50 protein-coding genes (2 of these 50 only partly in view) are annotated in these 55544 nt (G+C 68.0%); 21 read left to right on the forward strand and 29 right to left on the reverse strand.

The features are described 5' to 3' along the window. Both PcP3B5_RS21530 and PcP3B5_RS21535 read right to left on the reverse strand, forming a co-directional pair. A protein-coding gene (locus PcP3B5_RS21530) for an extracellular solute-binding protein (RefSeq protein WP_043312808.1) crosses the window boundary here: on the reverse strand, positions 1 to 229 show its beginning. Its footprint begins 872 nt before the window's first position; only the first 229 of its 1101 coding nucleotides appear in the window; it begins with the start codon at positions 227 to 229; its stop codon lies off the left edge, out of view. 26 nt (positions 230 to 255) lie between these two features. Then, positions 256 to 1296 carry a histone deacetylase family protein gene (locus PcP3B5_RS21535; RefSeq protein WP_061562360.1) on the reverse strand — a complete coding sequence of 347 codons (1041 nt, stop codon included), beginning with the start codon at positions 1294 to 1296 and terminating at the stop codon, positions 256 to 258. A 223-nt stretch (positions 1297 to 1519) separates the two neighbouring features. Between PcP3B5_RS21535 and PcP3B5_RS21540 the strand changes: the two genes are divergently transcribed. Further along, positions 1520 to 3952, forward strand: a complete 2433-nt coding sequence (locus PcP3B5_RS21540; protein ID WP_061562361.1) for a DUF3772 domain-containing protein — start codon at positions 1520 to 1522, stop codon at positions 3950 to 3952. A 716-nt stretch (positions 3953 to 4668) separates the two neighbouring features. On the opposite strand, the gene PcP3B5_RS21545 is transcribed toward PcP3B5_RS21540, so the two are convergent. Together PcP3B5_RS21545 and fabF are read right to left on the reverse strand one after the other, a co-directional pair. Then, positions 4669 to 6591, reverse strand: a complete 1923-nt coding sequence (locus tag PcP3B5_RS21545; RefSeq protein ID WP_061562362.1) for a DEAD/DEAH box helicase — start codon at positions 6589 to 6591, stop codon at positions 4669 to 4671. Positions 6592 to 6676: 85 nt separating this feature from the next. Beyond that, positions 6677 to 7954: a beta-ketoacyl-ACP synthase II gene (gene fabF, locus PcP3B5_RS21550; RefSeq protein WP_061562363.1), complete on the reverse strand. Its 1278-nt coding sequence runs from the start codon at positions 7952 to 7954 to the stop codon at positions 6677 to 6679. A 153-nt stretch (positions 7955 to 8107) separates the two neighbouring features. Here fabF and PcP3B5_RS21555 point away from each other — a divergent pair, with 153 nt between their 5' ends. Beyond that, positions 8108 to 8593 carry a GFA family protein gene (locus PcP3B5_RS21555; RefSeq protein WP_009623540.1) on the forward strand — a complete coding sequence of 162 codons (486 nt, stop codon included), beginning with the start codon at positions 8108 to 8110 and terminating at the stop codon, positions 8591 to 8593. On the opposite strand, the gene egtB is transcribed toward PcP3B5_RS21555, so the two are convergent. Continuing rightward, positions 8590 to 10707 (reverse strand): ergothioneine biosynthesis protein EgtB, encoded by a 2118-nt coding sequence (gene egtB, locus PcP3B5_RS21560; RefSeq protein WP_061562364.1) that lies wholly within the window; start codon positions 10705 to 10707, stop codon positions 8590 to 8592. The two genes, PcP3B5_RS21555 and egtB, sit on opposite strands and share 4 nt — an antisense overlap. A 267-nt stretch (positions 10708 to 10974) precedes the next feature. Here egtB and bla point away from each other — a divergent pair, with 267 nt between their 5' ends. From bla to PcP3B5_RS21575, 3 genes are all read left to right on the forward strand, one after another. Further along, positions 10975 to 11850 (forward strand): class A beta-lactamase, encoded by an 876-nt coding sequence (gene bla, locus PcP3B5_RS21565; RefSeq protein ID WP_061562365.1) that lies wholly within the window; start codon positions 10975 to 10977, stop codon positions 11848 to 11850. A gap of 143 nt (positions 11851 to 11993) precedes the next feature. Next, positions 11994 to 12266 (forward strand): type II toxin-antitoxin system Phd/YefM family antitoxin, encoded by a 273-nt coding sequence (locus tag PcP3B5_RS21570; protein WP_061562366.1) that lies wholly within the window; start codon positions 11994 to 11996, stop codon positions 12264 to 12266. Further along, complete coding sequence (locus tag PcP3B5_RS21575; protein WP_051878951.1) at positions 12244 to 12549, forward strand: Txe/YoeB family addiction module toxin; 306 nt, start codon at positions 12244 to 12246, stop codon at positions 12547 to 12549. The genes PcP3B5_RS21570 and PcP3B5_RS21575 overlap by 23 nt, the downstream gene beginning before the upstream one ends. Positions 12550 to 12567: 18 nt before the next feature. On the opposite strand, the gene PcP3B5_RS21580 is transcribed toward PcP3B5_RS21575, so the two are convergent. Both PcP3B5_RS21580 and parS read right to left on the reverse strand, forming a co-directional pair. Continuing rightward, entirely contained in the window at positions 12568 to 13035 is a 468-nt protein-coding gene (locus PcP3B5_RS21580) for an RES family NAD+ phosphorylase (protein WP_061562367.1), read from the reverse strand. After that, positions 13035 to 13493, reverse strand: a complete 459-nt coding sequence (gene parS, locus PcP3B5_RS21585; protein WP_061562368.1) for a type II RES/Xre toxin-antitoxin system antitoxin — start codon at positions 13491 to 13493, stop codon at positions 13035 to 13037. The genes PcP3B5_RS21580 and parS overlap by 1 nt, the downstream gene beginning before the upstream one ends. Before the next feature lie 470 nt (positions 13494 to 13963). Between parS and PcP3B5_RS21590 the strand changes: the two genes are divergently transcribed. Further along, positions 13964 to 14323 carry a multidrug/spermidine efflux SMR transporter subunit MdtJ gene (locus PcP3B5_RS21590; protein WP_009623553.1) on the forward strand — a complete coding sequence of 120 codons (360 nt, stop codon included), beginning with the start codon at positions 13964 to 13966 and terminating at the stop codon, positions 14321 to 14323. Then, positions 14317 to 14646, forward strand: coding sequence for a multidrug/spermidine efflux SMR transporter subunit MdtI (gene mdtI, locus PcP3B5_RS21595; RefSeq protein ID WP_061562369.1), 330 nt, complete (start codon positions 14317 to 14319; stop codon positions 14644 to 14646). Before PcP3B5_RS21590 ends, mdtI begins: the two co-directional genes overlap by 7 nt. 370 nt (positions 14647 to 15016) lie before the next feature. Here mdtI and gabP read toward each other — a convergent pair whose 3' ends face one another. From gabP to glaH, 5 genes are all read right to left on the reverse strand, one after another. Next, a complete protein-coding gene (gene gabP, locus PcP3B5_RS21600) occupies positions 15017 to 16417 on the reverse strand; it encodes a GABA permease (RefSeq protein WP_043312797.1) in 1401 nt (466 codons plus the stop codon). A gap of 143 nt (positions 16418 to 16560) precedes the next feature. Beyond that, complete coding sequence (gene gabT / locus PcP3B5_RS21605) at positions 16561 to 17835, reverse strand: 4-aminobutyrate--2-oxoglutarate transaminase (protein WP_009623558.1); 1275 nt, start codon at positions 17833 to 17835, stop codon at positions 16561 to 16563. A 37-nt stretch (positions 17836 to 17872) separates the two neighbouring features. Next, positions 17873 to 19321, reverse strand: a complete 1449-nt coding sequence (gene gabD / locus PcP3B5_RS21610) for an NADP-dependent succinate-semialdehyde dehydrogenase (RefSeq protein ID WP_061562370.1) — start codon at positions 19319 to 19321, stop codon at positions 17873 to 17875. Between the two features lie 31 nt (positions 19322 to 19352). Continuing rightward, complete coding sequence (gene lhgO, locus PcP3B5_RS21615) at positions 19353 to 20606, reverse strand: L-2-hydroxyglutarate oxidase (RefSeq protein WP_061562371.1); 1254 nt, start codon at positions 20604 to 20606, stop codon at positions 19353 to 19355. A gap of 121 nt (positions 20607 to 20727) precedes the next feature. Next, a complete protein-coding gene (gene glaH / locus PcP3B5_RS21620) occupies positions 20728 to 21705 on the reverse strand; it encodes a glutarate dioxygenase GlaH (protein WP_061562372.1) in 978 nt (325 codons plus the stop codon). A 193-nt stretch (positions 21706 to 21898) separates the two neighbouring features. Here glaH and csiR point away from each other — a divergent pair, with 193 nt between their 5' ends. Then, a complete protein-coding gene (csiR, locus tag PcP3B5_RS21625; protein WP_177331036.1) occupies positions 21899 to 22600 on the forward strand; it encodes a DNA-binding transcriptional regulator CsiR in 702 nt (233 codons plus the stop codon). A gap of 241 nt (positions 22601 to 22841) precedes the next feature. Beyond that, positions 22842 to 23885 carry a class I SAM-dependent methyltransferase gene (locus PcP3B5_RS21630; RefSeq protein WP_061562373.1) on the forward strand — a complete coding sequence of 348 codons (1044 nt, stop codon included), beginning with the start codon at positions 22842 to 22844 and terminating at the stop codon, positions 23883 to 23885. 381 nt (positions 23886 to 24266) lie between these two features. Here the strand turns inward: PcP3B5_RS21630 and PcP3B5_RS21635 are convergent, their stop codons facing one another. The 3 genes from PcP3B5_RS21635 to PcP3B5_RS21645 all read right to left on the reverse strand — a co-directional run bounded on the left by PcP3B5_RS21635 (position 24267) and on the right by PcP3B5_RS21645 (position 27643). Next, a complete protein-coding gene (locus tag PcP3B5_RS21635; RefSeq protein WP_061562374.1) occupies positions 24267 to 25286 on the reverse strand; it encodes an AraC family transcriptional regulator in 1020 nt (339 codons plus the stop codon). Between the two features lie 159 nt (positions 25287 to 25445). After that, entirely contained in the window at positions 25446 to 26627 is a 1182-nt protein-coding gene (locus tag PcP3B5_RS21640; RefSeq protein ID WP_009623572.1) for a vWA domain-containing protein, read from the reverse strand. A 170-nt stretch (positions 26628 to 26797) separates the two neighbouring features. Next, on the reverse strand, positions 26798 to 27643 hold the full coding sequence (locus tag PcP3B5_RS21645; RefSeq protein WP_058072841.1) for an AAA family ATPase: 846 nt from the start codon (positions 27641 to 27643) through the stop codon (positions 26798 to 26800). Between the two features lie 284 nt (positions 27644 to 27927). Here PcP3B5_RS21645 and cysK point away from each other — a divergent pair, with 284 nt between their 5' ends. The 3 genes from cysK (at position 27928) to aceK (ending at position 32033) form a co-directional block, all read left to right on the forward strand. Then, a complete protein-coding gene (gene cysK / locus PcP3B5_RS21650; protein ID WP_009623576.1) occupies positions 27928 to 28902 on the forward strand; it encodes a cysteine synthase A in 975 nt (324 codons plus the stop codon). Positions 28903 to 29076: 174 nt separating this feature from the next. Then, positions 29077 to 30174: a polyamine ABC transporter substrate-binding protein gene (locus tag PcP3B5_RS21655; RefSeq protein WP_061562375.1), complete on the forward strand. Its 1098-nt coding sequence runs from the start codon at positions 29077 to 29079 to the stop codon at positions 30172 to 30174. A 125-nt stretch (positions 30175 to 30299) separates the two neighbouring features. Beyond that, on the forward strand, positions 30300 to 32033 hold the full coding sequence (gene aceK, locus PcP3B5_RS21660; RefSeq protein ID WP_420820174.1) for a bifunctional isocitrate dehydrogenase kinase/phosphatase: 1734 nt from the start codon (positions 30300 to 30302) through the stop codon (positions 32031 to 32033). 205 nt (positions 32034 to 32238) lie between these two features. Here aceK and PcP3B5_RS21665 read toward each other — a convergent pair whose 3' ends face one another. Then, entirely contained in the window at positions 32239 to 33192 is a 954-nt protein-coding gene (locus tag PcP3B5_RS21665; RefSeq protein ID WP_061562377.1) for a GlxA family transcriptional regulator, read from the reverse strand. 121 nt (positions 33193 to 33313) lie between these two features. Here PcP3B5_RS21665 and PcP3B5_RS21670 point away from each other — a divergent pair, with 121 nt between their 5' ends. Beyond that, entirely contained in the window at positions 33314 to 33943 is a 630-nt protein-coding gene (locus PcP3B5_RS21670; protein ID WP_009623584.1) for a cysteine hydrolase family protein, read from the forward strand. Between the two features lie 133 nt (positions 33944 to 34076). On the opposite strand, the gene PcP3B5_RS21675 is transcribed toward PcP3B5_RS21670, so the two are convergent. From PcP3B5_RS21675 to PcP3B5_RS21685, 3 genes are all read right to left on the reverse strand, one after another. Further along, positions 34077 to 34601 carry a DUF2937 family protein gene (locus PcP3B5_RS21675; RefSeq protein WP_009623586.1) on the reverse strand — a complete coding sequence of 175 codons (525 nt, stop codon included), beginning with the start codon at positions 34599 to 34601 and terminating at the stop codon, positions 34077 to 34079. Positions 34602 to 34614: 13 nt separating this feature from the next. Then, positions 34615 to 35388: a class II glutamine amidotransferase gene (locus PcP3B5_RS21680; RefSeq protein WP_009623588.1), complete on the reverse strand. Its 774-nt coding sequence runs from the start codon at positions 35386 to 35388 to the stop codon at positions 34615 to 34617. Between the two features lie 171 nt (positions 35389 to 35559). Next, positions 35560 to 36036 carry a hypothetical protein gene (locus PcP3B5_RS21685; protein WP_009623590.1) on the reverse strand — a complete coding sequence of 159 codons (477 nt, stop codon included), beginning with the start codon at positions 36034 to 36036 and terminating at the stop codon, positions 35560 to 35562. A gap of 98 nt (positions 36037 to 36134) precedes the next feature. Here PcP3B5_RS21685 and PcP3B5_RS21690 point away from each other — a divergent pair, with 98 nt between their 5' ends. Further along, positions 36135 to 38195: a S9 family peptidase gene (locus PcP3B5_RS21690; protein WP_061562378.1), complete on the forward strand. Its 2061-nt coding sequence runs from the start codon at positions 36135 to 36137 to the stop codon at positions 38193 to 38195. 454 nt (positions 38196 to 38649) lie between these two features. Here PcP3B5_RS21690 and PcP3B5_RS21695 read toward each other — a convergent pair whose 3' ends face one another. Next, positions 38650 to 39099, reverse strand: a complete 450-nt coding sequence (locus tag PcP3B5_RS21695) for a YcgN family cysteine cluster protein (RefSeq protein ID WP_009623592.1) — start codon at positions 39097 to 39099, stop codon at positions 38650 to 38652. 211 nt (positions 39100 to 39310) lie between these two features. On the opposite strand from PcP3B5_RS21695, the gene PcP3B5_RS21700 reads away from it, so the two are divergent. Next, positions 39311 to 39904 carry a nitroreductase family protein gene (locus PcP3B5_RS21700; RefSeq protein WP_058072850.1) on the forward strand — a complete coding sequence of 198 codons (594 nt, stop codon included), beginning with the start codon at positions 39311 to 39313 and terminating at the stop codon, positions 39902 to 39904. A gap of 32 nt (positions 39905 to 39936) precedes the next feature. Here the strand turns inward: PcP3B5_RS21700 and PcP3B5_RS21705 are convergent, their stop codons facing one another. From PcP3B5_RS21705 to rnd, 3 genes are all read right to left on the reverse strand, one after another. After that, entirely contained in the window at positions 39937 to 40869 is a 933-nt protein-coding gene (locus PcP3B5_RS21705) for a D-2-hydroxyacid dehydrogenase (protein WP_009623594.1), read from the reverse strand. A 228-nt stretch (positions 40870 to 41097) separates the two neighbouring features. Then, positions 41098 to 41391, reverse strand: coding sequence for a YcgL domain-containing protein (locus PcP3B5_RS21710; RefSeq protein WP_043312776.1), 294 nt, complete (start codon positions 41389 to 41391; stop codon positions 41098 to 41100). Beyond that, the gene (rnd, locus tag PcP3B5_RS21715) at positions 41388 to 42527 is read right to left on the reverse strand and encodes a ribonuclease D (protein WP_061562379.1); all 1140 of its coding nucleotides are present in this window, start codon (positions 42525 to 42527) and stop codon (positions 41388 to 41390) included. Before rnd ends, PcP3B5_RS21710 begins: the two co-directional genes overlap by 4 nt. A gap of 134 nt (positions 42528 to 42661) precedes the next feature. Between rnd and PcP3B5_RS21720 the strand changes: the two genes are divergently transcribed. Continuing rightward, on the forward strand, positions 42662 to 43720 hold the full coding sequence (locus PcP3B5_RS21720; RefSeq protein WP_061563322.1) for an SMP-30/gluconolactonase/LRE family protein: 1059 nt from the start codon (positions 42662 to 42664) through the stop codon (positions 43718 to 43720). 6 nt (positions 43721 to 43726) lie between these two features. Here the strand turns inward: PcP3B5_RS21720 and PcP3B5_RS21725 are convergent, their stop codons facing one another. After that, complete coding sequence (locus PcP3B5_RS21725) at positions 43727 to 44524, reverse strand: lysophospholipid acyltransferase family protein (RefSeq protein WP_061562380.1); 798 nt, start codon at positions 44522 to 44524, stop codon at positions 43727 to 43729. Between the two features lie 106 nt (positions 44525 to 44630). Between PcP3B5_RS21725 and PcP3B5_RS21730 the strand changes: the two genes are divergently transcribed. From PcP3B5_RS21730 to PcP3B5_RS21740, 3 genes are all read left to right on the forward strand, one after another. Further along, positions 44631 to 45485, forward strand: coding sequence for a sulfurtransferase (locus PcP3B5_RS21730; RefSeq protein ID WP_061562381.1), 855 nt, complete (start codon positions 44631 to 44633; stop codon positions 45483 to 45485). 250 nt (positions 45486 to 45735) lie between these two features. After that, positions 45736 to 46215, forward strand: coding sequence for a hypothetical protein (locus tag PcP3B5_RS21735; RefSeq protein ID WP_009623606.1), 480 nt, complete (start codon positions 45736 to 45738; stop codon positions 46213 to 46215). Positions 46216 to 46390: 175 nt separating this feature from the next. After that, the gene (locus PcP3B5_RS21740) at positions 46391 to 47668 is read left to right on the forward strand and encodes an outer membrane protein transport protein (RefSeq protein WP_061562382.1); all 1278 of its coding nucleotides are present in this window, start codon (positions 46391 to 46393) and stop codon (positions 47666 to 47668) included. A gap of 518 nt (positions 47669 to 48186) precedes the next feature. Here the strand turns inward: PcP3B5_RS21740 and PcP3B5_RS21745 are convergent. From PcP3B5_RS21745 to PcP3B5_RS21755, 4 genes are all read right to left on the reverse strand, one after another. Continuing rightward, positions 48187 to 48741, reverse strand: a complete 555-nt coding sequence (locus PcP3B5_RS21745; protein WP_009623611.1) for a glutathione peroxidase — start codon at positions 48739 to 48741, stop codon at positions 48187 to 48189. Between the two features lie 58 nt (positions 48742 to 48799). Beyond that, complete coding sequence (locus PcP3B5_RS32350; RefSeq protein ID WP_024128567.1) at positions 48800 to 48922, reverse strand: hypothetical protein; 123 nt, start codon at positions 48920 to 48922, stop codon at positions 48800 to 48802. Further along, a complete protein-coding gene (locus PcP3B5_RS21750; protein ID WP_099049125.1) occupies positions 48919 to 50115 on the reverse strand; it encodes an MFS transporter in 1197 nt (398 codons plus the stop codon). Before PcP3B5_RS21750 ends, PcP3B5_RS32350 begins: the two co-directional genes overlap by 4 nt. Before the next feature lie 75 nt (positions 50116 to 50190). Further along, positions 50191 to 50607, reverse strand: coding sequence for a MarR family winged helix-turn-helix transcriptional regulator (locus PcP3B5_RS21755; RefSeq protein WP_043312766.1), 417 nt, complete (start codon positions 50605 to 50607; stop codon positions 50191 to 50193). A 144-nt stretch (positions 50608 to 50751) separates the two neighbouring features. On the opposite strand from PcP3B5_RS21755, the gene PcP3B5_RS21760 reads away from it, so the two are divergent. After that, positions 50752 to 52572, forward strand: a complete 1821-nt coding sequence (locus PcP3B5_RS21760) for an acyl-CoA dehydrogenase C-terminal domain-containing protein (RefSeq protein ID WP_043270955.1) — start codon at positions 50752 to 50754, stop codon at positions 52570 to 52572. A gap of 196 nt (positions 52573 to 52768) precedes the next feature. Here the strand turns inward: PcP3B5_RS21760 and PcP3B5_RS21765 are convergent, their stop codons facing one another. Further along, on the reverse strand, positions 52769 to 54133 hold the full coding sequence (locus PcP3B5_RS21765; protein WP_141766135.1) for a DEAD/DEAH box helicase: 1365 nt from the start codon (positions 54131 to 54133) through the stop codon (positions 52769 to 52771). A 134-nt stretch (positions 54134 to 54267) separates the two neighbouring features. On the opposite strand from PcP3B5_RS21765, the gene PcP3B5_RS21770 reads away from it, so the two are divergent. Next, on the forward strand, positions 54268 to 55544 hold the 5' portion of the coding sequence (locus PcP3B5_RS21770) for an MFS transporter (RefSeq protein WP_043270959.1). 88 nt of this gene lie beyond the right edge of the window; 1277 of the gene's 1365 nt are visible here — the first part of the coding sequence; it begins with the start codon at positions 54268 to 54270; its stop codon lies beyond the right edge, outside the window.

The raw sequence follows: 55544 nt of genomic DNA on the forward strand, positions 1-55544 counted from the left end.
CGTAGCCCGAATGCCCGGAGAGCAGCTTGGCCTCCAGCACCTCGTTGCTGTCGTAGACGTCGTACTTGGGCGCAATGCCGCTGTCCTTCTGGAAGCCCTTGAGGGTGTCCGGGCCGATGTAGTCGAACCAGTTGTAGATGCGCACCACCGGCTCGGCGCTGGCGATGCCGGCGGCGGCCAGCAGCGCGGCGCCGAGCAGGCCGCGGATAATCTTGTTGTTCTTGCGCATGAGTCGCTCCTCGAAACGGCGCGCCCTTAGAGAGCGGCGCCCTCGTAACCCTGCAGGACGTTGACCGCATTGACGCCGATGGCCTCGACCGCGTAGCCGCCTTCCATGATGAACAGCGTCGGCAGGCCGAGGGCGGCGATGCGCTCGCCCATGCGCAGGTAGTCCGGGGAGTCCAGCTTGAACTGGGAGATGGGGTCGTCCTTGTAGGTGTCCACGCCCAGGGACACCACCACCGCGTCCGGCGCGTAGGCGGCGATCTTCCGGCAGGCGTCCTCCAGGGCGGCGGACCAGCCGTCCCAGCCGGTGCCGTGGGCCAGCGGGTAGTTGTGGTTGAAGCCTTCGCCCGCCCCTTCGCCGCGCTCGTCGGCGTGGCCGAGGAAGTACGGGTACTCCACCAGCGGGTCGCCGTGGATCGAGGCGAACAGCACGTCGCCGCGGTTGTAGAACAGCTCCTGAGTGCCGTTGCCGTGGTGGTAGTCGACGTCGAGGATGGCCACGCGCTTGGCGCCCTGGTCGAGGAAGGCCTGGGCGACCACGGAGGCGTTGTTGATGAAGCAGTAACCGCCCATGAAGTCGCTGCCGGCGTGGTGGCCCGGCGGGCGGCAGAGGCCGAAGGCGGTGCGCGCGCCCTGGCGCATGTGGTCCTGGGCGGTCAGCGCGACCTGCGCCGAGCTGTACACGGCCTGCCAGGTGCCGGCGGTGATCGGCGCCTCGGTGTCGAAGCTGTAGTGGCCCAGCTCGCCCATCAGGGCGGTGGGGATGGGGCCGTCGCGGCGCAGGCGGCGGCCCGGGAAGGTGGTGGAGACCAGGTCGCCGCTGTGGCCCTCGGCGGCCCAGCGGGCCCAGGCGCCCTTGAGGAAGGCGACGTACTTCGGGTCGTGCACGCGGTGGATGGCATCCAGGCCGAAATCCTTCGGCGCGATGATCTCGCCGAGCTGCTGCGACTTCACCCGGGCCAGCACGGTGTCGGCGCGGCTGGGCATTTCGAAGCAGGGCTGGAGCTTGCCATCGACCAGTTCGGACTGGCCGAAATGCAGGCGGTGATCGTCGCTGTAGACGGTCAGCATGAGTAAAACCTCTCGGCTTTGTTGTTCTTGGTGGGGGGATTCTGCCCATTCGGGCGGCCTCGGCTGAACGGTGGCAGCGGCCAAAAGGGGATAGATATGGCCAACATTTATGGCCCTTTACTACAGTGAACCTGCGTATCCCCGCCGGCTCGCTATGCTCTGGGGAATGGCTGCCGGCCCCATCGGTCGAACGGCATGCACCTGGCGAGGGAAGGAAGAAGAGATGTCGGGGGACCGCAAGATTCTGCTCCGTTGCCTGTTGATCCTGAACCTGTTCTGCGCCGGCTGGGCCCTGGCCGCGCCGGCCCCGGGCCTGCCCGCCGACGAGTTACCGACGCTGGCCGACGACGCCGGCCTGCCGACCCTGGCCGAGCGCCTGGAAAGCATCCGCCAGGGTGTCTCCGAGCAGGTCGGCGACGACGAGCTGGCGCGCCTGCGCCTGGCCACCCTGGAGGTGCAGAGGATGGCGGGTGAGCGCGGCGACGAGCTGCAGGCCCGCCTCGACCGCCTGTCCGACCAGCTCAACGTGCTCGGCCCGCCGGTCGCGGGCGAGGCCGCCGCCCTGGCACTGCAGCGCACCGAGCTGAACCAGCAGAAGGCCGAACTGCAGGCCCAGGCCACCCAGGCCGCGCAGATCCTGCGCTCGGCCCAGGACCTGGCCGCGCAGATCGTCAACCTGCGCCGCAGCCTGTTCAACTCGCAGATCGCCACCCGCTCCGCGCCGCCCTTCAGCCCCGTCTTCTGGTCCACCCTGACGCGCCCCACCGACGACGACCTGGCGCGCCTGCGCAACCTGGGCGACAAGCTCACCGCCAGTCTGGAGGACACCTGGCATGGTGCGCGCCTGCCGCTGCTGGCCTGCCTGGTCGCCGCCGCGCTGCTGTGGATACCGGGCCGGCGCCTGCTGGAAAGGTTCGCCGGCTACCTGGCCAGCCACTTCATCCCCGAGGGCCGCCTGCGCCGCAGCAGCCTGGCCCTGGCCATCGCCCTGGCCAGCGTGGTCACCTTCGGCGGCGCCGCCGCGCTGGTCCACCAGGGCCTGGACTGGAACGAGGGCCTCGACAACGGCCTGGCCAACCTAGCCGGGCAGATGGTCACCCTGGCGGTGTTCAGCGCCTTCATCACCGGCCTGGGCCGCGCCCTGCTGATGGTCAGCCGGCCCTCCTGGCGCCTGCTGCCGATCCCGGACACTGCCGCCAGGGCGGTGGCCCACTTCCCCGGGCTGCTGGCGCTAGTGGCCATGCTGCTCGGCGCCCAGGACCGCATCAACAGCGCCATCGGCGCCAGCCTGGCGCTGACCGTGGCGGTCAACGGCCTCACCGCGCTGCTGATCGCCGTGCTCTTCGGCATCGCCCTGCTGCGCCTGCGCCGCAGCGACGAGGAGGACGAGGAACACCCGCGCCCGGCGCTGGCCGGGGTAATCCACCTCCTCGCCCTGCTGGTGGTGCTGCTGATCGTCCTGGCGCTGCTCAGCGGCTACCTGTCGCTGGCCTTCTACCTGGCCACCAAGCTGCTGTGGATCAGCGCCGTGGCGGCGACCGGCTACCTGATCACGGCCTTCTTCGGCGACCTCTGCGACACCCTGCTGTCACCGCGCCAGGCCAGCGGCAAGACCCTTGCCCGCGCCCTCGGCCTGTCGTCGCAGCACCAGGCCCAGGCCGCCACCCTGCTGTCCGGGGTGGGCCGCACCCTGCTGGTGCTGATGACGCTGATGGTGATGCTCTCGCCCACCGCCAGCACCCCCGACGAACTGCTCGCCGGCGTCGAGCGCCTGGCCCAGGGCGGCCAGGCCCTGGGCAACCTCAACATCGTCCCGCAGGACATCCTGCTGGCCCTGCTCACCCTGCTCGGCGGGCTGTTCGCCCTGCGCCTGCTCAAGCGCTGGCTGGCCGAGCGGCTGCTGCCGGAAACCAGCATGGACGCCGGCATGCGCGCCTCGCTGGTGACCCTGGTCGGCTACCTCGGCTTCGTCCTGCTCGGCCTGCTGACGCTCTCGGCCCTGCGCATCAACCTGACCAGCCTGACCTGGGTGGTCAGCGCCCTGTCGGTGGGCATCGGCTTCGGCCTGCAGGCCATCGTGCAGAACTTCATCAGCGGCCTGATCCTGCTCACCGAGCGCCCGGTGAAGGTCGGCGACTGGGTCAGCCTCGGCGGGGTGGAGGGCGACATCCGCCGGATCAACGTGCGCGCCACGGAAATCCAGCAGTCGGACAACTCCACGGTGATAGTGCCCAACTCGCAACTGATCACCCAGAACGTACGCAACGTGACCATGGGCGGCGCGCTGGGCAGCGTAGGCATCAGCCTCACGCTGCCGCTGGACACCGACGTGCACAAGGTCCGCGAACTGCTGCTGGCGGCCTACGCCGAACACCCGGCCATCCTGGAAACCCCCAGGCCCTCGGTGAGCTTCACCCAGCTCACCGACCAGGGCCTGACGCTGGCGGCCAGCGGCAGCGTCAGCAGCCCACGGGGGGTCTCCGGCGCCCGGAGCGATCTGCTGTTCACCATCTTCGGCAGGTTGCGCGAGGAAGGCATCAGCCTGGTGGCGCCAAGGAGTTTGCGGTTGGTGGGGGGTGATGGGCGGTTGGTGGAGGATTCTGCGCCTGGTGAAAAGCCAAAGCCTGAGAGCCCCTCTCCCCAGCCCTCTCCCTGAAGGGAGAGGGAGCCGTTCGGTGTGAAGAGAAGCGATGGCGCTCGCCGGCAACACCTGGCTATCAGGATGACGCGGGACATATAGCCGCTCAGAACCAGTCCCCTCTCCCTTCAGGGAGAGGGTTAGGGAGAGGGAACGGACTCAAACGACGTAGCGGAATCTCCGACGAACATCCGTTCGCGAGCAAGCTCGCTCCTACGAAAAGCCAGAGAACCCTCTCCCCAGCCCTCGGCTGCGCGCCCCGCCCTGAAGGGAGAGGGGGTCGTTCGGTGTGAAGTGAAGCGATGGCGCTCGCCGGCAACACCTGGCTATCAGGATGACGCGGGACATATAGCCGCTCAGAACCAGTCCCCTCTCCCTTCAGGGAGAGGGTTAGGGAGAGGGAACGGACTCAAACGACGTAGCGGAATCTCCGGCGAACATCCGTTCGCGAGCAAGCTCGCTCCTACGAAAAGCCAGAGCACCCTCTCCCCAGCCCTCGGCTGCGCGCCCCGCCCTGAAGGGAGAGGGGCTTGTCCGTGCCGGCGGCTAGGACAGAGTCATCCTGCAACTCCGCTGTCTCAGGCGTGCATCGAGGTGCTGCTTCACTCCAAACGGTCCCCTCTCCCTTCAGGGAGAGGGTTAGGGAGAGGGAACGGACTCAAACGACGCAGCGGAATCTCCGGCGAACATCCATTCGCGAGCAAGCTCGCTCCTACGAAAAGCCAGAGCGCCCTCTAACCCTTCCTCGCCAACACCGCCGCCGCCCCCTGCGCCTTGCGCGAGTACCAGAACACCCGGCTCACCCCGCGCGTCACGGCCACATAGGCCAATCGCAAGCTCTCATCCTGCATCGCCTGGTCATAGCTGTTGCGGAAGAACCCACTGTGCGCATACAGCACGTTGCGCAACGGATGGCGCTCCGGCGGCGCGCAGTCGTCGATGATGATCGCCACCTCCGCCTGCAGGCCCTTGGCGCGGTGGATGCTCATGGCCTTCACCGGCAACTTGGCGTCGAGCTGCGCCTGGATCTGCTGCAGCGGCTCGTTGCGTCGGCTCAGCAGCATCACCGCGGTGCTCTCACGGCTGCCGCGCTGGGCCACGTGTTCGCACTGGGCGCGGATGTCGGCCAGCAGCCTGGGCAGGTCGCGGGCCAGGTCGAAGCGGGTTTCCACGCGCACGCCATGGTCGCCCGGCTGCATCGGCTTGAAGGCGCGGCAGGTCTTGGCCTGCTTGAAATTCACCTCGGCCAGCACCGACTCGGCATCGCGGATCACCGGCTCGATGCTGCGGTAGTTGGTCTCCAGCAGCAGCACCGTGCTCTGGCGGCTGCGGCCCTTGCTGGGGAAGTGCTTGTCGAAGTCCATGAACAGCTCCGGCGAGCTGCCGCGCCAGCCGTAGATCGACTGCCAGTCGTCGCCGATGGCCATCAGGCTCGGCGCCTTGCCGCTGCGCGCCAGGAAGCGGTGCAGGGCCTGCAGCCAGAGGACGATCTGCGGCGAGATGTCCTGGAACTCGTCGATCAGCAGGTGCGTCATCGGCTCGGCCGCTTCGAGCTTGGCATCGCCTTCGGCGAAGCGCTTGGTGAGCTGCTGGAAGGCGGCGTTGAAGGTGGTCAGGCGCTGGCGCTTGAGCAGGGCCAGGAAGAAGCTCCAGTAGATGGCCAGGGCCTCGAGGAAGATCTTCTCGCGGATCGAGCAGTCCAGCTCGGCCACCTTCAGGTCCTGCGGGCGCAGGCCGAGGCTTTCCATGAAGCCGGCCTGGGTGTGGAAGACTTCCACCAGCGGCGCCTCGACGAACTCGCCGGGCAGGCGGAACGGCTGGACCGGCGCCGGGCCCGGCACTTCCTCCGGCTTCTCCAGGCCCAGCAGGCGGTGCACCTTGGCGCGGAAGGCGCCGTTGACCGCGTAGCATTCCTCGTAGGCCTCCAGCAGCAGGCGCTGCTGCGCCGGGCGCAGGCGGCCGCCGGTGAGGGGGTTGTCCGGCTCGTCGGGGTTGCGCTCCTCCAGTTGCTCGAACCAGCGCTGCTTGCCCAGCAGCTCGCGGGCCTGCACGCCCATGGCCGAGTGGAAGGTGCGCACGCATTCGCGGGCGCGGGCCATGTCGAAGGGGTACTGCCAGAAGGCGAGCACGCGCACCAGTTGTTCGCGCAGCTGCGCGCAGGAGGCGTTGGTGAAGGAAATCACCGTGACCTTGTCCGCCTCGATCCCCAGGTGGCAGAGCATGAACACCAGGCGCAGCACCAGGGTGGTGGATTTGCCGGAGCCTGCGCCGGCGAAGATGCGCGCCAGCGGCTGGCGGCAGAGGATCATCGCCCACTGCTCGTCCGACGGCGGGCTGACCACGCCGGCGCTGACCGCCTGGCGCACCCGCTCGCGCATCGCCTCGACCTGCTCCGGGCGCACCGCCAGGGCGCGCGCCGGGTAGATGCCGGCGGGGCCTTCCGCCGCAGGCTTCTCGCCCGCCTCGGCCTTGGGTTTGCGCGGCGCGCGGGGCTTGGCCGCGGCGCCGTCCTTCTTCCGCGCTGTGGCGCGCGGTTTCTTCGCCGTTGGCGCCTGGGCGGCCTCGTTCTGCTCGCGCAGGTAGGCGGTGGTGCGCGGGAAATACCGCGCCAGGGATTCGGACAACAGCAGTTTGTAGCGCCTTACGGCAGACAGCATCGGAAGGCTCCGGCCCTGGAGGATGTCGCTGAATGATAAGGGGTTTCAGTGACGATCCGACAGCGCCGGGCGCCTTGCGTTCGCCTCAGGCGCCGGTCCAGCGGCGCAACAGCACGCTGGCGTTGACTCCGCCGAAGCCGAAGCCGTTGGACAGCGCGTATTCCGTCTGCAGCGCCCGCGCCCCGCCCCGCACCAGGTCGATCCCGGCGGCGGCTTCGTCCGGCTCGTCGAGGTTGAGGGTCGCCGGGGCCAACTGGTCGCGCAGGGCCAGCAGGGTGAAGATCGCCTCCAGCCCGCCGGCCGCGCCCAGCAGGTGGCCGGTGGCGGACTTGGTGGCGCTCACCGCCACCGAGCCGGTGTCGCCGAACACCGCGCGGATGGCCGCCAGCTCGCCCTTGTCGCCCACCGGCGTGGAAGTGGCGTGGGCGTTCAGGTGGCCGATCGACGCCGGGTCGATGCCGGCCTGGGCGATGGCCAGTTGCATGGCCCGGCGCGCGCCGCTGCCGTCTTCCGGGCCGGCGGTCAGGTGGTAGGCGTCGGCGCTGGTGCCGTAGCCGACCACCTCGGCCAGCGGCTGCGCGCCGCGGGCCTGGGCGTGCTCCAGCGACTCGATCACCAGCAGCCCGGCGCCCTCGCCCATGACGAAGCCGTCGCGCTGGCGGTCGAAGGGCCGCGAGGCCTGCTGCGGGCGGTCGTTGAAGCCGCTGGACAGCGCCCGCGCCGCGGCGAAACCGCCTAGGGCAACGCGGTCGATGGAAGCCTCGGCGCCGCCGCACAGGGCGATGTCCGCCTCGCCGGCGCGGATCATCCGCGCGGCATCGCCGATGGCCTGGACGCTGGCGGCGCAGGCGGTCACCGGCGCGCCGATCGGCCCCTTGAAGCCATGGCGGATGGACACGTGGCCGGCCGCCAGGTTGACCAGGAACGACGGGATGGTGAACGGCGACAGGCGCCGCGGCCCGCGCCCGTCGGTGGTGCGTACGGCGTCGGCGATGGCGCTGAAGCCGCCGATGCCCGAGCCGATCACCGTGGCCGTGCGCGTCTGCCCGCGCTCATCCCGGGGCGCCCAGCCGGCCTGGGCCAGCGCCTCCTCGGCGGCGGCCAGGGCGAAGAGGATGAAGCGGTGCATCTTCTTCTGCTCCTTGGCCGGCGCGGCGCGCTCGGCATCGAAGCCGGCCTCGGCGTCCACGGCGATGTCCGGCACCGGGCCGCCCACCTCGCAGGGCAGGTCGCGGACGAATTCGTCGGCCAGCCGGACGATGCCGGAGCGCCCCTGCAGCAGGCGCTGCCAGGCCTTCTCGGTGCCACATCCGAGGGGGCTGACCACCCCGGTCCCGGTTACCACGATGCGTTGTACGGCCATGACTTCACCTGCCTGACGACGGTTTCGCCCTCATTGAATCACGCCCAACCTATAACATCCCGGGCAGCCGACCATCCGTCGTCGCGCCCGGCGCGGCGGGGCGCGATCAACCACCCTTGCCCGGGTCCCGTATCCCTACAGAGGAGATCAGCCATGCGACTGGAAGGTTCCTGCCATTGCGGCGCCGTGACCTTCAGCCTGGAGAGCGCTCACCCATACCCCTACCAGCGCTGCTACTGCTCGATCTGCCGCAAGACCCAGGGCGGCGGGGGCTACGCCATCAACCTCGGCGGCGACGCCGCCAGCCTCAAGGTGCGCGGGCGCAAGCACCTGCGCGTCTATCACGCCAAGCTGCGCGAGCCCGGCCAGCGCACCCGCACCAGCACCGCCGAACGCAACTTCTGCGGCGAATGCGGCAGCGCGCTGTGGCTGTTCAGCCCGGAATGGCCGGAGCTGATCCACCCCTTCGCCTCGGCCATCGACACCCCGCTGCCGGTGCCGCCGGAACACACCCACCTGCTGCTGGACTCCAAGGCCCCCTGGGTGGAGGTGGAAAAGCACCCGCGCGACCTGTACTTCGACGGCTACCCGGAGGAGTCCATCGCCGACTGGCACCGGCGCCTGGGGCTGGAGCGCTAGGCCTGCAGGCGGAACACCGCGAAGGCCGGCTCGGCGCTGGTCCAGTGCTCGCGCACCAGCCAGCCGCCGCGCTCGGCCAGCGTGCGGAAGTCGTCGATGGCGTACTTGTAGGAGTTCTCCGTGTGCAGGCGCTCGCCGGCGCGGAACAGGTACTCCATGCCGGCTATGCGCACGCGCTGCTCGACGCGGCTGACCAGGTGCATCTCGATGCGGCTGTGCTCGGGATTCCAGAAGGCCAGGTGGTCGAAGCGGTCGAGCTGGAAATCGGCGTCCAGCTCACGGTTGATGCGCTGCAGCAGGTTGAGATTGAAGCGCGCGGTCACGCCCTCGGCATCGTTGTAGGCGGCCTCCAGCACTTTCACGTCCTTGCGCAAGTCCACCCCGACGATGAAGCTCGCCCCCGGCCCCAGCAGTTCGTGGACGCCCTGGAGGAAGGCCAGGGCCTGCTCCGGGGCGAAGTTGCCGATGGTGGAGCCGGGGAAGAAGCCCAGCCGCGGGCCGTCGGCCAGCGCCGGGGGCAGCGCCTCCAGGCGGGTGAAGTCGGCGCACAGGGGCTCGACGCGCAGCACCGGGTAGTCGCGCTGCAGGCGCGCGGCGGCCTTGTCCAGGGCCGCCGGGCTGATGTCGATGGGCACGTAGCGGCGGATCTGCGGCGCCGCGTCCAGCAGCAGGCAGGTCTTCTCGCTGGCGCCGCTGCCGAACTCCACCAGGGTGCAGTCGGCCGGGATGCGCTCGGCCAGGGCCGGGGCGATGCGCTTGAGCAACGCGGTCTCGCTGCGCGTGGGGTAGTACTCGCGGGTGCGGCAGATGGCCTCGAACAGCTCGGAGCCGGCGGCATCGTAGAAATACTTGGGCGAAAGCTGCCGCGGCTGCAGCGAGAAGCCCGCCTCCAGGTCCTCGGCCAGCTCGCGGGCGCGCGGGTCCAGCGCGGCCTGTTCGGGCAGGTCGCGGGCCAGGCGCAGGCCGGCGAACATCCAGCGCTTCTCGGGGTGGAAGAAGTTGCGGTAGCTGGGCCGCGAATGCCCGGCCGGGGTGATGCAGGCGCCGCCGCGCAGGACCATCTGGCTGACCATGAACTTGCCGTTGTACTCGCCCACCGCCCCGGCGCCGGGGCGGAAGCCGGGATACGCCGCATAGGCGCTCTGCGTCCACTGCCAGGCGGCGTCGTAGAGCTGGCGCAGACGGCCGTCGCGGGCGGCCACTTCCCATTCCATCTCGGTGGGCAGGCGCGCGCCGGCCCAGTTGGCGTAGGCGCTGGCCTCGTAGTAGCTGACGTGCAGCACCGGCGCGTCCAGGTCCAGCGGGCGCAGGCCGGCCAGGCCGAACTCGTGCCAGCCGTCGCCCTGCCGTCGCCAGTACAGCGGCGCTTCCCAGCCCTCCTCCTGCACTTTGGCCCAGCCGTCGGACAACCAGAATTCCGCGCGCCGGTAACCGCCATCCTCGATGAACGCCAGCCACTGCCCGTTGCTCACCAGCGACTCGGCGATCTCGAAGGGCGCCAGGAAACAGCGGTGCGCCGGCGCCTCGTTGTCGAAGGCGAAACCCTGGCCGTCATGGCCGATGCCCAGCAGCCCGCCCTGGATCGCCAGGAAGCGCTGCGGCCCGCAGGCCGGGGGCGCATATCCCTCGCCATAGGCCGGCGCCAGCGGCGACAGGCTGAACAGGTGGAGGATGTCCATCAGCAGCAGTTCCTGGTGCTGCTCCTCGTGGGCCAGGCCCAGGCGCACCAGGGCTTCCAGCTCGGCGTCGGGCTCGGTGTCCAGCAGCGCCTGCATGTGCTCGTCGACGTGCAGCCGGTAGTCGAGCACCCGGTGCAGCGGCGGCCGCGTCAGCATTCCTCGCTGCGGCCGCGGCTGGCGCGCGCCCAGAGCCTCGTAGTAGGAATTGAACAGGTAGCCGAAGCTGGCGTCGAACTCGGCGTAGCCGGCCAGCCGCGGCTTGAGCAGGAAGGTCTCGAAGAACCAGGTAGTGTGGGCGATGTGCCACTTGGCCGGGCTGGCGTCGGGCATCGACTGGGCGACCGCGTCCTCGGCGCCGAGGGGGGCGATCAGTTCCTCGCTGTGCCGCCGCACCTGGCGGTAGGCATCGAGCAGGGATGGGGCCTTGCTGGACATGGGGTGGTCCCCTTTTCCGTGGGCGGGTTCGGAACGCAGGCGGCCATTCGTTCTCGAGGCTGACCTTCTCCGGGTGGAAGGCACCGCTGCGTCGCACTCATCGGGTTCGAGCCGCGGCCCCGGTCAAAGGTTGCAACGAATTGTCGCCGGGGCCGCACCTTTTCAGGGTAGAAGCGCTCGCCGCGCCGGCCGGGAAAAACCGATGGGCGTGCCCGCTTGCCCCACCCGCCCGGCTGGCCGATAGTCGCGCTTCGACAAGGAGGCAGCATGTTCAGCAGAAGACAGATCAACCGCGCCCTGCTCCTGGCGCCCCTGGCCGGCCTGCTCGCCGGCACCGCGCGGGCGGAATCCACGCTGGAGCGCCTGAAGCGACTGGAACGCGACAGCGGCGGGCGCCTGGGCGTGGCCGTGCTCGACACCGGCGACGGCCGCCGCTTCGGCCTGCGCGAGGACGAGCGCTTCCCGCTGTGCAGCACCTTCAAGCTGCTGCTCGCCGCCTGCATCCTGGCCCGCGTGGACCGCGGCGAGGAGCAGTTGGCGCGGCGCATCGTCTACGGCCAGGCGGACCTGGTGGAATATTCGCCGGCCAGCGAGCGCCACGTCGGCCAGCCGGGCATGAGCGTCGCCGAACTCTGCGAGGCAGCGATCACCCTGAGCGACAACGGCGCCGCCAACCTGCTGCTGGCCAGCCTGGGCGGCCCCACCGGCTTGACCGACTGGCTGCGCAGCACCGGCGACGACGTCAGCCGCCTGGACCGCAACGAACCCACCCTCAACCAGGCCCTCCCGGGCGATCCGCGCGACACCAGCACCCCGCGGGCGATGGTCGCCACCCTGCAGCGCCTGCTGCTGGGCGACATCCTGCAACCCGCCTCGCGCGACCAATTGAACGCCTGGCTGGCGGCCAACAAGACCGGCGACAAGCGTATCCGCGCAGGCCTGCCAACGGGCTGGAAAGTCGGCGACAAGACCGGCACCGGCGAACGCGGCACCAGCAACGACGTGGCCATACTCCGGCCGCCGGGCCGCGCGCCGATCCTGGTGGCGGCCTACCTCACCGGCAGCCCGGCCCCGGCGGAAAAGCGCGATGCGCTGCTGGCGGAGGTTGGACGGCTGGCGGCGGGGTTGGTGGAGCAGCCATAGAACGCAGCAACACTAGCAATGGCTGCGCTTGATCAAAGTACAACGTTCTGTACAATCCTCTCGTCCAGCACAGGATCAGCCATCCGCAATCCATTCCCGTCGGAAGATTCAATCAGCCCTGGCTTCGCCAGGAGGTACCCGCCATGCAAATTCTGACATTCAGCCAAGCGCGAGCCAGCCTGAAACAGGCCATGGATGACGTATGCCGCGACCATGAGCCGACTGTCATCACCCGGCAAAGAGGCGAACCTGTGGTTCTGCTTTCGCTGGAGGACTACAACGGCATGCGCGAGACCATGTACCTGCTGCAATCCTCGGCCAATGCACAACGGCTGCATGAATCCATCGAGCAGTTACGAGTCGGCAAGAGCGTGCCAAGGGAACTGAGCATCAGTGACGACGCAGAAGAAACGTAACAAGGCCGGCGCCCGCAAGACGGTTTCAGTGGCTTTCACCGATCACGGCTGGGATGACTACCAATACTGGAAGGGCCAGGATCCGAAGATATCCGCAACCCTGGACCGACTCATCGGCGAATGCCTGCGTACCCCCTTCAGCGGCACCGGCAAGCCCGAAGCGCTGAAGGGTAATCTCAGCGGGCTCTGGTCCCGCCGCATAACCCGCGAACACCGGCTGGTCTACCTGTTCGAAGACGGCCAACTCTTCATCGTGCAATGCCGCTACCACTACGACGGCTGACTCGCCTTCTCCATCGGCTCAAGCCCGTGCCTGGAACATCCGCTCGTCATACATGAAGTCGTAGCTGTCCTCGACCCGCACCAGGCTCATCGCCGGGTGCCGCGGGTTGAGCAGAAGGTTCCACTCCAGCGGCAGCACCGCCGAGGGCACTATCAGGCCGAGCTGTTCGCCGGCCTGCAGCCAGCGGGTGCCGTAGTCCATGCCCGGGCGGTCCGCCGGCAGGCTGTTCCAGCCTTCGGGCAGGTCCCGGGGATCGGGCTTGAGGTAGAGGTCGTCGCCTTCCGGGAGCCGGAAGGCGGTGATCTTCATCGGGAAGGTCGGCCGGCCGCTGGCGTGCACGAAGGTTTCCAGGCAGCAGATGGCCGGCGTCAGGCCCAGGTAGACGACCGGCACGTCGCGGTGGTTCCAGCGCCCGCCGAGGATGGCCGCGCCCTGACCGCTCAGGTCGGTGGCCCGGGCCGCCTTGGCGACGCGCCAGGCCCGCATCAGGCGGCCCCGCCCCACTCCAGCGCGTGCAACACGCGGCGTACCTGGTTGGCGCCTATCTCGGTGTCGCAGAGGCTCAGCGGCGTCTGGCCGCCGAGGGCCTGGTTGGGGCGCTCCAGCCACTGGGCCGCGGCGTCCTTGTCCTCGAACACCTGCTCGGCCAGCACGGCCACCGAGGCCAGGCGGTCGAGGCGCTCCGAAGTGACCAGGTCCAGCGCCTGGTCGGCCTTCTTCTTGCGCTCGTAGGTGGACAGGGAGATGTTGAACAGCTCGACGAAGCCGGGGCCGCTGATGCGGAAGGTATCGCGCACCGATTCGACCCAGCGCCAGCTCAAGCCGTGGCGGATGTGCTGCAGCCGTTGGGCCTCGGTGAGGCTGGCATGGTCGTGCACCAGATGCCAGAACACCGGGGACGGCGAGTCGCTGCGACGACGATCTTCCGTCTTGATGGCCAACATGCGACCTCCTCAAATGATGAAAACAAACCGTCAAATGAAGGCTACTCCTTTCCGGCGGATTTGCCCAGCCAGGATGTCGGGAGCAGGTGGGCGCACAGAAAAATGAACAAAATATTGCACAGCCATCTTGAACAGAAGACTTCCTGCCTGGGCCCCCTCACAAGAAAATAATGAATTCCTGCGCCATTTACTCATTGCTTGAGTCTATCGATTTGCCAATCTTCCTAACTTCAGGCAATATAGTGTTCATTATGTTGAACATCACGATTCAAACCCTCTTCACTTCCCGCCTGGTCTCCCGCGAGCGCCACTGGACCGGCGATCTCTAGCGCCCTCCCTCGAAGTCACGTCTTTGGTGACGATGTACCCGAGCCTATCGCTCGCCCTGCGTCACCTCCCCCGCTCCGACTTTCCGCCTGGCCGCACGTGCAAACGTGGGGGTAGCGGCTTGCCCAAGGGAGGGCTCGCTCATGCGTTCCTGGATCTATCTGTTCGCCGCCATCGGTTTCGAAGTGGTCGGCACCACTTCGATGAAACTCACCACCACCCTGGCCCCGTTCTATGGCCACCTGCTGATGTACGCCATGGTCGGCCTGTCGTACTACTTCCTGTCGCTGGCCATCAAGCGCGTGCCGGTGGGCGTGGCCTACGCCCTCTGGGAGGGCATCGGCATCGTCCTCATCACCCTGGTCAGCGTCGCCTGGCTGGGCGAGAACCTGGCCCCGGAGAAGGTCCTGGGCCTGGCCGTGATGATCGCCGGCATCCTGCTGGTGAAGTCCGGCACCCGCAGCAAGCGCGAGCCGTCCGCAGAGGAGGCCGTCGCATGCTGAGCCTCGATTGGGTTCCGTTCGCCTGGCTGGGCCTGGCGATCATGCTGGAAGTGATCGCCAACCTGCTGCTGAAGTACTCCGACGGCTTCCGCAGGCGCGCCCTGGGCGTCACCTCTATCCTCTGCGTGCTGGGCGCCTTCTCGGCCCTGGCGCAGGCGGTGAAGGACATCGAGCTGTCGGTGGCCTATGCGGTGTGGGGCGGCTTCGGCATCCTCGCCACCGTGGCCATGGGCTGGGCCCTGTTCGGCCAGCGCCTGGTGTGGCGTGGCTGGCTAGGGTTGGGCTTGCTGGTGGCGGGGATGGCGCTGCTGAAGCTGGCCTGAGGAAACGAAAACGGGGCGCCGCATTGGCGCCCCGTTTTCGTTTGGGAGTGACGGATACCTGTGGGAGCGGGCCCTGCCCGCGATTTCGCGCGCAGGGCGCGCTCCTACAAGGGCACGGCGTATGGGCGACCTGTAGCGGATCTCATCCGCGAATCGCGCCGGGATGGCCGGCTATCGCGGACAAGGTCCGCTTACGGTTGAACTACGTGCCTCACGGAAACCTGTAGGAGCAGGCCCTGCCTGCGATTCGCGCGCAGGGCGCGCTCCTACAGGGGTACGGCGTATGGGCAACCTGTAGGAGCGAGCTTGCTCGCGAACCAACCCCGCAGCGGAGTCGTTCGCGAGCAAGCTCGCTCCTACGAAAAGCCCATCAGCGCTCGGCCACCCTCAGGCGTGTGGCGCCCTGCTCGCCACGCGCGCGGCGGCGGGTGACCAGCAGGCCGGAGCAGACGATCAGCACGCTCAGCAACGCGGTGGCGGTCACTTCCACGCGGTGGTCCGGGCGCAGCAGCATCAGCACCAGGACGCCGACGATGAACAGGATCACGCCCCAGGTCAGCCAGGGGAACAGCCACATGCGGTACTGCGGCACCTGGCCTTCGGCGTTCATGCGCTTGCGCATGCGCAGCTGGGAGATGGCGATCACCAGGTACACCAGCAGGGCGATGGCGCCAGAGCTGGCCATGAGGAAGCCGAACACCTGGGCCGGCACCAGGTAGTTGGCGATCACCGTGGCGAAGGCCGCGGCGGTGGACAGCAGCACCGCCACCACCGGGGTGCCGGCGCGGCTGGTGATGCGCGCGGCGGCCGGGGCGTCGCCGCGGCTGCTCAGCGAGTAGAGCATGCGCGAGGCGGTGTACAGCGACGAGTTCAGGCAACTGGTCACCGAGGTCAGCACCACCACGTCGATCAGCGCCTTGGCGTGGGGCACGCCGAGCACTTCCAGCACGGTCACGTAGGAGCCGTCGGCAGCCAGGCGCGAATCGGTCCAGGGCACCAGGGCGACGACGATGAAGATCGACAGGATGTAGAACAGGGTGATCCGCCAGATCACCGAGTTGGTGGCCTTGGAAATCTGCTTTTCGGCAGCGTCCGATTCGGCGGCGGCGATGGTCACCACTTCCGCGCCGAGGAACGAGAACATGGTGATCAGCATGGCGCTGAGCACCGCGCCGAAGCCGTTGGGCATGAAGCCGCCGTTGTCCCACAGGCGCGACACGCCGCTGACGCCGGTATCCGGCAGCAGGCCGAGGATGGCGCAGGCGCCGAGGACGATGAAGCCGACGATAGCGATCACTTTCACCAGCGCCAGCCAGAACTCGAATTCGCCGTAGTTCTTCACGCTGAACAGGTTGGTGGCGGTGAGCAGCAGGGTGATGGCCAGGGACAGCACCCAGATGTCCAGCTGCGGCACCCAGCTGTTGATGATGGTGGCGGCGATGTTCGCCTCGATGGGGATCACCAGGACCCAGAACCACCAGTACAGCCAGCCGATGGTGTAGCCGGCCCACTTGCCGATGGCGCGGTCGGCGTAGGTGGAGAAGGAGCCGGTGTCGGGCGACGCCACAGCCATCTCGGCCAGCATGCGCATGACGATCACCACCAGGGCGCCGGCCAGCATGTACGCGAGGATGGCCGCGGGACCGGCCTCGGCGATGGCGCGGCCGGAGCCGACGAACAGGCCGGCGCCGATCACGCCGGCGATGGACAGCATGGTCACATGCCGCGATTTCAACCCATGGCTCAGGTTGTTCTTGTTGAGCTGTTGCATGGTCTCACCTTGTAAAGCTGCGTCCCTGCGGCGGAAATGGCCCGGCCCACCCGTGCGTGGGCACGGGCGGGTACGGGGTCCGTCTTTGTTCTCTTCGGCGCGGCCCCTTCAGGGAAAGGGGCCGCGGGGCACGCGGATGAACCTCAGGCCAGCTCGTCGAAGCACTCGCCGATGATGCCCAGGCCACGCTGCAGGTCGGCGTCGCTGACGGTCAGCGGCACGAGGATGCGCAGGACGTTGTAGTAGGTGCCGCAGGACAGCAGCACCAGGCCCTTGTCGCGGGCCTTGGCGACGATCCTGGCGGTCAGTTCGGCGGCCGGGGTCTGGCCGTCGGCTTCGAACAGTTCCACCGCGACCATGGCGCCGAGGATGCGCACGTCGCCGACGCTGGCGTGACGCTCGCCGATCCGGCGCAGGCCGGCGCCGAGGATCTCGCCCACGGCCTGGGCGCGCTGCAGCAGGTTTTCTTCCTCGAAGGCCTCGATCACCGCCAGGGCGGCGGCGCAGGAGATCGGGTTGCCGGCGTAGGTACCGCCCAGGCCGCCCGGGGCCACCGCGTCCATCAGTTCGGCCTTGCCGGCCACGCCGGCCAGCGGGAAGCCGCCGGCGATGGACTTGGCGAAGGTGGTCAGGTCGGCGGCGACGCCCATCTGCTCCATGGCGAAGAAGGTGCCGGTGCGGCCGGCGCCGGTCTGCACTTCGTCGGCGATCAGCACGATGCCGTGCTCGTCGCACAGGGCGCGCAGGCGCTGCATGAAGTCCTTCGGCGCCGGGTTGAAGCCGCCCTCGCCCTGCACCGGCTCGAGGATGATCGCGGCGATGTCGCGCGGCTGCGCGTCGTTCTTGAAGATGCGCTCGATGCTGGCGATGGCGTCGTCCACCGATACGCCGTGCAGCGCGTTCGGGTACTGCGCGCGGAACACGCCGCCGGGCATCAGGCCCAGGCCGGCGGAGTACGGCACGACCTTGCCGGTCAGCGCCAGGGTGTAGTGGGTGCGGCCGTGGTAGGCGCCGGTGAAGGCGATCACACCGCTACGGCCGGTGGCGGCGCGGGCGATCTTGATGGCGTTCTCCACAGCTTCGGCGCCGGTGGTCACCAGCAGGGTCTTCTTCTCGAAGTCGCCGGGGAGCATGCCGTTGATCTTCTCGGCCAGGGCCACGTAGCCCTCGTAGCCGAACACGTGGAAGCAGGTGTGGGTCAGCTTGGCCATCTGCGCCTGCACGGCGGCCATCACCTTCGGGTGCAGGTGGCCGGTGTTGAGCACGGCGATGCCGCCGGCGAAGTCCAGGTATTCGCGGCCTTCCACGTCCCAGATGGTGGCGTTCTCGGCGCGCTCGGCGTAGATCTGGTGGATCTGGCCGACGCCGCGCGGGATGGCGGCCATGCGCCGTTGTTGCAGGCTCTGGTTGCTGTTCATGCTGTCTCCAGGTCAGGAATGGGTGGGCGGACGCGCGTTACACGCCGATGCACAGGTATTTGATTTCCAGGTAGTCTTCGATGCCGTACTTGGAGCCTTCGCGGCCCAGGCCCGAGGCCTTGATGCCGCCGAAGGGAGCGACTTCGTTGGAAATGATCCCGGTGTTGATGCCGACGATGCCGTACTCCAGCGCCTCGCCGACGCGGAACACGCGGCCCAGGTCGCGGGCGTAGAAGTAGGCGGCCAGGCCGAATTCGGTGTCGTTGGACATGGCGATCACCTCGGCCTCGTCCTTGAAGCGGAACAGCGGCGCCAGCGGGCCGAAGGTCTCTTCCTTGGCCACGGCGGCGTCGTTCGGCACGTCGACCAGGATGGTCGGCTCGAAGAAGGTGCCGCCCAGGGCGTGGGGCTTGCCGCCGGCGACGACCTTGGCGCCCTTGCCCACGGCGTCGGCGATGTGCTCCTCGACCTTGGCCACGGCCTTGGCGTCGATCAGCGGGCCGGTGGTCACGCCGTTCTCCAGGCCGTTGCCGATGTTCAGCTTGGCCACGGCGGCCTTGAGCTTCTCGACGAAGGCGTCGTACACGCCGTCCTGGATGTACAGGCGGTTGGCGCAGACGCAGGTCTGGCCGTTGTTGCGGTACTTGGAGACCAGCGCGCCGTCCACGGCGGCGTCCAGGTCGGCGTCGTCGAAGACGATGAAGGGTGCGTTGCCGCCCAGTTCCAGGGACACCTTCTTGATGTCCTTGGCGCATTCGGCCATCAGCTGGCGGCCGATTTCGGTGGAACCGGTGAAGGTCAGCTTGCGCACGATCGGGTTGCCGGTCAGCTCGCCGCCGACTTCGCCAGCGCTGCCGGTGACCACGCTGAACACGCCTTTCGGGATGCCGGCGCGCTCGGCCAGCTCGGCCAGGGCCAGGGCGGAATACGGCGTCTGCGAAGCGGGCTTGAGGACCATGGTGCAGCCAGCGGCCAGGGCCGGGCCGGCCTTGCGGGTGATCATCGCCGAGGGGAAATTCCACGGGGTGATGGCCGCGGTGACGCCGATGGGCTGCTTGATCACCATCAGGCGCTTGTCCGGCTGGTGGCCGGGGATCATGTCGCCGTAGACGCGCTTGGCTTCCTCGCCGAACCACTCGAGGAAGGAAGCGGCGTAGGCGATCTCGCCCCTGGCTTCGGTTAGCGGCTTGCCCTGTTCGAGGGTCATCAGGCGGGCCAGGTCGTCCTGGTTCTCGATCATCAGCTCGAACCAGCGACGCAGCTTGTTGGCGCGCGCCTTGGCGGTCAGCGCGCGCCAGGCCGGCAGGGCGCGGTCGGCAGCCTCGATGGCGCGGCGGGTCTCGGCGGCGCCCATCTTCGGCACGCTGCCGATGATTTCGTTGCTGGCCGGGTTGTTGACCTTGAGCGTCTGGCCGTTGTCGGCATCCACCCAGGCACCGTCGATGTAGGCCTGCTGGCGGAACAGGCTGGAGTCTTTGAGTTGCACGCGTTCTTCCTCGTTATCGGCGGCGGGCGGCTCAGCCGGCAGCCCGCAGGTTGTTGTCGGGGGTGGCGGCCTTGGCGAAGTTGCCGCCTTGGGCGGCGACCTGTTCGCGGACCTTCTCGACGATGTAGGCGCCGATCGGGATGGCCGAAGTGGCGGCCGGCGACGGCGCGTTGCAGACGTTGACGCTGCGCCTGGTATTCACGAAGAGGAAGTCGTCGATCAGCTTGCCGTCGCGCGACACCGCCTGGGCGCGCACGCCGGCCGGGTACTCGGTGAGGTCGCTCTTGACGATGCTCGGGCAGTACTTCTGCACTTCCTTGAGGTAGCCGCCCTTGAACAGCGAGTTCTTCATCTCGATCAGGCCCGGGCGCAGGTTCTTCGCCAGCACCTTGAGGATGCCCGGCGAGGTCAGGGTCTCGAACAGGTCGGAGAGGCTGACGTCGGTCTTGCGGTAGCCTTCGCGTTTCATCGCCAGCACCGCGTTGGGGCCGACGGTGACGGTGCCGTCGATCATCCGCGTCAGGTGCACGCCGAGGAACGGCATGGACGGGTCGGGGATCGGGTAGATCAGATGGTTGACGATCTGGTTGTGCTGCTTGGGCAGCAGGTAATACTCGCCGCGGAACGGGCAGATGATGAACTGCGGCTCCAGGCCCAGCATGCGCACGATGCGGTCGGCCATCAGGCCCGAGCAGGTGACCAGGTAGCGGCCGCGGAACTCGTTGTCGGTGGTGCGCACCACCACTTCCTCGGCGCGTTCGTCCAGCGCCGTCACCTCGGCGTTGTAGCGGATCTCGCCACCGGCGGCCTGGAACTCGCGGCCCATGGCGGCGGTGACTTCGGCGTAGCTGACGATGCCGCTGGAGGGCACGAAGATGCCGCCCATGCCGACGATGTTCGGCTCGCGCTCGCGCAGCTCGCCGGCGCTCAGCCAATGGCGCTCCAGGCCGTTGGCCGCGGTGCGCTCCCAGAGCGCCCGCATGCGCTCCATTTCCAGCTCGTTGGTGGCCACCAGCAGCTTGCCGCACTCGTCATAGCGGATGCCGTGCTTGTCGCAGAAGGCCTTGGTGGCCTTGTTGCCGGCCAGGCAGAACTTCGCCTTGAGGCTGCCGGGGGTGTAGTAGACGCCGGCGTGGATCACGCCGCTGTTGTGCCCGGTCTGGTGGCGCGCCGGGCCGGATTCCTTCTCTAGCAGGAGGATCTTCGCGTCCGGGTAGACCTGGGTGAGTTGCATCGCGGTGGACATGCCGACGATGCCGCCGCCGATGATGATGAAATCGTACACAGCCATTACCTCGCGCACTGGCTCAGCTGAAAAAGACCCACAGGAGCGGGCCACCGGCGAAGACCGTGCGCGGACCTTCGCGGGCGAGCCCGCTCCTGTGGCAAGGGTGACGCTGTCGGAATTACTGGCCGCGCTGGTACAGCGGTTTCTGGTAGGCGATGTAGCCACGCTGGCGCATCAGCTCGCGGCGCAGGCCCTCGTGCGGGGTGAAGCGGTCGCGGCCGTGCAGCCAGAACAGGTTGTTGATCAGCAGGAAGCAGCCCTGGGGCACCGGCACCGAGAGCTTGGCCGGGCTGGTCTCCAGAGACTCGGACAGGGCGTTCAGCCAGATGCCTTCCTCGAAGTCCTTCGGCTGCACGAACTGGTCGATGTAGCGCATGGTCGGGCGGCCTTCGGCGTCGCAGTCGAACACCGCGTGGAACACGTCCTCGCTGACCTTCTTGCTCGGCGGCGCGGTCCAGCGCATTTCGCGGCGGGCCAGCGGGTGGCGGTAGAACTCGTCCAGCTCGTTCCAGTCGTCCAGGTGCAGCAGCAGCGAGTTGCCGCCCTCCATGTTCTTCTCTTCGATCTTCATCATCAGCACGTAGTCGGTGATCTGATTGACGAAGGTGCCGTCGTTGTGCAGCTCCATCACGCGGTGCGGCTGGCGCAGGTAGCTGTCGGAGTTGTCGCTGTTGACCACCACGAAGCGGGCGTAGAACTGGCCGCTCATGGCGTCGTAGTTGGAACGGCCGATCAGGTGCGCGATGGCGGTGGAGAACTTCACCATGTCCTCGGCCTGGGCCACGTCGTCCAGGCCCTCGGGCTTGACCAGCATGCCGCCGGTGGCGCGGTCGAGGATGGTGTTCAGCAGCACCGGGCGCAGGGTGCCTTCGCACAGCTCGTCGAGGATCTGGGCGACGCGGAAGCGCAGGAACGACTTGTACTCCAGGGCCTGCACCGGCCACTGCGCCACCGCCTTGACGAAGGCCTGCACGGTTTCACGGGCGAAGGTCAGTTCCAGCAGGCGCGGCGACTGCGCCGAGGGCGCTACCGAGTAGCCGCGGGTCTCCAGCGGCAGGGGCATGGCGAGGTCCTGGATGGAGGTGAAGGCGTTCATGGCGGTGTCCTGGCAATGATGGGGTGGCGCCGTCCGGCAATGACCTGGATCAGGCGGGCAGGAGAAAAATATCGCCACAACATAAAAATGTCTACATTTTTATTTTTCGACGACAAATAGCCGTCCTGTCTATTGTTTTTCGTCCATACGACATTTGGGTATGATCCAGCGCAAATCCCCACAGGAGCTGGATTTGGAAGCGATCGCCCCCCGTCAGAACTCGGCCGTCAGCGGTTACGAGTGGCTCAAGAAGGACATCATCCGCGGCGTCTTCAAACCCGGCGAAAAGCTGCTGATGAGCACCCTGAAGGAGCGCTACGACCTGGGCGTGGGCCCGCTACGCGAGGCCCTGTCGCAACTGGTGGCGGAGCACCTGGTGGTGGCCATCAGCCAGAAGGGCTACCGCGTGGCGCCCATGTCACTGGAAGAGATGCAGGACATCTACGACGCCCGCGCCAACCTGGAAGCGATGATCGTCGGCCTGGCCATCCAGCGTGGCGACGATGCCTGGGAAGCGCAGGTGCTGGCGCACTCGCACACCCTGGCCAAGGTGGTGGAGGTGAAGACCCGCGAGCAGCGCCTGGACGTCTGGGACGAGCGGCACAAGGCCTTCCACACCGCCATCGCCCAGGGTTGCGGCTCCAAGCACCTGCTGCAGGCGCGTACCTACCTGTTCGACCAGGCCGAGCGCTACCGCCACCTGTGGCTGACGCACACGGTGTTCTCCGAGCAGGCCCTGGAGCTCAAGCGCCAGGAGCACGCCGCGCTGGTGGAGGCGATCCTCGCCCGCGACGCCGCGCGCGCCAGCGAGATGATGCGCAACCACTTGATGACGCCGGTGCCGATCATCGCGCAGATCATGCGCAACGGCGGCCTGGGCGAAGCCGCCCGCTAACGCCGGGCGTCGGCCGGCGCCACCCGCCGCGGCCGCAGCGCTAGACTGGAACGACGCCCCGCCGAGGGGCCGCCCGCCCCGGGCCGGCAATGACGCGCGAACCGCGGCTGCCGGCACGCGCCCGTCCCGGGCCGGCGCCTGCCCTGCCCCGCTGTTCGCCGCGCGTATGGAGAACCGGCACCTCCCGCCATCCACCCGGAGCTCCCGCCGCCGCGCGGGGCCCGACAGCGGAGGAGCTGCCATGGACGAAGCCAAACTCAACGACTTCATGGGCCGCCTGGTCGCCGACATGGGCGGCGCGGCCATGCTGGCGAACGTCATCCTCGGCGACGAACTGGGCCTGTACCGGGCCATGGCCGACAACCAGCCGGTGAGCCCGCAGACCCTGGCCGAACGCACCGGCTGCAACCCCCGGCTGCTGCGCGAATGGCTCAGCGCCCAGGCCGCCGCCGGCTACCTGGAGCACGAAGGCGGCAACTTCCGCCTGCCCGAGGAACAGGCCATGGCCCTGGCCATCGAGGACTCGCCGGTGTACGTGGCCGGCGGCGCTGGCGTGCTGGCCTCGCTGTACCAGGACAAGGACAAGCTGCTGGCCGCCATGCGCGGCGACGGCGCCCTGCCCTGGGGCGACCACCACCCCTGCCTGTTCCGCGGCACCGAGCGTTTCTTCCGCCCCGGCTACCGCGCGCACTTGGTGGACGAGTGGCTGCCGGCGCTGGACGACGTGGTGGCCAAGCTGCAGAACGGCGCAAGGGTGGCCGACATCGGCTGCGGCCACGGCGCATCCACGGTGATCATGGCCCAGGCCTTCCCGGCCTCGCGCTTCGCCGGTTTCGACTACCACGCGCCCTCGGTGGAAACCGCCAGCCAGCGCGCCCGCGAGGCCGGCGTCGAGGACCGCGTGGCCTTCTCCCAGGCCAGCGCCAAGGACTACCTGGGCGAATACGACCTGATCTGCTACTTCGACTGCCTGCACGACATGGGCGACCCGGTGGGCGCCGCCCGCCACGCCCTGCGCCACCTGGCGCCGGACGGCACGGTGCTGCTGGTGGAGCCCTACGCCGGCGACCGCCTGGAAGACAACCTGACGCCCATCGGCAAGCTGTTCTACGCCGCCTCGACCTTCATCTGCACGCCCAACTCGCTGTCCCAGGAAGTGGGCCTGGGCCTGGGCGCCCAGGCGGGCGAGGCGCGGCTGCGCGCGGTGTTCGAAGAAGCCGGGTTCACCCGCTTCCGCCGGGCGGCGGAGACGCCGTTCAACCTGATCCTGGAGGCGCGGCCCTGAGCGGTAGGTGCGGATAATCGCGGACGGAGTTCCTACAGTTTCAGGTAGCACGGTCGTAGGAGCGGACCTTGTCCGCGATAGCCGGACGTACCGGCGCGATTCGCGGATAAGATCTCCTACGCCATTCCCGGCACCGTGCCTCCTGTAAGCGGGCCCTGCCCGCGATTCGCGCGCAGGGCGCGCTCCTACATGGGAACGGCGCGGGTGGGGTTGCGTAGGGCGTATAACCGTTCGCGGTTATACGCCGCCTCACCTTTCTCATCGACCCTGCCTCGGTCGATCCGGGGGAATGCGTGACCCACGCCAAACTCGACACCGAGCGGACCGGTAACCAAGGTCAAACGGCGGATAACGCCGTAGGCGTTATGCGCCCTACGGGTTTCAGGCGCGGAAATGGCTCGGCGGCTGGCCGCTCCAGCGCTGGAAGGCGTGGCGCAGGCTGGCGGTTTCGCTGAAGCCGAGTTCCTCGGCGATGCGGTAGATGGGCATGTCGCCGCCCTGCAGCAGTTCCTTGGCGCGGGCGAAGCGCAGTTCGTCGAGCAGTTGCTGGTAGCTGGTCTGCTGTTGCTGCAGGTGCCGGCGCAGGCTGCGCGAGGAGCAGTTCAGGCGCCGCGCCAGTTCCTCCAGGCCCGGCGGCGCCTGCAGGCGCTCGCCGAGGATGCCGCGGACCTTGTCCAGCCAGGCGCGGCGGGCGGCCAGGTCGACGTTCTGCCGGCGGCACTGTTCGAGCATCTCGCGGTGCGTCACCGGGTCGGCCAGCGGCAGGCGGCGTTCCAGCCAGGCGGCGGGGAAGCCGAAGGCGCTACGCGAAGCGCCGAACCGCAGGCCGCAGGCGAAGCCTTCGGCGTAGGCGGCCTCGCGTTCGGGCGGGGCGGCATAGTCGAACTCCGCGCACAGCAGCTCCAGCGGCTGGCCCAGCAGGTCGCCGCAGGTGACCTTCATCGAGCCCAGGCACAGTTCGGTGTTGAACGGCCGCAGGGCCTCGTCCTCGCTGTAGCCGGTGGCCACCAGCCAGGCCACCTCGCCTTCGACCTGCAGCGCCAGGTGGAAGTAGGTGCCCAGCAGCACCGGGTAGCTCAGGCCGATGCGCAGCGCCTCGCCGAGGGTCGGCGCGGAAAGCAGCGCATAGCCCAGCAGGCCGTAGGCGGAAATCCGCGTGCGCAGGCCCAGGCGCAAGCCCAGGGCGGGCTCGGCGGCCAGGCGCTCGGCGTTGGCGAACACCTGCTGCTCCTGCCAGGGGCTGACCAGCCGGCGCAGGTCCACCAGGTCGGCGGCGGTGATGCCGCTGCCTTCGAGGATGCTGTCGCGCTCATGGCCTTCGGCTTCCAGCAGGGAAACCGTCAGGGTGGTCATGTGCAGGGAGTTGAGCCAGGTGTTGCGGGAGAAGCTGGTTCCGGTCATGTCTTGCCCATAGGAGCGCTGCGCCGTGCCCGCGATGTTACCGTCGCGGGCATGGGATTTGGCAAGGCAAAGGCGGCAATTGTAGGAGCGGGCCCTGCCCGCGATTCGCGCGCAGGGCGCGCTCCTACAGGGGAGCGCGATGGTTGGCGCAGAGCGGACTCAACCGCGCGAAAGGAAGCGCATCCCCTCTTCCAGCCCGCGCAGGGTCAGCGGGTACATCTGGTCCTTCACCAGTTCGCGCACCAGGTTGGTGGAGGCGGTGTAGTTCCAGGTGTCCTTCGGGTACGGGTTGATCCAGATGAGCTTCTTGTACTTCTCCATGAAGCGCTGCATCCACACGTAGCCGGCTTCCTCGTTCCAGTGCTCGACGCTGCCGCCGGCCTGGGTGATCTCGTAGGGCGCCATGGCCGCGTCGCCGACGAACACTACCTTGTAGTCCGGCCCGTACTTGTGCAGCAGGTCGAAGGTGGCGGTGCGTTCGCTGGTGCGGCGCAGGTTGTTCTTCCACACCGACTCGTAGATGAAGTTGTGGAAGTAGAAATATTCCAGGTGCTTGAACTCGGTCTTGCAGGCCGAGAACAGCTCCTCGCAGACCTTCACGTGGGCGTCCATGGAGCCGCCGATGTCCAGCAGCAGCAGGAGCTTCACGGTGTTGCGCCGCTCCGGGCGCATCTGGATGTTGAGCAGCCCGGCGTCCTTGGCCGTGTGGTCGATGGTGCCATCGATGTCCAGTTCTTCCGCCGCGCCCTCGCGGGCGAACTTGCGCAGGCGGCGCAGGGCGATCTTGATGTTGCGCGTGCCCAGCTCGACCTGGTCGTCGAGGTTCTTGTACTCGCGCTGGTCCCACACCTTGGCCGCCTTGCCCTGGCGCTTGCCGGCATCGCCCACGCGGATGCCCTCGGGGTTGAAGCCGCCGGAGCCGAACGGACTGGTGCCGCCGGTGCCGATCCACTTGTTGCCGCCGGCGTGGCGTTCCTTCTGCTCCTCAAGGCGCTTCTTGAACTCCTCGATGAGCTTGTCCAGGCCGCCGAGGGACTGGATCTGCGCGCGCTCCTCGTCGGTCAGCAGGCGTTCGAACTCCTTGCGCAGCCACTCCTCGGGGATCAGCGCCTTGAGATGGTCGTCGAGCTTCTCCAGGCCCTTGAAGTAGGCGCCGAAAGCCCGGTCGAACTTATCGAAATGGCGCTCGTCCTTCACCATGATGGTGCGGGCGAGGTAGTAGAACTCGTCCATGTCGGCGAACACCACGCGCTGCTGGAGCGCGTTGATCAGGTCCAGCAGCTCGCGCACCGACACCGGCACCTTGGCCGCGCGCATTTCGTTGAACAGGTTGAGCAGCATGGCTGCACCCTCGTGTATTCGTTGACACCCAAAATCGTTCCAGGGGCGGCGAGCTAGAGCCAGGCAAGGCGGGGGCAGGCGAGGAAGCGGAGTTTACGACTGTAAATGAGCATCCCTCGCCTGCCCCCAACGCAGCATGGCCGACGCGCAGCCGTCCCTGGGGCGATTTTTCAGCGGCTGGCGCGGCGGCTCATGAACGCCAGGCGCTCGAGCAGTTGCACGTCCTGCTCGTTCTTCACCAGGGCGCCGGCCAGCGGCGGGATGGCCTTGGTCGGGTCGCGCTCGCGCAGCACCGCCTCGCCGATGTCGTCGGCCATCAGCAGCTTCAGCCAGTCGACCAGTTCGCTGGTGGAGGGCTTCTTCTTCAGGCCCGGCACCTTGCGCACGTCGAAGAAGATGTCCAGCGCCTCGCTGACCAGCGAGGCCTTGATGCCCGGGTAGTGCACGTCGACGATCTTCTGCAGCGTCTCGCGGTCGGGGAAGGCGATGTAGTGGAAGAAGCAGCGGCGCAGGAAGGCGTCCGGCAGCTCCTTCTCGTTGTTCGAGGTGATGATGATGATCGGCCGCTGTTTCGCCTTGATGGTCTCGTTGGTCTCGTAGACGTAGAACTCCATCTTGTCGAGTTCCTGCAGCAGGTCGTTGGGGAACTCGATGTCGGCCTTGTCGATCTCGTCGATCAGCAGGATGACGCGCTCGTCGGCCTCGAAGGCCTCCCAGAGCTTGCCCTTCTTGATGTAGTTGCGCACGTCGTGGACCTTGTCCACGCCCAGCTGCGAGTCGCGCAGGCGGCTCACCGCGTCGTACTCGTAGAGGCCCTGGTGGGCCTTGGTGGTGGACTTGATGTGCCAGGTGATCAGCTTGGCGCCGAAGGCTTCGGCCAGCTGCTCGGCGAGCATGGTCTTGCCGGTGCCCGGCTCGCCCTTCACCAGCAGCGGGCGCTGCAGGGTGATGGAGGCGTTGACCGCCAGCTTGAGGTCGTCGGTGGCGACGTAGGACTGGGTGCCTTCGAACTTCATCGGGGAATCCTCGAACGGTATCGGCCGGGCCGCTGCCCGGGCTGCAGGAACTGGGAGACAGACTGCGACTATACCGCGCAGCTCCGTCGACTGTGAACGCAGGCATGGCATTCAGTCACTGAATGCACGGCCATTCATCCATTCGTCGAAGGCTACCGGCGCGTACCACCCTCTCACCGGGGCCGCCGCCCTGGAGCCGACCTTTCCGACGGTTTCACGGCTTTACGGCCAGGGCGCCGGGGAATAGGCTGGTGGGTCAGCATCGATCCACAAGGACACCCATCATGAGCCGCATCTTCGCAGACAACGCGCAGTCCATCGGCAACACGCCGCTGGTCCAGATCAACCGCCTGGCCCCGCGCGGCGTCACCATCCTGGCCAAGATCGAGGGCCGCAACCCCGGCTACTCGGTGAAGTGCCGCATCGGCGCCAACATGATCTGGGATGCCGAATCCAGCGGCCGCCTGAAGCCGGGCATGACCATCGTCGAGCCGACCTCGGGCAACACCGGCATCGGCCTGGCCTTCGTCGCCGCCGCGCGCGGCTACAAGCTGGTGCTGACCATGCCTTCGTCGATGAGCCTGGAACGGCGCAAGGTGCTCAAGGCCCTGGGCGCCGAGCTGGTCCTCACCGAACCGGCCAAGGGCATGAAGGGCGCCATCGCCAAGGCCGAGGAACTGGTGGCCAGCGACCCGGCCCAGTACTTCATGCCGGCGCAGTTCGACAACCCGGCCAACCCGGCGATCCACGAGAAGACCACCGGCCCGGAAATCTGGAACGACACCGACGGCGCGGTGGACGTGCTGGTGGCCGGCGTCGGCACCGGCGGCACCCTCACCGGCGTGTCGCGCTTCATCAAGAACACCAAGGGCAAGCCGATCCTCTCGGTGGCCGTGGAGCCGACCAGCTCACCGGTGATCAGCCAGACCCTCGCCGGCGAAGAGGTCAAGCCCTCGCCGCACAAGATCCAGGGCATCGGCGCCGGCTTCGTGCCGAAGAACCTCGACCTGGCCATGGTCGACCGCGTCGAGCTGGTCGGCGACGACGAGGCCCGCAGCATGGCCCAGCGCCTGATGCACGAGGAAGGCATCCTCTGCGGCATCTCCTGCGGCGCCGCCATGGCCGCCGCCGTGCGCCTGGCCGAGGAGCCGGCCATGCAGGGCAAGACCATCGTGGTCATCCTCCCCGACTCGGCCGAGCGCTACCTGTCGAGCATGCTCTTCGAAGGCGTGTTCGACGAGCAGGAAATGGTGCAGTAAGCCCCCCGCGCCGCCCCACTGCGGGGCGGCGCCCCGCGCGGCGGCCCTTTGCCACTGTCTGCGGACCCGCGGGCAACCGCGCCCCCTCCAAATCCTCCGGCAATCCGGTTATTCCTTGAGCAGCCGCGGCCCCACCCCGGCCGCGCCACTACCGTTTGCCGTCAGGAAACAACAATGAAAACGACCGCACCGCTGTCCAGTGCCCTAGCGCTTTCCCTCACCCTGGGCGTCGCCGCCGGCGCCCAGGCCGAGTCCCTGAAGATCTACAACTGGTCCGACTACATCGCCCCCGACACCGTCGCCAACTTCAGCAAGGAAACCGGCATCCAGACCACCTACGACGTCTACGACAGCAACGAGACGCTGGACGGCAAGCTGATGACCGGCAAGTCCGGCTACGACATCGTGGTGCCCTCCAACCACTTCATGGCCAAGCAGATCCAGGCCGGCGCCCTGAAGAAGCTGGACAAGAGCCAACTGCCCAACTGGAAGAACCTCAACCCGGTGCTGATGAAGGCCCTGGAGGTCAACGACCCGGGCAACCAGTACGGCTTCCCCTACCTGTGGGGCACCACCGGCATCGGCTACAACCCGGCCAAGATCAAGGAAGTGCTGGGCGCAGACGCACCGCTGGACTCCTGGGACCTGTTCTTCAAGCCCGAATACATGCAGAAGCTGGCCAAGTGCGGCGTCGCCGTGCTGGACAACGGCCCCGAGCTGCTGCCCATCGCCCTGAACTACCTGGGCCTGCCGCACCACAGCCAGAACCCCGAGGACTACAAGAAGGCCGAGGAAGCGCTGATGAAGGTTCGCCCCTACATCGCCTACTTCCACTCCTCGAAGTACGTCAGCGACCTGGCCAACGGCAACATCTGCGTGGCCGTCGGCTTCTCCGGCGACATCCTGCAGGCGGCCACCCGCGCCAAGGAAGCCAGGAACGGCATCGAGATCCACTACTCCACGCCCAGGGAAGGCTCGCCGCTGTGGTTCGACATGATCGCCATGCCGGCCGACGCGCCCGACGAGAAGGCCGCCTACGCCTTCATGAACTACCTGCTGCGCCCGGAGGTAATGGCCGGCATCAGCAACTACGTGCACTACGCCAACGGCAACCTGGCCGCCGAACCGCTGGTGGACGCGGCGATCAAGGCCGACCCGGCGATCTACCCGCCGCAGGACAAGATGGCCAAGCTGTTCGCCCTGCAATCCATGCCGATGAAGATCGACCGCCTGCGCACGCGCATCTGGACCAACGTCAAGACCGGCAAGTAAGCCTCCGCACGAGGTACTGAACGAACGGGGGCGGCGACGCCCCCGCTTCCTGACCGGCCGGTCGGCCGTGTCGCTTTCGCCGCCCCCCGAGTCTGGCTAAGCTCGCTGCACATCCCATGAACGAGATGCGCCCCATGAGCCATGCCCAGATCGCGCAGACCATCCTCGACGGCTTCGACGTCTACCGCGAGCGCTTCAAGCAGATCACCGACGGCGCCCAGGCGCGCTTCGAGCAGGCGCAGTGGCAGGAGATCCAGCGGACCTCGGCCGAGCGCATCGACCTCTACGAGGAAAAGGTCGCCGAGACCGTGGCGCGGGTCGGCAGCCGCTTCAGCCCGGCGGAGCTGCTGGACGTGGAGCGCTGGCCACTGATCAAGAGCGCCTACATCGCCCTGATCGACCCGCGCAACGACGACGAGCTGGCGGAAACCTGGTTCAACTCGATCTTCTGCGGCCTGTTCAGCCACGACAACATCAGCGACGGCACCATGTTCGTGCACACCACGCGGCCGTCGCTGCGGCCCCATGCGCGCGACCCGCACACCCGCCTCTACCGGCCCCGGGGCAACCTGCGCCAGGCGCTGCAGCAGATCTTCGCCGACTACCGCTTCCAGGTGCCCTACGAGGATGCCGAAGGCGACCTGGCGCGCCTGGACGCCCTGCTGCACAGCAACCTGCCGGACTGGGTGTGCAAGGACCCGGAGCTGGCCCTGGAGCTGATCGGCTCGGTGTTCTACCGCAACAAGGGCGCCTACCTGGTAGGCCGCCTGTTCACCCCCGACGAGCAGTGGCCGCTGGTGTTCCCGCTGATCCACCGCGAGGGCCGCGGCATCCGCTTCGACACCGTGATCACCGACGAGGCGGAGGTGTCGATCATCTTCTCCTTCACCCGCTCCTACTTCATGGTCGACGTGCCGGTGCCGGCGGAGCTGGTGGCCTTCCTCAAGCGCCTGCTGCCGGGCAAGCACATCGCCGAGCTGTACACCTCCATCGGCTTCTACAAGCAGGGCAAGAGCGAGTTCTACCGCGCCCTGATCAACCACCTGGCGAGCACCGACGACCGCTTCGTCATGGCCCCCGGCGTGCGCGGCATGGTGATGAGCGTGTTCACCCTGCCCGGCTTCAACACCGTGTTCAAGATCATCAAGGACAACTTCAACCCGGCCAAGACCGTAGACCACGCCACCGTGGTGCAGAAGTACCAACTGGTAAAGAACCACGACCGCGTCGGCCGCCTGGCCGACACCCAGCAGTTCGCCGACTTCCGCTTCCCGGTGGCCAAGTTCGAGCCCGAGTGCCTGGCCGAACTGCTGCAGGTGGCGCCTTCCACGGTGGTGATGGAGGGCGACGTGGTGCTGATCCGCCACTGCTGGACCGAGCGCCGCATGACCCCGCTGAACCTCTACCTGGAGCACGCCACCGAGGCCCAGGTGCACGAGGCGCTGTACGACTACGGCCTGGCCATCAAGCAGCTGGCGGCGGCGAACATCTTCCCCGGCGACATGCTGCTGAAGAACTTCGGCGTCACCCGCCACGGCCGCGTGGTGTTCTATGACTACGACGAGATCAGCTACCTCACCGAGGTGAACTTCCGCCACATCCCGCCGCCGCGCTACGAGGAGGACGAGATGTCTTCCGAGCCCTGGTATTCGGTGGGGCCGATGGATGTGTTTCCCGAGGAGTTTCCGCGCTTCCTGTTCGTCGACCTGAAGCTGCGTCGGTTGTTCGCCAAGTTGCATGGCGATCTCTATGACGCGGATTACTGGAAGGGGCTGCAGGCGCAGATACGGGCGGGCAAGGTGATAGACGTGTTCCCCTATCGGCGTAATGAGTTGCCGGAGAAGGCTTTGGCGGAGTAGGAACCTTCCCTGGAAATCCGTAGGGCGGATAACCCCGCCAAATCGCGGACAGAGTCCGCTTGCGCCGAGGTGCTCTTCGCAGGATGGGTTGAGCGTGCGACACCCATGCTGCCGTGGTGATGGGTATCGCTTCGCTCAACGCCATCCTACGAAAAGCCGTGCTTCCCTGTAACCGTAGATTTCCCGGCCGCGCCGGGGCCCCCGCTCACCCCCGAAACGCCTGCCGATAGGCACTCGGCGACACCCCCAGCGCCGCGCTGAAATGCTGCCGCAACGAAGCCACCGAACCGAACCCCGCCAGCGCCGCCACCTCCGGGATCGGCTGTTCGGTAGACTCCAGCAGCCGCTGCGCCAGGGCCAGGCGTTCGCCGCGCAGCCAGTCGCCCAGGGTGCTGCCGGTGAGCTGGCGGAAGTGCCGGCTGAAGCTGCGCCGGCTCATCAGCGCGCGTTCGGCCAGGCTGTCCAGGTCGTGGGGCTGGTCGAGGCGTTCGCGTACCCAGTCGAGCAGGCCGGAAAGGCGGTTGTCCCGCGCCGTGGCCGGCAGCGGCTGTTCGATGAACTGGGCCTGGCCGCCCTGGCGGTGCGGCGCCACCACCAGGCGGCGGGCCTGCTGGTTGCTCAGGCCAGCGCCGCAGCGCTGGCGCAGCAGGTGCAGGCAGCAGTCGATGCCGGCCACGGTGCCGGCGGAGGTGAGGATCGGGCCATCGTCGACGTAGAGCACGTCCGGCTCCACCCGCACCTGGGGATAACGCTGGGTGAAATAGTCCGCCCACAGCCAATGGGTGGTGGCCCGGCGGCCGTCCAACAGACCGGCCTCGGCCAGCACAAAGGCGCCCAGGCACAGGCCCACCAGTTGCGCACCGCGCGCATGCGCAGCCACCAGGGCGTCGAGCAGGGCCTGCGGCGGGCGCTCCGCCGGCTCGCGCCAGCTCGGCACTATCAGGGTATCGGCGGTTTCCAGCGCCTCCAGGCCGTGGCGCGTATCGATGGCGAAGCCGGCCGTGGTGTTCAGCGGCCCCGGCTCGGCGGCGCAGACCTGCAATTCGAAGTGCGTGCGCGTCCCGCCCGGGTCGCCCTCGCCGAACACCAGGCAGGGCACCGAGAGGTGGAAGGGGCTGATCTGGTCGAAGGCCACCACGGCCACGCGATGGGTTTCCATGGGCATCATCCGGGCAAGGCTTTGGCCCGATTCTAGCGAAAGCTGTCTTGCGGGCCACTCACGCCGACCGCCGGCCCCTGCGCAGAATGGCCCCATCCCCACTCCAGCGGAGACACCCAGCATGAGCAACGCCCCGAAACGCGCCCTGATCGTCATCGACGTGCAGAACGAATACTTCAGCGGCAACCTGCGCATCGAATACCCGCCGGTCGGCGACTCGCTGCCGAACATCCTGCGCGCCATGGACGCCGCCCACGCCGCCGGCATCCCGGTGGTGGTGGTGCGCCACCAGGCCCCGGCCGGCGCGCCCATCTTCGCCCCCGGCAGCCACGGCGTGGAACTGCACCCGCAGGTGGCCGAGCGCCCCCGCGACCTGCTGCTGGACAAGAGCAAGGCCAGCGCCCTCAGCGACACCGGGCTGGGCGACTGGCTGCGCGAACGCGGCGTCGACACCCTGACGATCGTTGGCTACATGACGCACAACTGCGACGACTCCACCGCCCGCCAGGCCGCCCACGAAGGCTGGCAGGTGGAATTCCTCGACGACGCCAGCGGCTCGCTGCCCTACGCCAATAGCGCGGGCGCGGCCACTGCCGAGGAAATCCACCGGGTGTTCAGCGTGGTGCTGCATTCGTCGTTCGCCGCGGTGGCCAGCACCGCCGACTGGCTGGCGGCGGTGGCAAGCGGCAAGGCCCTGGAGCGCGACAACATCTACGCCTCCAACCAGCGGGCCATCAACGCCCGCGGTTAGGAAAATGGCGGATAACGCCGTGGCGTTATCCGCCCTACGCGAGGACCATCATGGACGTAGGGCGAATAACCGTTCGCGGTTATCCGCCGCCTGACCGCCCTCCCCGTCCCGCACGGCGTCCAACCGGCCCTCATCAGCTCCAATGCCGCCGCGCGACGTTGCGGTTGTCCCCCAGCCCCGCCAGCGCCCCGACCGAAACGATCAGCAGCTCGACGATCCAGGCCAGCAGCAAACCGCCGCCCAGGGCCCAACCGATCGCCTCCGGCGCCAGCACCACCTGGTAGCTGTAGCCGTCGAGGGTCTCCTGCAGCAGCTCGCGGTTCGGCGCGCTCAGCAGGTGCCAGGCGCGGGCGTACCAGGGGCCCTGCAGGGCCTGCCATTCGTTGTCGAACAGCTTGGCGCGGCGCAGCAGGCGCTCGACGTTATCGCCGTCGCGCTGGAACACCGGGTCCGGGCTGCCGCGGTAGTGCGCCACCAGGGCGTCGAGGTCGCCCTGGAAGTACTGCCCGGCGGTGTTGCGATAGCCCTCCAGGGCCTGCAGGGCCTCCTGGCGGTGGGCGTCGACGCGAATCGAATAGTCCTTGATGAAACCCGGCACCTGCACCCCGACCAGCAGGCCGAGGGCGAAAAGCACCAGGCGGATGTAGCTGCGCAACATGGGAGTCCCCCTCTCAGACGCGGCCCTGGTCGAGAATCTCGCCGCGCCACCAGAGCATCCACTCGCCGCTCTGCTGCACCGACCAGTGCTCGTTGTCGGTCAGCGGCTCGGTGGCGATCACCGTGACCACGTCGTTGGGCGTGGTCTCGGACTGGAAGTCCACGGTCAGGTCGGCGTCCTTCAGCCGCGCCGGGCCGAAGGGCGCGCGGCGGGTAATGTACGCCAGCTTGCTGGAACAGAAGGTGAACAACCAATCACCGTCGCTCAGCAGGCAGTTGAACACGCCCTTCTGCCGGTACTCGGCGCAGGCGCAGACCAGCGTCGGCAGCAGCACCTCCACCGGCACCGGCTCGGGGAAGGCCCGGCGCACGCGGTTGAGCAGGTCGCAGAAGGCCGCCTCGCTATCGGTGTCGCCCACCGGCCGGTACAGCCCCGGCGGCGGCGCGAAGTCGGCCAGTTGGCCGTTGTGCGCGAAGGTCCAGTAGCGCCCGCCCAGCTCGCGCACGAAGGGGTGGGTGTTGGACAGGCAGACCTTGCCGACGTTGGCCTGGCGGATGTGGCCGATCACCGTCTCGCTCTTGATCGGGTAGCGCTGCACCAGGCGCGCCACCTCCGACTCGACGCTGGCGCTCGGGTCCTGGAACAGGCGCACGCCGCGCCCCTCGTAGAAGGCGATACCCCAGCCGTCGCGGTGCGGGCCGGTGCCGCCGCCGCGCTGCATCAGGCCGGTGAAGCTGAAGACGATGTCGGTGGGGACGTTGGCGCTCATGCCGAGCAGTTCGCACATGGTCAGCGCTCCTGTGGCAGGCGGTCGCCCGGCACGCGGTGGAAGGTGAAAGGGGAAATCAGGCGCCGGCCTGGCGTGGAGGTCCTGGGCTGCATTGGGCTCGTTCCGCTACGGCTATGCCGCCATGCTGAACGCCGGATGGGCGCCGCGCAAGGGCGGCGCCGGGCTCGCTCAGAGGCGCGGTTCGATGCGCATGCCGCGGTTGCCATTGCGCTCGTCGGCGCGGCTGTCGTCCACGTCGGGCATCAGCTGCGGCTGCATGAGCTGGCGCATGGTCGGCTCGTTCTCCGCCTCGGCGCGCTGGCGGCGGTTGCGCGCGGCACGCTCGATGGGCCAGCGCACGGCGACGAAGATCAGGTACACGACGAAGGCCGCCAGCAGCACCAGGGCCAGGTCGGAGACCGCGCGCCAGGCGTTGTTGCCCACCTTGAACAGCACGTCCAGGGCGGTGATGGCGATGGCCGGGGCGTATTCGTTGTTGGCCGGGTCGACCGGCGTCGGAGTGAACAACAGCACGAGCACGATCACCCGCAGCGGTTCGCGCAGCCAGCGCCACATCCAGCCGGTCATCAGGAACCAGACGACCAGGAGTCCGAAAGCGGCGAACAGGTAGACGCCCCAGGCGAGTTGATAATCGTGTTCGTTCATGCGCGTGCGTGCGATGGCGGCGGAAGGGGGCTTATGATAGCCGCTTTTCCCCACGGGTGCGCAGCCGGGTGTCACCCCTGCCCCGCCAAGGAGCCGCCATGACCGACCGCCAGCCCCCCGTCGCCCGCCGCGAAGCCGCCGCCGATCCCTACGCCTGGCTGCAGCAGCGCGACAGCGCCGAAGTGCTCGACTACCTCAAGGCGGAAAACGCCTACCTCGAAAGCGAACTGGCCGGCCAGGCCGAGCTGCGCGAGCAGCTGTTCCAGGAGATCAAGGGCCGCATCCGCGAGACCGACCTGTCGCTGCCCTCGCCCTGGGGCCCCTGGCTGTACTACCAGCGCACCACCGCCGGCGACGAATACCCGCGCCACTACCGCTGCCCGCGCCCGGCCGACGACTCGCTGAGCGTGGACGAAAGCGCCGAGCAACTGCTGCTGGACCCCAACGAGCTGGCCGCCGGCGGCTTCCTCTCCCTCGGCGCCTTCAGCATCAGCCCCGACCACTCGCGCCTGGCCTACAGCCTGGACACCAGCGGCGACGAGATCTACCGCCTGTACGTCAAGGACCTGGCCAGCGGCGCCGTGGAGGAACTGCCCTTCGACGACTGCGACGGCAGCATGACCTGGGCCAACGACAGCCGCACCCTGTTCTTCGGCGAGCTGGACGACACCCACCGCCCGCACAAGCTGTACCGCCATACCCTGGGCGAGCCCGGCGCCGAGCAGGTGTTCGAGGAGCGCGACGGGCGCTTCTTCCTGCACTGCTACCGCGCCAGCTCCGAGCGCCAGCTGGTACTACTGCTGGGCAGCAAGACCACCAGCGAGGCCTGGGTGCTGGACGCCGAACAGCCGCGCGGCGAATTCCGCTGCATCGCCCCGCGCCAGGAAGATCACGAGTATCACGTCGACCACGGCCGTCTGGACAATGAGTGGACCTGGTTCATCCGCAGCAACCAGAGCGGCATCAACTTCGCCCTCTACAGTGCCAGAGAAGAGGCGCCCGACCGCGAGCACTGGCGCGAGCTGATCGCCCACCGCGACAGCGTGATGCTCGAAGACATCACCCTCAACCAGGACGCCTTCACCCTCAGCCTGCGCGAGGGTGGCCTGCCGATCGTCGAGGTCCACGCCGCCGGCCAGGCGCCGCGCCGCGTGGAGCTGCCGGACGCGGCCTACAACCTGTACGTGCAGGACAGCCTGGAATTCCACAGCCCGGTCATCCGCCTGCGCTACGAGGCGCTCAACCGCCCGGCGCAGATCCGCCAACTGAGCCTGCTCGACGGCGCCCAAAAGGTGCTCAAGGAAACCCCGGTGGAAGGCCCCTTCGACGCCGACGCCTACGAAAGCCGCCGGCTCTGGGCCAGCAGCGTCGACGGCGTGCAGGTGCCGATCAGCCTGGTGGCGCGCCGCGAGGTGCTGCAGGGCATCGCCGCCGGCCACCCGGCGCCGCTGTACCTGTACGGCTACGGCGCCTACGGGGCGAGCCTCGATCCCTGGTTCTCCCACGCCCGCCTGAGCCTGCTGGAGCGCGGCTTCGTCTTCGCCATCGCCCACGTGCGCGGCGGCGGCGAACTGGGCGAGGCCTGGTACCGCGCCGGCAAGCTGGCCAACAAGCAGAACAGCTTCAGCGACTTCATCGCCTGCGCCGAGCACCTTTGCGCCGAGGGCTACAGCACGCCGCAGCGGACCGTGATCAGCGGCGGTAGCGCCGGCGGCCTGCTGATGGGCGCGGTGCTCAACCAGCGCCCGCAGCAGTTCGCCGCGTGCATCGCCGAGGTGCCCTTCGTCGACGTGCTCAACACCATGCTCGACCCGGACCTGCCGCTGACCGTCACCGAGTACGACGAGTGGGGCAACCCGCAGGAGCACGAGGTGTACGAGCGCATCCGCGCCTACGCGCCCTACGAGAACGTCTGCGCCCAGGACTACCCGGCGCTGCTGGTGGTGGCCGGCTACAACGACAGCCGCGTGCAGTACTGGGAAGCGGCCAAGTGGGTGGCCAAGCTGCGCGCCAGCAAGACCGACGACAACCTGCTGCTGCTCAAGACCGACCTGGGCGCCGGCCACGGCGGCATGAGCGGGCGCTACCAGGGGCTGAAGGACGTGGCCCTGGAATACGCCTTCGTGCTCAAGGTGCTGGGCCTGCTGGAGCCGGCCTGATGCCAGGTGGCATAGAGCCTGTCTGGCGCTGAGCCGGGGTGGGAGAAGAGCCGGTTCGGTGTGTTGCTGTCCGCGTGGTTTCTCTATTCAAGAGCACCCTCACCCCAGCCCTCTCCCGCAAGCGGGAGAGGGGGCTGTTCGTGCCACCGGGGCGTCCGGCGTGGCCGGTGAATCCCATCGCGGACAAGGTCCGCTCCTACGCCCGTGCTTCCTGGAACCGTAAGCGGACCTTGTTCGCGATGGAGCCGCGTCTCGCGTTCGCGGGGAATGACGGGGTTGGGAGGATGACGCCTGACCGACACACCGCTCAGGACAGCCCCCTCTCCCTTCAGGGCGGGGCGCGCAGCCGAGGGTTGGGGAGAGGGAGCGGAGTAACCCCAAAACACCAATGCAGCCGGGAAATGCCATTCGCGAGCAAGCTCGCTCCTACGAAAATCAATTCCCGCCCAGCACCTCACCCCGCCCGGAAGATCAGATGCTCTTCCCAGTCATCCTCAGCCACCACAGTCTCGCTGAGCATCCGCCCCGACTGCGAAATCCGCTCATGATGCACCGCATCGGGATCACCGCAGACCAGGTGATGCCACAACGGCAGGTCCTTGCCCTCGGCCACCAGACGGTAGCCGCAGGTCGGCGGCAGCCAGCGGAACTCATCGGCCTGGGCCGGGGTGAGCTGGATGCAGTCGGGCACGCTGGCGCGGCGGTTGGCGTAGTCGGTGCAACGGCAGGTCTTCAGGTCCAGCAGCTTGCAGGCGATGCGCGTGTAGTAGACGGTGCCGTCGTCCTCGTCCTCGAGCTTCTGCAGGCAGCACAGGCCGCAGCCGTCGCACAGCGACTCCCACTCCTGCTGATCGAGCTGTTCGAGGGTCTTGCGTTTCCAGAAGGGTTCGACTTTGGCGGCCATCGTTTTTCTAGGTAGGGCTTTCACGGGGGCGCCAAGTCTATGCCCAGGCGCCGCGCCGGCCAAGCGCAGGTGACCGCCGGAGCGCTTGCCAGGGGCCGCGCGGCTGGGTAGCTTTCCTCCACCATCAGGCCCGAGCGGGCCGCCGCCTCACCCACGATCCGCGATGCCCAGCCGTCTACGGCACCATCCCCCTTTGCCAGCAGGAGCCGCCATGAGCGCCAATCCCCGCGTTGCCGACTATCCCATCGACCCGCAGTTCATCAATCGCTGGTCGCCCCGCGCCTTCAGTGGCGAGAGCATCCCCGAGGAAACCCTGCTGGGCTTCCTCGAAGCCGCGCGCTGGGCGCCCTCCTCGTTCAACTCGCAGCCCTGGCGCTTCCTCTACGCGCGCCGCGACACGCCGAACTGGCAGCGCTACCTGGACCTGCTGGGCGAGTTCAACCGCGGCTGGGCGCAGAACGCCGCGGCGCTGGTGATAGTGCTGTCCAAGACCACCTTCGCCCCGCCCGGCTCCAGCGAAGAGAAACCGGCGCTCTGGCACACCTTCGACACCGGCGCGGCCTGGGGCTTCCTGGCCCTGCAGGCGAGCCTGGCCGGCTGGCACAGCCACGGCATGGCCGGCTTCGACCGCGAGGCCACCCGCGTCGAGCTGAAGGTGCCGGACGACCACGAGATCCACGCCGCCATCGCCATCGGCAAGCTCGGCGACAAGTCGATCCTCTCGGAAAGCCTGCAGGCGCGCGAAATCCCCAGCCCGCGCCGGCCGCTGGAGCAACTGGCCGCCGAGGGCGATTTCAGCCTGTGAGGGACAGGGCGCCCCGCGCGGGGCGCCCGCTTTCAGTAGCCGCGGGTGAAGTCCACCTCGCCGCGCATGGGCTGCCCGGCCCAGAAGCGCGACAGGTTCTCGCGGAACAGTTCCACCATCGGCCCCGGCAGTGTCGGCGCGGCGGTGTGGCCGGTGAGCAGCAGGCGCGGCGCGCTCCAGAACGGGTGCTGCGGCGGCAGCGGCTCCTGGCGGCAGACATCGATGACGGCGCCAGCCAGGCGGTTGTTTTCCAGGGCGCTGATCAGGTCGGCATCGACCACCGCGACACCGCGCCCGGCGTTGATGAACAGCGTCGAGGGCTTCATCCGCTGGAACAGCGCCAGGTCGAAGATGTCCTGGGTATCCGGGGTGTCGGGCAGCAGGTTGACCACGTAGTCGGCGGTTTCCACCAGACGCGGCAACTCGTCCAGCGCGCCCACCCGCTGGAATGGCTGCAGCGGCCGCGGCGTGCGCGCCACGCCGGTCAGCTCGACGCCGAAGGCCGCCAGCATGTGCGCCACGGCCAGGCCGATTTCGCCGGTGCCCACCAGCAGCACGTGGCGGCCACGCAGGCTGCCGGGGGCGCGGTCGTCCCACTGGCTGCCGACCTGGCTGGCCAGGCGGCCGAGGAACTGGCGTTCGTGGGCCAGCATGTAGGTCAGCAGGTATTCGCTCATCACCTGGCCGAAGATGCCCACCGCGCGGGTCAGGGCATAGTCCTTGGGCAGGTCGTCGGCCAGCAGCGGGGTGATGCCGGCCCAGGTGGACTGCACCCAGACGGGGTGCACGCCCTTGCGCAGCAGTTGCGCCACCAGGTCGGGCTCGCCCAGCCATACCGGGCATTCGGCGGCGGCCTCGACGAGGTTGTCGGGTTTGTCGCCGGATACCACGCTGAGGCCGGGCTCGGCAGCCATGGTCAGCGCGGCGTAGAGGGTGTGTTCGCGATCGAGGATGAGCAGGCGCATGGTCTAGATCGCACCGGGGTGGCAAGGCGTAGGCACGTTGATTGGCATTGTCGTTATCGTCCCTGCATGCAGCGGCGATTTTGTGCGAGTTGAACGAAGGGCCTGTAGACCGGCAGGAAGCCCAGGCGTTCCGCCTGCTCAGGCAATTTCTGACGCAATAATGCTCTTGAGCCTACAACTTGCACAGCAATTTCGTACCAATTCGCGAAAGCGACGGCTTTTCGACGCTTACAACGGATCGTTCATGCGCAGCAACTCTTCGGGCAGGTGCTCGATGTACTCCTCCTCCGCCGGCGGCATCTGCAGGTGGAAACCCTGCTTCTCGATGTTCTCCAGCACCTTGTGGATATCTTCGCGGGCCAGCTTGCGCTCGGGGCTGAGCACCAGGTCGAAGGCGTGCTGCGGCGCGCCGAACGCCGCCAGCAGCGCCTCGGGCACGCGGCTCAGGGCCTCGCGCTTGTCGACGTACAGGTACATCTCGTTCTTGCGCGGGCTCTTGTAGATGGAGCAGATGCGTTTCATGGTTTCTCCGGGGCGGCCAGGCAGTCCAGCAGGGCCTGGCCCATCAGTTCACGGCGCCAGCCCTGCAGGGAATCGGGCAGGCGGTAGGGGCCATCGGGGTAGCCGGTCTTGAGCAGCGCCTCGAGAATCTTCTTGCGCAGCATCAGCTCCGGGGCCATGCCCTGGCGCTCGGCCTCGCGCTGGCCGACCTCGCGCAGTTGCTTGAGCAGCGGCGCCACCTCGCGCGGCAGCGGCTCGGGCAGCGGCTCGGGCCATTGCTCGGCGGGCAGCGCGGCGGCATGGGCGAGCAGCGCCAGCAGGGTGTCGCCGTCCTGGCGCACGGTGCGCGGGTGCATCTCGTCGATGCGCGACAGCGCCAGCTTGTCCTTCGGCTGCAGGCGCGCCAGCGGCCACAGCGTCTGCTCGCGCAGGATGCGGTTGCGCGGCTGGTTGCGCAGGCGCGCCTGTTCCTCGCGCCAGGCGCAGAGTTCACGCAGCACGGCGAGTTGCTGCGGGGCCAGCTTCCAGGCCAGCTTGACGTCGCGCCAGGCCTGGCGCGGGTCGCTGACGCGGGTCTGGTTGGCGACCAGGTCGGCGCCGTCGGCCAGCAGCCAGGCCAGCTTGTGCTCGGGCAGGCGCGGCGCCAGCTTCACGTAGACCTCGGCCAGGTGCTGCACGTCCTCGGCGGCGTAGCGCACCTGCATGTCGGTCAGTGGGCGCTGCAGCCAGTCCGAACGCGTCTCGTCCTTGGGCAGGTCCAGGCCGAGGATTTCCAGCACAAGCTTGGAATAGCCCATGGAATGCGCCATGCCCAGGTAGGCGGCGGCCAGTTGGGTGTCGAACAGCGGCTGCGGCAGGCTGCCGGTCAGGCGCTGGAAGACTTCCAGGTCCTCACCACAGGCATGGAACACCTTGACCACCGAGGACGCCTCCAGCACCTCGGCGAAGGGCGACCAGTCGCGGATCAGCAGCGGGTCGATCAGCCACGTCCGCTCGCCGTCGCCGACCTGCACCAGGCCGGCTTCGGGGTAAAAGGTATCGACGCGCATGAACTCGGTATCGAGTGCCAGGTACGGCCTTTGTTTCCAGTCCCGGCATTGCTGCGCCAGGCTGGCATCGTCGCGGATCCACCGGATATCGAGGGCGCTCACGAACATCTCCTTGCTTCACGTGGAGCGCAGTATATCGGGCTGGATGATGTCCGAGCATTCCGCTTTTGCCTACAAGGCTGTACAGACGCGAACGAAGGCTTATCTTTCCTGCCCCAGGACCCATGACAAGAGCCTTCATGATGAAGAAATTCGCAAGCCTGCTGGTATTGCTGATCGCCGCCGCCGCGGTCTACCTCGCCATCACCCCCAGCCCCATCGACCCCGTGGCCTGGAACCCGCCGCCGGCGCCGCCGATGACCGGCGTGCTGGAACCCAACGACACCCTGATGAAGGCCGAACTGCTCGGCCTGGGCCAGGTGAAGGGCCCGGAAGACACCGCGGTGGACGCCCAGGGCCGCGTCTACGCCGGCCTGGACGACGGCCGCGTAGTGCGCCTGGACAACGGCCAGGTCACGACCTTCGCCGAGACCGGCGGCCGCCCGCTGGGCATGGACTTCGACGCCCAGGGCAACCTGATCGTCGCCGACGCCTGGAAGGGCCTGCTGAAGATCGACGCGCAGGGCAAGATCACGGTGCTCAGCACCGAGGCCGACGGCCTGCCCTTCGCCTTCGCCGACGACCTGGACATCGCCAGCGACGGGCGCATCTACTTCAGCGACGCCTCCAGCCGCTTCCACCAGCCCGACTACATCCTCGACTACCTGGAGACCCGCCCCCACGGCCGCCTGCTGCGCTACGACCCGGCGACCGGCAAGACCGAGACGCTGCTCAAGGACCTGTACTTCGCCAACGGCGTGACGCTGTCGGCCAACGAGGACTTCGTGCTGGTCAACGAGACCTACCGCTACCGCATCGCCCGCTACTGGCTGAAAGGCCCGAAGGCCGGGCAGCAGGACATCTTCATCGACAATCTGCCGGGGCTGCCGGACAACCTCCAGGGCGACCGCAAGGGCACCTTCTGGGTGGCCCTGCCGACGCCGCGCAAGGCCGACGCCGACTTCATCCTCGGCCAGCCCTGGCTCAAGCGCCAGCTGACCAAGCTACCGCGCGCGCTGCTGCCCAAGCCGGTGCCCTATGGCCTGGTCATCGCCGTGGACGAGAACGGCCAGATAGTGCGCAGCCTGCACGACACCAGCGGCCAGCACCTGCGCATGATCACCTCGGCCAAGCCGGTGGGCGACTACCTCTACTTCGGCAGCCTGGAAAACGACCGCATCGGCCGCCTGAAGATTCGCTGAAGCGCCTCAGCCCAGCGCCAGCGGCTCCTCGCGGGCCGCTTCGGCGCATTTCGCGGCGCCCGGCTCCAGCAGTTCCTGCATGCGCCCGCGCACCTCGCCCATCAGGGCATCCAGGCTCTGCCCGTGGAAGGCCGCGGCGTCCACCGGGCAGCCTACCAGCAGGTCCACCGGCTGGCCCAGGTTGAGGTCGAAGGTGCGCGCCGGCAGCACCCGGTGGATGCCGCGGATGGCCACCGGGATGATCACCGCGTCGGTGTCCAGCGCCAGGCGGAAGCAGCCCTTCTTGAACGGCAGCAGGCGCCCGTCGTCCGAGCGGGTGCCTTCCGGCGCCGCCCACAGCACTATGCCGCTCTCCATCATCTGCCGCGCGCGCTGCAGGTCGGCGCGGGCGCGCTGGCTGTTGTGCCGGTCGATGGAGGGGAACTCGGCGGCGCGCATGGCCCGGCCGAGCACCGGGATGCGGTACAGCTCACTCTTGGCCAGCATGCGGATCGAGCCGGGCAGCGCGGCGAAGCTGGCCGGGATGTCGTAGTGGCTGGAATGGTTGCAGAGGATCATGTAGCGCCGCCCGTCGCCGAAGTCCGGCATGGCCCCGTGCACGCTCAGGCGCATACGCACCAGGCGCAGCAGCAGGCCCGACCATTGGCGGGTGTAGCGGTCCACGCGCTCGCGGCGCAGGCGGCCGATGGCGGCCAGGGACAGCACCAGCAGGCTGTAGTAGAGGGTGATCAGGCCGGTCGCCAGAGCGATGGCGCAGACGCGCGCCCGCGAGGCCGCCTGGGTCGCCGGTTGCAGACTGAACATGGGCGAAAACTCCATCGGATCGAAGAAAGCCGCCGCGAACCGGCGTTTTCCGTTGCACAAGCCTTATGATGCGCGAGGAAACCGTCACGACACAGGAACCCGCACGATGTCACTCGCCCGCCTGCTCAGCCCGCAACAACTGGCAGCCCGCCTGGACGAACCCGGCCTGCTGATCCTCGACTGCCGCTTCGCCCTGGACGACCCCGGCTACGGCGCCCGCGTGTTCGCCGAGAACCACATTCCCGGCGCCCAGTACGCCGACCTCGAACGCGACCTCTCGGCCCCGGTGGTCAAGGGCACGACCGGCCGCCACCCGCTGCCCGACGCCGACGCGCTGATCCAGCGCCTGCGCGTCTGGGGCCTGGACAACAGCGACGAAGTGGTGCTCTACGACGACGGCCCCGGCGCCTTCGCCGCCCGCGCCTGGTGGCTGCTGCTGTGGCTGGGCAAGCGCGACGGCGTATACCTGCTCGACGGCGGCATGAACGCCTGGCGCGCCGCCGGCCTGCCGCTGACCACCGCCGAGCCGGCGGTGCCGACGGGCGCCTTCCACGGCGAGCCGGACAACGGCCTGCTGATCGACGCCGGCGAACTCTCGGCGCTGCTGGCCGACCCGCAGCTGCCGCTGATCGACGCCCGCGCCGAGCCGCGCTTCCGCGGCGAGGTGGAGCCCATCGACCCGGTCGCCGGGCACATCCCCGGCGCGCAGTGCGCGGCCTTCACCGATAACCTCGGCAGCGACGGCCGCTTCCTGCCGCCGGCGCAGTTGCACCAGCGCTTCGCCCACCTGCTGCGCGGCCGCCCGGCCCAGGAGCTGGTGGCCTACTGCGGTTCCGGCGTCACCGCCTGCCACAACCTGTTCGCCCTGAGCCTGGCCGGCTATCCCCTGGGCCGTCTCTACGCCGGCTCCTGGAGCGAGTGGATCACCGACCCGCGGCACCCGGTGGCCACCGGCGCCTGACGCGCCGCCCCAGGCCGCATCTGGCGCGGCCTGGGGCTCCTTTCCCGACGCGGTAACCCATTCCCGGTTAATCACATCGAGGAATATGCCTGCGCTGCAGAAAGTCAAAACAATTTAAAAACAGTCCTTTACAGCAGGTTTATCGCACTACACTTCAAATCGAGCGGCTAAGTCCGCTTACGGCGGGGCCCAGGAGAACATCAGAAGCTGCCAAGACGCCCAGCCCCGCCGTTCATTGAGGGACAAGACCATGGGAATCGCCGCCTGCGACCTGCGACAGCACGTCATCCGGCCCACCCTGCTGTACCTGGAACGTCACAGCGGGGCGGCCGAGGCGCTGTTGCTGGGAGCGGCGGCCTGTCAATCGGCGCTTGGCAGCAGCCTGGACAGCGGCCGCGGACACGGCCTTTTCCGCATCGACGAACACCGCCACCAACAACTCTGGGATCGCTACCTGGCCCTGGACCCGAACCTCGCCAGCCGCGTGCGCGGCCTGGCCAGCCAGCACGCCTTCCTCGACGCTCCGCACCTGGAACTGACCGTGAACCTGCGCTACAGCACCGCCATCGCCTGGATGCTGGTGGAATCCCAACGCCTGCCACTGCCCGAAGCCTGCGATCACCTCGGCCAGGCCAGGGTCTGGCGACGGGTCTTCCAGCCCCACGGCCACCTGCGTGATTTCCTCGACGCCTGGCAGGCGTACATCGGCGATTCGCTCCTCGCAGCCTGACCACGATCAATGACCGATCAGTCAACTTTCGTTTACATACATTAACGAAGGGAAAACCTCGCACAAGGACGGTACTTTACGCGCAGATGCCCGATATAGAGCCCCCAGAGGTACTACCAAAGGCCTGGGAATCTTGGTAGCTTGCGCGCCGTTGACCACAGGAGTTGCTCTTACAATGAAAACAACATGGCTCAAAACCACTCTCGCACTGACGATTAGCGCTGCCTCTGCCCAGGCCCTGGCCAACGGCATCGCCATCAACGAACAAAGCGCCAGCGGCGCCGGCACCGCCTACGCGGGCCGTGCCTCCTCCGCGCTCGACGCCAGCACCATCTACGGCAACCCCGCCGGCCTGTCCAAGCTCAAGCGCACCGAAGTCAGCGGCGGCCTGGCCATCGTCGACGCCAAGGACGACATCAGCGGCGCTTCCGGCCCGGGCTCCAACAAGGGCGATTCCGTGCCCCTGGCTGCCGTACCGTTCGGCTACTTCTCCACGCCGATCAACGAAGACTTCACCGTCGGCCTGGGCATCTACGTGCCCTACGGCATCATCAACGACTACGAGAACGGCTTCCAGGGCAGCTACCACGGCTCCTACAGCAAGGTCCAGGTGATCACCGTCCAGCCGACCATCGCCTACAAGATCAACGACAAGGTCTCCGTCGGCTTCGGCCCGACCTTCAACCGCATCGACGGCCAGCTGAAGAACGACCTGGCGACCAATGTGCTCAACGGCGGCAATGGCGACACCCACATCGACATCAAGGGCGACGACACCGCACTGGGCTACAACCTGGGCGTGATGGTCGACCTGACCGACGACACCACCTGGGGCCTGACCTACCACTCCAAGGTCGACTACCACCTGGGCGGCCACACCAAGGTCAAGAACGCCCCTGGCGCCCTGGGCCTGAACGGCAGCTACGACGCCAAGCTGGACATCACCCTGCCGGAGTCCGTGGATACCTCCATCACCCACAAGTTCAACGACAAGTGGACCGGCTACATCGGCGCCGTGTGGACCCGCTGGAGCCGCCTGGAAGCCATCGAAGTGCGCAACAGCGGCGTACCGGCCCTGGGCCAGGCACTGGGCTTCGGCACCATCGGCGAAGACCTGAAGTGGCACGACACCTGGTCCGGCTCGATCGGCGCGTCCTACCAGCTGAACCCGGAATGGGTGCTGCGCGCGGGCTATGCCTACGATCCGTCGCCGACCGACAACGACTACCGCAACGTGCGCATCCCGGTGGGTGATCGTCAGATCGTCACCTTCGGCGCCGGCTGGTCGCCGACCCCGGACCTGACCGTCGACTTCGCCTACGCCTACCTGTGGGAAGACACCGCCAGCGTCAACGTCAAGGACGGCACCGGCATCGGTCTGCAACCGGCCTACAGCGCCAAGTACGACAACAGCGCCAACGGTCTGACCGCGCAAGTGACCTATCGCTTCTGATAGGCACGGGCGCACGGGGAAGAGCCGGGCAGATGCCCTGATGCTGTTTCCTTAAAAAGAATGCCGTTTCTCTCCACGGGGGGGAAACGGCATTTTTTCATTTGGGATGGCGAGCGCGGGACATGGCTCCATCGCGGACAAAGTCCGCTACGACGCCAGGAAAGCACGGGCGCAGGAGCCACTGTCTTGCGCCGAGGTGCTCTTCGTAGGATGGGTTGAGCTTGCGATACCCATGCTGCCGTGGTGATGGGTATCGCTTCGCTCAACGCCATCCTACGAAAAGCCGTGCTTCCTGGAACCGTAGGACTCCGTCCGCGATTGGACTCACCGGCCACGCCGGACACCCCGGCGGCACGGCCAACGGCGGATAACCGCGAACGGTTATCCGCCCTACGAACTTGCTGCATTATCCGCCCACTCCGAACGGCCCCCTCTCCCTCCGGGAGAGGGCTGGGGTGAGGGAGCGGAGCCAGGCTTGGCACCTCCGCTGAACCAAGCATCGTCCGGCTATTCCATCTTCACGGCTGGCTGGCGATGGCCTTCTCGATAGCCGCCTGCAAGGCCGGATCGTCCGGCTTGGTCAGGCTGGGGAACTGCGCCACCACCTTGCCCTGGCGGTCCACCACGTACTTGTAGAAGTTCCAGCGCGGCGCCTGGTCGGCCTGGCGCGCCAGTTCGCGGAACAGCGGGATGGCGTCGTCGCCGCGCACCGGCTGCACCTGGGTCATGTTGAAGGTCACGCCGTAGTTGCCGTAGCAGACCTGGGCGGTCTCGGCGGCGTCGTCGGCCTCCTGCTTGAAGTCGTCCGAGGGCACGCCCAGCACTTCCAGGCCCTGGCCCTTGTAGCGCTGGTAGATCGCCTCCAGGCCCTTGAACTGCGGGGTGAAGCCGCAGTGGCTGGCGGTGTTGACCACCAGCAGCGGCTTGCCGGCGTAGAGCCCGCAAAGGTCGAGGTCGACCTTCGAGCGCAGCTTCTGCAGGTGCCCCTGCTGCGCCAGCAGCGGCGGGCAGTCGGCAGCCTGGGCGGCCAGGGGCAGGCAGCACAGCAGGCCGAGGAACAGGTAGCGGGACATGGCGATTCTCCTTCTTCGATCGAAGGACGCTACTCCCCTGCCCCGCCCGCGGCAATCCTCAGAAGCAATGGCCCAGGCCGGCCTGCAACAACGCCAGGCCGCCATGCCGCCAACCCCACCAGGCAAGACCCAGCAGCGCCGCGGCCAGCACCGCCGCGCCCAGGCGCAGCAGCGGCCTCACGCTACCTCCGCGGCGCCCAGGCGCGCCACCGGGCGCTCGCGCACCGGCCAGTTGAGCAGGCCGGCGAGCAGCGAGAGGAGAATGGCGATCCGCCAGACCAGGTCGTAGTTGCCGGTGTGGTCGTAGACGTAGCCGCCCAGCCAGCCGCCGAGGAAGGCGCCGATCTGGTGGAACAGGAAGGTGATGCCGCCGAGCATCGACAGGTTGCGCACGCCGAACAGGGTGGCCACGGTGCCATTGGTGAGCGGCACCGTGGACAGCCACAGCAGGCCCATGGCGATGCCGAAGGCGTAGGCCGTCCACACCGTCAGCGGCGCCCAGAGGAAGGCCAGGATCACCAGGCCGCGGATCAGGTACAGCCCGGTCAGCAGCTTCGGCTTGCTGAAGCGCCCGCCGAGCCAACCGGCGATGTAAGTGCCGAACACATTGAACAGCCCCACCAGCGCCAGCACCGTGGTGCCGACCGTGGCCGGCAGGTGGCGGTCCACCAGGTAGGCCGGCAGGTGCACGCCGATGAACACCACCTGGAAGCCGCAGACGAAGAAGCCCAGCGACAGCAGCCAGAAACCGGAATGCCCGCAGGCCTCGCGCAGCGCTTCGCCCAGGGATTGTTCATGGGATTGCACCGGCAGCGGCTTGTCGCGCATCAGCCCGGCCAGCGGCACGATCAGCGCCACCAGCAGGCCGAGGGCGAGCAGCGCCGCCGACCAGCCGAGCCAACCGATCAGGCCGAGAGTGCCGGGCAGCATGGCGAACTGGCCGAAGGAGCCGGCGGCGGCGGAAATGCCCATGGCCATGCTGCGCCGCTCCAGCGGTACGGCGCGGCCGACGGCGCCGAGGATGACCGAGAAGGAGGTGCCGGACAGGCCGATGCCGATCAGCAGCCCGGCGGACAGCGACAGGCTGGCGGCGGAATCCGCATAGCCCATCATGACCAGGCCCAGGGCGTACAGCAGGCCGCCCACCAGCACCGCGCGCGCCGCGCCGAAGCGGTCGGCCAGGGCGCCGGTGAAGGGCTGGGCGATGCCCCAGATGAGGTTCTGCAGGGCGATGGCGAAGGCGAACACCTCGCGGCCCCAGCCGAACTCGGCGCTCATGGGCGCGAGGAACAGGCCGAAGCCGTGGCGGACGCCCAGGGACAGGGCCAGGATCAGGGCGCCGGACAGCAGTATCCAGAAACCCGCACGCGACAGCTTGGACATTGTTCTTCTCGCTCCAACAGGGGTATATACCCGCATTCATCCATACGAACGCCCTTGGCAAGGCGTTCAATCGAGGGCTTCCAGCTCCCCCAGCAGCGCCATCAGCTGCTCGCGGCGCTCCACCCCGAGGCGTTCGTACATCCGCCGCTGCGCCGCTTCCCAGGGCTGCGCGCCCTGCTCCAGGCGCTCGCGCCCGGCGGCGGTGAGCAGCACCAGGCGGTTGCGCTGGTCGCCGGCGTCGCCCTGCAGCTCCACCAGGCCCTCGGCCTGCAGCGGCCGCAGGTTGCGCCCCAGGGTGCTGCGGTCCAGGCCCATGGCCTCGGCCAGTTCGGAAATGCTCGGGCGCTCCAGGCGCGCCAGGTGGCGCAGCAGGGAAAACTGCGCGACCGTCAGCCCGATGCCCTGCAGGGCATCGTCATAGACGCGGGTGACACCTCGGGCGGCGCGGCGCAACTGGGTACAGAGGCATTGGGTGGTCAGCATGATACATGTATATACCCGCGACACCCGCGAAGGTCAATCGCGGTCGATTGTCCGATCTGCCAGGCGCCGGCTGTTGCCGCTGCCAAGGCCAGGCCGGGTGCGCGGTCGTATAACTGCGCCCACAGTCCCTGCGAGATCACCGCGATGCCCGTCTACAAAGCCCCGCTGCGCGACACCCGCTTCCTGCTCAACGAGGTCTTCGACTTCCCCGAGCACTACCGCAACCTGATCAACGGCGCCGAGGCCACGCCGGACATGGTCGACGCCATCCTCGGCGAATGCGCGAAGCTCTGCGAGGAAGTGATCGCCCCGCTCTACCACTCCGGCGACGAGGAAGGCTGCCACCTGGAGAACGGCGAGGTACGCACGCCCAAGGGCTTCAAGGAAGCCTACGACGCCTACGTGGCCGGCGGCTGGCAAGGCCTGTCGCACCCGGTGGAATACGGCGGCCAGGGCCTGCCCATGAGCCTGGGCGCGCTCAAGCAGGAGATGCTCGGCACCGCCAACTGGCCCTTCTCGATGTACCCGGGGCTGTCCCTGGGCGCCATGAACACCCTGATGCAGCACGGCACCGAGGAGCAGAAGCGCACCTACCTGACGCCCCTCACCGAAGGCCGCTGGGGCGGCACCATGTGCCTCACCGAGCCGCAGTGCGGCACCGACCTCGGCCAGGTGAAGACCCGCGCCGAGCCCAACGCCGACGGCAGCTACGCCATCACCGGCACCAAGATATTCATCTCCTCCGGCGAGCACGACCTCACCGAGAACATCGTGCACATCGTCCTCGCCCGCCTGCCCGACGCGCCCAGGGGCACCCGCGGCATCTCGCTGTTCATCGTGCCCAAGTTCCTGCCCGGCGCAGGCGGCGGCCTCGGCCCGCGCAACGGCGTGGTCTGCGGCGCGCTGGAGAAGAAGATGGGCATCAAGGCCTCGGCCACCTGCGTGATGAACTTCGACGAGGCCAGCGGCTTTCTCATCGGCCCTGCGAACAAGGGCCTGGAATGCATGTTCACCTTCATGAACAGCGCGCGCATCGGCACCGCCATCCAGGGCGTGGCCACCGCCGAACTGGCCTACCAGGGCGCCCTGGCCTACGCCCGCGAGCGCCGCTCGATGCGCGCGCTGTCCGGCGCCAAGGAACCGGAACAGGTGGCCGACAGCCTGATGCACCACGGCGACGTGCGGCGCATGTTGCTGACGCAGAAGGCCGTGGCCGAGGGCGGCCGCGCGCTGGTGTACCTGGCCACGCAGTACGCCGACAAGATGATCCAGGGCCTGCTGACCAACGACAACGCCGAGTACGAGCGCTGGGACGACAAGCTCGGCTTCCTCACCCCGATCCTCAAGGGCTGCCTCACCGAACTGGGCCTGGAGAGCGCCAACCTGGGCATGCAGGTGTTCGGCGGCCACGGCTACATCCGCGAGCACGGCATGGAACAGATCGTCCGCGACGCGCGCATCGCCACGCTCTACGAAGGCACCACCGGCATCCAGGCGCTGGACCTGCTCGGGCGCAAGGTGCTGCTGATGACCCAGGGCAAGGCGGTGCGCGACTTCACCAGGATCGTGGGCAAGTTCGCCATGGGGTTGCTCAAGGAAGAACCGGCCATGCGCGGCCGCGCGCTGACGCTGCTGAAGCTGTGCGCGCAATGGAACCTGCTGACCCTGCGCATCGCCCTGAGCGCCCGCAAGCAGCGCGACCTGGTGGGCACCGCCAGCCACGACTACCTGATGTTCTCCGGCTACGTCGCCCTGGCCTACGCCTGGGCGCTGCAGGAAGCCACGGCCCGCAAGCGCCTGCGCCAGGGCGGCAGCGAGTCCAGCGACTTCTACAAGGCCAAGATCGCCACCAGCGACTTCTACTTCGCCCGCCTGCTGCCCCGCGCCAAGGGCCACGCGGCGGCCATGGGCAAGCCGGTGCGTTCGGTGATGGGGCTGAAGGCGGAGCATTTCGCCTTCGAGTGATCCGGGACGCCCGCCAGGTCCCGGCAGTCGTCGTAGGATGGGTTGAGCTTGCGAAACCCATGCGGTCATGGCGATGGGTATCGCTTCGCTCACCCCATCCTACGGGGCCGTTCGGCGTGCGCGAGAAGGTCGGCGTCAACCTGTAGGAGCGCGCCCTGCGCGCGATCGCGGGCAGGGCCCGCGAGGGGGCTACGGCTTACTCGGCAGCCGGCTTCTTGCGCTTGAGCGGCGCCATGCCGTCGTTGCTGACCACCGACGAGGGCGCCGCCTTCGGCTTGTTCGCCGGCTTGCGCTTGGCGGCGGGCTTGGCCCCGGCCTTCTTGCCGGAATCGGTCTTTTTCTTCTTGGTGCCGGCGGCCTTGCCCGAGGCCTTGACCTTCTTCGGCCCCTTGTAGCTGCCCTTGAGCTCCTTGATGGTGCGCTGTTCAAAACGCACCTTGAGGTAGCGCTCGATGCTCGACATCAGGTTCCAGTCGCTGTGCGACACCAGCGAGATGGCCAGGCCGGCCTCGCCCGCGCGGCCGGTGCGGCCGATACGGTGCACGTACTCGTCGCCGCGGCGCGGCATGTCGAAGTTCAGCACCAGGTCCAGGCCCTCGACGTCCAGGCCGCGGGCGGCCACGTCGGTGGCGACGAGGATCTTCACCGCGCCCTGCTTCAGGCGCTCGATGGCCAGCTTGCGGTCCTTCTGGTCCTTCTCGCCGTGCAGCACGAAGACCTTGTGCCCGGCGGCGATCAGCCGGCCGGTCAGGCGGTCGGCCTGGACGCGGGTGTTGGTGAAGACGATGGCCTTGTCGAAGGTCTCGTTCTCCAGCAGCCAGTGCAGGATGGCTTCCTTGTGGGCGTTGTCGTCGACCAGGATGACCTGCTGCGCGATGTCCTCGTTCAGCTCGCTGACGCGGTTCAGCTGCAGGCTTTCCGGCTCGCGCAGGACCTGCTCGACCATCGCGTGCAGGCCGCTGCCGGCGGTGGCGGAGAACAACAATGTCTGGCGCTGCGCCGGGCAGGCGCCGGCAAGCTTGAGCACGTCCTCGGCGAAGCCCATGTCGAGCATGCGGTCGGCCTCGTCCAGCACCAGCACCTCGACGTCGCCCAGCGGCAGGTTGCCGGCGTTGAACTGCTCGTTCAGCCGGCCGGGGGTGCCGATGATGATCTCCGGGTTCTTGCGCAGGCGCGCGCCCTGCACCTTGAAGTCTTCGCCGCCGGTGATCAGGCAGGCCTTGATGAAGGTGAACTGGGCGAAGCGCTCGACTTCCTTGAGGGTCTGCTGGGCCAGCTCGCGGGTCGGCAGCAGGATCAGCGCGCGGGCGCCGCTCCTGGGCTTCTCCTCGCTGAGCAGGCGGTGCAGCAGCGGCAGCACGAAGGCGGCGGTCTTGCCGCTGCCGGTCTGCGCGGTCACGCGCAGGTCGCGGCCCTCCAGCGCCTTCGGGATGGCCGCGGCCTGGACGGCGGTCGGCTCGGTGAAGGACAGGGTTTCCAGCGCCTTGAGCAGGCGTTCGTGGAGGGCGAATTGGGCGAACAAGGCAGACCTCGGGAAGACGAAAGGACCAAATAGCTGCATAGCCTAACGGTTGCCGCGCCCGAAAGCAGGTTTTATTCGCCGGTCGCGATCCGCACGCCCCGTGTCGCCCTCGGGCAAGTCCGCCGCGCAGGCCCGTCCCAGACTGGCCGCAGGACAGCCCGAGGAGTGTCGAGATGCCGCATCGCCCCACCGCCGCCGAGCGCCTCGAGCGCCTGCCGCTGAGCCCCTACCACCGGCTGATCTTCGTGATCATCGCCCTGGCGTTCTTCTTCGATTCCATGGACCTGGCGATGATGACCTTCCTGCTCGGCTCGATCAAAGCCGAGTTCGGCCTGTCCAGCGCCCAGGCCGGGCTGCTGGCCAGCTCCAGCTTCTTCGGCATGGTCCTGGGCGCGGCGCTGTCGGGGATGCTCGCCGACCGCTTCGGACGCAAGCCGGTGTTCCAGTGGAGCATCGTGCTCTGGGGCCTGGCCAGCTACCTGTGCTCCACCGCCGGCGACGTGCAGAGCCTGACGCTGTACCGCGTGCTGCTGGGCATCGGCATGGGCATGGAATTCCCCATCGCCCAGTCGCTGCTCTCGGAGATGATCCCGGCCAGGGCCCGCGGCCGCTACATCGCCCTCATGGACGGCTTCTGGCCGCTGGGCTTCATCGCCGCCGGCTGCCTGTCCTACTTCGTGCTGCCCATGGCCGGCTGGCGCAGCCTGTTCCTGTTGCTGGCCTTCCCGGCGCTGTTCGTCCTGGCCATCCGCTTCATGGTCCCGGAATCGCCGCGCTGGCTGGAACAGGCCGGGCTGGCGGACAAGGCCGAGCGTTCGCTGCAGCGCATCGAGGCGCGGGTGATGGCCTCGCTGAAGCTATCCAGCCTGCCCGAGCCGCAGGCCCTGGCGCGCCCCGAGCCGAGCCGCCCGGGCTTCTTCAGCGCCTTCGCCGAACTCTGGTCGCCGGCCTACCGCAGCCGCACCCTGACGGTCTGGAGCCTGTGGTTCTTCGCCCTGCTCGGCTTCTACGGGCTGACCTCCTGGCTCAGCGCCCTGCTGCAGCAATCCGGCTTCGCCGTGACGCAGTCGGTGTACTACACGGTGCTGATCTCCCTGGCCGGCATCCCCGGCTTCCTCTGCGCCGCCTGGCTGGTGGAGCGCTGGGGCCGCAAACCGAGCTGCGTGCTGATGCTCCTGGGCGGCGGCGCCATGGCCTACGCCTACGGACAGACCGCGGTGTTCGGCGGCAGCCTGGCGCTGCTGATCGGCTTCGGCCTGGCCATGCAGTTCTTCCTGTTCGGCATGTGGGCGGTGCTCTACACCTACACCCCGGAGCTGTACCCCACCTCGGCGCGCGCCACCGGCTCGGGCTTCGCCTCGGCGGTGGGCCGCGTCGGCTCGCTGCTGGGCCCCACGGTCAGCGGCCTGGTCCTGCCGGTGGCCGGCCAGGGCGGCGTGTTCACTCTCGG

This window comes from Pseudomonas citronellolis (assembly GCF_001586155.1).
Lineage (GTDB): Bacteria > Pseudomonadota > Gammaproteobacteria > Pseudomonadales > Pseudomonadaceae > Pseudomonas > Pseudomonas citronellolis.

What these genes read in the sequence shown, in the direction of transcription:
- PcP3B5_RS21535 (WP_061562360.1), bottom strand. Translation starts at nt 1,296, where the DNA reads ATGCTGACCGTCTACAGCGACGATCACCGCCTGCATTTCGGCCAGTCC.
- PcP3B5_RS21540 (WP_061562361.1), top strand. Translation starts at nt 1,520, where the DNA reads ATGTCGGGGGACCGCAAGATTCTGCTCCGTTGCCTGTTGATCCTGAAC.
- PcP3B5_RS21545 (WP_061562362.1), bottom strand. Translation starts at nt 6,591, where the DNA reads ATGCTGTCTGCCGTAAGGCGCTACAAACTGCTGTTGTCCGAATCCCTG.
- fabF (WP_061562363.1), bottom strand. Translation starts at nt 7,954, where the DNA reads ATGGCCGTACAACGCATCGTGGTAACCGGGACCGGGGTGGTCAGCCCC.
- PcP3B5_RS21555 (WP_009623540.1), top strand. Translation starts at nt 8,108, where the DNA reads ATGCGACTGGAAGGTTCCTGCCATTGCGGCGCCGTGACCTTCAGCCTG.
- egtB (WP_061562364.1), bottom strand. Translation starts at nt 10,707, where the DNA reads ATGTCCAGCAAGGCCCCATCCCTGCTCGATGCCTACCGCCAGGTGCGG.
- bla (WP_061562365.1), top strand. Translation starts at nt 10,975, where the DNA reads ATGTTCAGCAGAAGACAGATCAACCGCGCCCTGCTCCTGGCGCCCCTG.
- PcP3B5_RS21570 (WP_061562366.1), top strand. Translation starts at nt 11,994, where the DNA reads ATGCAAATTCTGACATTCAGCCAAGCGCGAGCCAGCCTGAAACAGGCC.
- PcP3B5_RS21580 (WP_061562367.1), bottom strand. Translation starts at nt 13,035, where the DNA reads ATGCGGGCCTGGCGCGTCGCCAAGGCGGCCCGGGCCACCGACCTGAGC.
- parS (WP_061562368.1), bottom strand. Translation starts at nt 13,493, where the DNA reads ATGTTGGCCATCAAGACGGAAGATCGTCGTCGCAGCGACTCGCCGTCC.
- PcP3B5_RS21590 (WP_009623553.1), top strand. Translation starts at nt 13,964, where the DNA reads ATGCGTTCCTGGATCTATCTGTTCGCCGCCATCGGTTTCGAAGTGGTC.
- mdtI (WP_061562369.1), top strand. Translation starts at nt 14,317, where the DNA reads ATGCTGAGCCTCGATTGGGTTCCGTTCGCCTGGCTGGGCCTGGCGATC.
- gabP (WP_043312797.1), bottom strand. Translation starts at nt 16,417, where the DNA reads ATGCAACAGCTCAACAAGAACAACCTGAGCCATGGGTTGAAATCGCGG.
- gabT (WP_009623558.1), bottom strand. Translation starts at nt 17,835, where the DNA reads ATGAACAGCAACCAGAGCCTGCAACAACGGCGCATGGCCGCCATCCCG.
- glaH (WP_061562372.1), bottom strand. Translation starts at nt 21,705, where the DNA reads ATGAACGCCTTCACCTCCATCCAGGACCTCGCCATGCCCCTGCCGCTG.
- PcP3B5_RS21630 (WP_061562373.1), top strand. Translation starts at nt 22,842, where the DNA reads ATGGACGAAGCCAAACTCAACGACTTCATGGGCCGCCTGGTCGCCGAC.
- PcP3B5_RS21635 (WP_061562374.1), bottom strand. Translation starts at nt 25,286, where the DNA reads ATGACCGGAACCAGCTTCTCCCGCAACACCTGGCTCAACTCCCTGCAC.
- PcP3B5_RS21640 (WP_009623572.1), bottom strand. Translation starts at nt 26,627, where the DNA reads ATGCTGCTCAACCTGTTCAACGAAATGCGCGCGGCCAAGGTGCCGGTG.
- PcP3B5_RS21645 (WP_058072841.1), bottom strand. Translation starts at nt 27,643, where the DNA reads ATGAAGTTCGAAGGCACCCAGTCCTACGTCGCCACCGACGACCTCAAG.
- cysK (WP_009623576.1), top strand. Translation starts at nt 27,928, where the DNA reads ATGAGCCGCATCTTCGCAGACAACGCGCAGTCCATCGGCAACACGCCG.
- PcP3B5_RS21655 (WP_061562375.1), top strand. Translation starts at nt 29,077, where the DNA reads ATGAAAACGACCGCACCGCTGTCCAGTGCCCTAGCGCTTTCCCTCACC.
- aceK (WP_420820174.1), top strand. Translation starts at nt 30,300, where the DNA reads ATGCGCCCCATGAGCCATGCCCAGATCGCGCAGACCATCCTCGACGGC.
- PcP3B5_RS21665 (WP_061562377.1), bottom strand. Translation starts at nt 33,192, where the DNA reads ATGGAAACCCATCGCGTGGCCGTGGTGGCCTTCGACCAGATCAGCCCC.
- PcP3B5_RS21670 (WP_009623584.1), top strand. Translation starts at nt 33,314, where the DNA reads ATGAGCAACGCCCCGAAACGCGCCCTGATCGTCATCGACGTGCAGAAC.
- PcP3B5_RS21675 (WP_009623586.1), bottom strand. Translation starts at nt 34,601, where the DNA reads ATGTTGCGCAGCTACATCCGCCTGGTGCTTTTCGCCCTCGGCCTGCTG.
- PcP3B5_RS21680 (WP_009623588.1), bottom strand. Translation starts at nt 35,388, where the DNA reads ATGTGCGAACTGCTCGGCATGAGCGCCAACGTCCCCACCGACATCGTC.
- PcP3B5_RS21685 (WP_009623590.1), bottom strand. Translation starts at nt 36,036, where the DNA reads ATGAACGAACACGATTATCAACTCGCCTGGGGCGTCTACCTGTTCGCC.
- PcP3B5_RS21690 (WP_061562378.1), top strand. Translation starts at nt 36,135, where the DNA reads ATGACCGACCGCCAGCCCCCCGTCGCCCGCCGCGAAGCCGCCGCCGAT.
- PcP3B5_RS21695 (WP_009623592.1), bottom strand. Translation starts at nt 39,099, where the DNA reads ATGGCCGCCAAAGTCGAACCCTTCTGGAAACGCAAGACCCTCGAACAG.
- PcP3B5_RS21700 (WP_058072850.1), top strand. Translation starts at nt 39,311, where the DNA reads ATGAGCGCCAATCCCCGCGTTGCCGACTATCCCATCGACCCGCAGTTC.
- PcP3B5_RS21705 (WP_009623594.1), bottom strand. Translation starts at nt 40,869, where the DNA reads ATGCGCCTGCTCATCCTCGATCGCGAACACACCCTCTACGCCGCGCTG.
- PcP3B5_RS21710 (WP_043312776.1), bottom strand. Translation starts at nt 41,391, where the DNA reads ATGAAACGCATCTGCTCCATCTACAAGAGCCCGCGCAAGAACGAGATG.
- rnd (WP_061562379.1), bottom strand. Translation starts at nt 42,527, where the DNA reads ATGTTCGTGAGCGCCCTCGATATCCGGTGGATCCGCGACGATGCCAGC.
- PcP3B5_RS21720 (WP_061563322.1), top strand. Translation starts at nt 42,662, where the DNA reads ATGAAGAAATTCGCAAGCCTGCTGGTATTGCTGATCGCCGCCGCCGCG.
- PcP3B5_RS21725 (WP_061562380.1), bottom strand. Translation starts at nt 44,524, where the DNA reads ATGTTCAGTCTGCAACCGGCGACCCAGGCGGCCTCGCGGGCGCGCGTC.
- PcP3B5_RS21730 (WP_061562381.1), top strand. Translation starts at nt 44,631, where the DNA reads ATGTCACTCGCCCGCCTGCTCAGCCCGCAACAACTGGCAGCCCGCCTG.
- PcP3B5_RS21735 (WP_009623606.1), top strand. Translation starts at nt 45,736, where the DNA reads ATGGGAATCGCCGCCTGCGACCTGCGACAGCACGTCATCCGGCCCACC.
- PcP3B5_RS21740 (WP_061562382.1), top strand. Translation starts at nt 46,391, where the DNA reads ATGAAAACAACATGGCTCAAAACCACTCTCGCACTGACGATTAGCGCT.
- PcP3B5_RS21745 (WP_009623611.1), bottom strand. Translation starts at nt 48,741, where the DNA reads ATGTCCCGCTACCTGTTCCTCGGCCTGCTGTGCTGCCTGCCCCTGGCC.
- PcP3B5_RS21755 (WP_043312766.1), bottom strand. Translation starts at nt 50,607, where the DNA reads ATGCTGACCACCCAATGCCTCTGTACCCAGTTGCGCCGCGCCGCCCGA.
- PcP3B5_RS21760 (WP_043270955.1), top strand. Translation starts at nt 50,752, where the DNA reads ATGCCCGTCTACAAAGCCCCGCTGCGCGACACCCGCTTCCTGCTCAAC.
- PcP3B5_RS21765 (WP_141766135.1), bottom strand. Translation starts at nt 54,133, where the DNA reads ATGCAGCTATTTGGTCCTTTCGTCTTCCCGAGGTCTGCCTTGTTCGCC.